This window comes from Streptomyces sp. CNS606 (assembly GCF_000426325.1).
The window spans coordinates 1-56283 of sequence record NZ_AUFD01000007.1; the positions used below are offsets into that span (position 1 = coordinate 1).

At 73.9% G+C, this 56283-nt stretch carries 53 protein-coding genes and 1 riboswitch (1 of these 54 only partly in view); of the genes, 9 read left to right on the top strand and 44 right to left on the bottom strand.

Annotated features, from left to right (window positions below):
- Positions 1–83: 83 nt before the first annotated feature.
- Genes K304_RS0103420 through ribD form a run of 4 tightly spaced genes read right to left on the bottom strand, consistent with a single transcriptional unit; the run spans position 84 to position 3770 of the window.
- Entirely contained in the window at positions 84–1391 is a 1308-nt protein-coding gene (locus K304_RS0103420; protein ID WP_027762598.1) for a bifunctional 3,4-dihydroxy-2-butanone-4-phosphate synthase/GTP cyclohydrolase II, read from the bottom strand.
- On the bottom strand, positions 1388–2047 hold the full coding sequence (locus K304_RS0103425) for a nicotinamide mononucleotide transporter family protein (protein ID WP_027762599.1): 660 nt from the start codon (positions 2045–2047) through the stop codon (positions 1388–1390). The genes K304_RS0103420 and K304_RS0103425 overlap by 4 nt, the downstream gene beginning before the upstream one ends.
- Positions 2044–2673, bottom strand: coding sequence for a riboflavin synthase (locus K304_RS0103430; protein WP_027762600.1), 630 nt, complete (start codon positions 2671–2673; stop codon positions 2044–2046). Before K304_RS0103430 ends, K304_RS0103425 begins: the two co-directional genes overlap by 4 nt.
- Before the next feature lie 14 nt (positions 2674–2687).
- Positions 2688–3770, bottom strand: a complete 1083-nt coding sequence (gene ribD, locus K304_RS0103435) for a bifunctional diaminohydroxyphosphoribosylaminopyrimidine deaminase/5-amino-6-(5-phosphoribosylamino)uracil reductase RibD (RefSeq protein ID WP_037789241.1) — start codon at positions 3768–3770, stop codon at positions 2688–2690.
- A gap of 189 nt (positions 3771–3959) precedes the next feature.
- Positions 3960–4090, bottom strand: a riboswitch (FMN riboswitch).
- Between the two features lie 207 nt (positions 4091–4297).
- On the opposite strand from ribD, the gene K304_RS27105 reads away from it, so the two are divergent.
- Together K304_RS27105 and K304_RS33870 are read left to right on the top strand one after the other, a co-directional pair.
- Entirely contained in the window at positions 4298–5587 is a 1290-nt protein-coding gene (locus K304_RS27105) for an MFS transporter (RefSeq protein WP_078528461.1), read from the top strand.
- A gap of 73 nt (positions 5588–5660) precedes the next feature.
- Positions 5661–5792 carry a hypothetical protein gene (locus tag K304_RS33870; RefSeq protein ID WP_486591563.1) on the top strand — a complete coding sequence of 44 codons (132 nt, stop codon included), beginning with the start codon at positions 5661–5663 and terminating at the stop codon, positions 5790–5792.
- A 115-nt stretch (positions 5793–5907) separates the two neighbouring features.
- Here the strand turns inward: K304_RS33870 and K304_RS0103450 are convergent, their stop codons facing one another.
- From K304_RS0103450 to fmt, 9 genes are all read right to left on the bottom strand, one after another.
- Entirely contained in the window at positions 5908–7626 is a 1719-nt protein-coding gene (locus K304_RS0103450) for an FAD-dependent oxidoreductase (RefSeq protein ID WP_027762602.1), read from the bottom strand.
- Positions 7623–8453, bottom strand: a complete 831-nt coding sequence (locus K304_RS27110; RefSeq protein WP_051307835.1) for a carbon-nitrogen hydrolase family protein — start codon at positions 8451–8453, stop codon at positions 7623–7625. Before K304_RS27110 ends, K304_RS0103450 begins: the two co-directional genes overlap by 4 nt.
- 191 nt (positions 8454–8644) lie before the next feature.
- Positions 8645–9094, bottom strand: coding sequence for an Lrp/AsnC family transcriptional regulator (locus K304_RS0103460; RefSeq protein ID WP_027762603.1), 450 nt, complete (start codon positions 9092–9094; stop codon positions 8645–8647).
- 134 nt (positions 9095–9228) lie between these two features.
- Entirely contained in the window at positions 9229–9966 is a 738-nt protein-coding gene (locus tag K304_RS27115; RefSeq protein ID WP_078528464.1) for a class I SAM-dependent methyltransferase, read from the bottom strand.
- 137 nt (positions 9967–10103) lie between these two features.
- Positions 10104–11549 carry a GuaB1 family IMP dehydrogenase-related protein gene (locus K304_RS0103470; protein WP_037789170.1) on the bottom strand — a complete coding sequence of 482 codons (1446 nt, stop codon included), beginning with the start codon at positions 11547–11549 and terminating at the stop codon, positions 10104–10106.
- Between the two features lie 118 nt (positions 11550–11667).
- The gene (locus tag K304_RS0103475; RefSeq protein WP_027762605.1) at positions 11668–12675 is read right to left on the bottom strand and encodes a sugar-binding domain-containing protein; all 1008 of its coding nucleotides are present in this window, start codon (positions 12673–12675) and stop codon (positions 11668–11670) included.
- A gap of 176 nt (positions 12676–12851) precedes the next feature.
- Positions 12852–13526: a ribulose-phosphate 3-epimerase gene (gene rpe, locus K304_RS0103480; RefSeq protein ID WP_027762606.1), complete on the bottom strand. Its 675-nt coding sequence runs from the start codon at positions 13524–13526 to the stop codon at positions 12852–12854.
- 69 nt (positions 13527–13595) lie between these two features.
- A complete protein-coding gene (locus K304_RS0103485) occupies positions 13596–15011 on the bottom strand; it encodes a transcription antitermination factor NusB (protein ID WP_027762607.1) in 1416 nt (471 codons plus the stop codon).
- Between the two features lie 61 nt (positions 15012–15072).
- Complete coding sequence (gene fmt / locus K304_RS0103490) at positions 15073–16005, bottom strand: methionyl-tRNA formyltransferase (protein ID WP_027762608.1); 933 nt, start codon at positions 16003–16005, stop codon at positions 15073–15075.
- 228 nt (positions 16006–16233) lie between these two features.
- On the opposite strand from fmt, the gene K304_RS0103495 reads away from it, so the two are divergent.
- Positions 16234–16830, top strand: coding sequence for a hypothetical protein (locus tag K304_RS0103495; RefSeq protein WP_027762609.1), 597 nt, complete (start codon positions 16234–16236; stop codon positions 16828–16830).
- 144 nt (positions 16831–16974) lie between these two features.
- Here the strand turns inward: K304_RS0103495 and K304_RS0103500 are convergent, their stop codons facing one another.
- From K304_RS0103500 to pyrR, 14 genes are all read right to left on the bottom strand, one after another.
- Positions 16975–19116 (bottom strand): primosomal protein N', encoded by a 2142-nt coding sequence (locus K304_RS0103500; protein WP_027762610.1) that lies wholly within the window; start codon positions 19114–19116, stop codon positions 16975–16977.
- 171 nt (positions 19117–19287) lie between these two features.
- Complete coding sequence (gene metK, locus K304_RS0103505) at positions 19288–20496, bottom strand: methionine adenosyltransferase (protein ID WP_027762611.1); 1209 nt, start codon at positions 20494–20496, stop codon at positions 19288–19290.
- A 147-nt stretch (positions 20497–20643) separates the two neighbouring features.
- A complete protein-coding gene (gene coaBC / locus K304_RS0103510) occupies positions 20644–21858 on the bottom strand; it encodes a bifunctional phosphopantothenoylcysteine decarboxylase/phosphopantothenate--cysteine ligase CoaBC (protein ID WP_027762612.1) in 1215 nt (404 codons plus the stop codon).
- 116 nt (positions 21859–21974) lie between these two features.
- Complete coding sequence (rpoZ, locus tag K304_RS0103515; protein ID WP_027762613.1) at positions 21975–22250, bottom strand: DNA-directed RNA polymerase subunit omega; 276 nt, start codon at positions 22248–22250, stop codon at positions 21975–21977.
- 80 nt (positions 22251–22330) lie between these two features.
- Positions 22331–22888 carry a guanylate kinase gene (gene gmk, locus K304_RS0103520; protein WP_037789171.1) on the bottom strand — a complete coding sequence of 186 codons (558 nt, stop codon included), beginning with the start codon at positions 22886–22888 and terminating at the stop codon, positions 22331–22333.
- A gap of 45 nt (positions 22889–22933) precedes the next feature.
- On the bottom strand, positions 22934–23251 hold the full coding sequence (locus tag K304_RS0103525; RefSeq protein WP_027762615.1) for an integration host factor: 318 nt from the start codon (positions 23249–23251) through the stop codon (positions 22934–22936).
- Positions 23252–23493: 242 nt separating this feature from the next.
- Positions 23494–24351 (bottom strand): orotidine-5'-phosphate decarboxylase, encoded by an 858-nt coding sequence (pyrF, locus tag K304_RS0103530; RefSeq protein WP_027762616.1) that lies wholly within the window; start codon positions 24349–24351, stop codon positions 23494–23496.
- Positions 24348–25466: a quinone-dependent dihydroorotate dehydrogenase gene (locus tag K304_RS0103535; RefSeq protein ID WP_027762617.1), complete on the bottom strand. Its 1119-nt coding sequence runs from the start codon at positions 25464–25466 to the stop codon at positions 24348–24350. The genes pyrF and K304_RS0103535 overlap by 4 nt, the downstream gene beginning before the upstream one ends.
- Before the next feature lie 10 nt (positions 25467–25476).
- The gene (gene carB / locus K304_RS0103540) at positions 25477–28788 is read right to left on the bottom strand and encodes a carbamoyl-phosphate synthase large subunit (RefSeq protein WP_027762618.1); all 3312 of its coding nucleotides are present in this window, start codon (positions 28786–28788) and stop codon (positions 25477–25479) included.
- A complete protein-coding gene (carA, locus tag K304_RS0103545; protein ID WP_027762619.1) occupies positions 28781–29941 on the bottom strand; it encodes a glutamine-hydrolyzing carbamoyl-phosphate synthase small subunit in 1161 nt (386 codons plus the stop codon). The genes carB and carA overlap by 8 nt, the downstream gene beginning before the upstream one ends.
- Positions 29938–30537, bottom strand: a complete 600-nt coding sequence (locus tag K304_RS0103550; RefSeq protein WP_486591564.1) for a PH-like domain-containing protein — start codon at positions 30535–30537, stop codon at positions 29938–29940. The genes carA and K304_RS0103550 overlap by 4 nt, the downstream gene beginning before the upstream one ends.
- Positions 30534–31820 (bottom strand): dihydroorotase, encoded by a 1287-nt coding sequence (locus K304_RS0103555; RefSeq protein WP_027762621.1) that lies wholly within the window; start codon positions 31818–31820, stop codon positions 30534–30536. The genes K304_RS0103550 and K304_RS0103555 overlap by 4 nt, the downstream gene beginning before the upstream one ends.
- On the bottom strand, positions 31817–32821 hold the full coding sequence (locus tag K304_RS0103560) for an aspartate carbamoyltransferase catalytic subunit (protein ID WP_027762622.1): 1005 nt from the start codon (positions 32819–32821) through the stop codon (positions 31817–31819). Before K304_RS0103560 ends, K304_RS0103555 begins: the two co-directional genes overlap by 4 nt.
- A gap of 102 nt (positions 32822–32923) precedes the next feature.
- Positions 32924–33538 (bottom strand): bifunctional pyr operon transcriptional regulator/uracil phosphoribosyltransferase PyrR, encoded by a 615-nt coding sequence (gene pyrR / locus K304_RS27120; protein WP_037789173.1) that lies wholly within the window; start codon positions 33536–33538, stop codon positions 32924–32926.
- Positions 33539–33748: 210 nt separating this feature from the next.
- Here pyrR and bldD point away from each other — a divergent pair, with 210 nt between their 5' ends.
- Complete coding sequence (gene bldD, locus K304_RS0103570) at positions 33749–34249, top strand: transcriptional regulator BldD (protein ID WP_015661809.1); 501 nt, start codon at positions 33749–33751, stop codon at positions 34247–34249.
- 85 nt (positions 34250–34334) lie between these two features.
- On the opposite strand, the gene nusB is transcribed toward bldD, so the two are convergent.
- The 15 genes from nusB to K304_RS27125 form a co-directional block, all read right to left on the bottom strand.
- Positions 34335–34760, bottom strand: a complete 426-nt coding sequence (gene nusB, locus K304_RS0103575; RefSeq protein WP_027762623.1) for a transcription antitermination factor NusB — start codon at positions 34758–34760, stop codon at positions 34335–34337.
- 2 nt (positions 34761–34762) lie between these two features.
- On the bottom strand, positions 34763–35329 hold the full coding sequence (efp, locus tag K304_RS0103580) for an elongation factor P (protein WP_027762624.1): 567 nt from the start codon (positions 35327–35329) through the stop codon (positions 34763–34765).
- Between the two features lie 52 nt (positions 35330–35381).
- Positions 35382–36512, bottom strand: coding sequence for a M24 family metallopeptidase (locus K304_RS0103585; RefSeq protein WP_027762625.1), 1131 nt, complete (start codon positions 36510–36512; stop codon positions 35382–35384).
- 85 nt (positions 36513–36597) lie between these two features.
- Positions 36598–37425, bottom strand: a complete 828-nt coding sequence (locus tag K304_RS0103590) for an AAA family ATPase (protein ID WP_027762626.1) — start codon at positions 37423–37425, stop codon at positions 36598–36600.
- A 139-nt stretch (positions 37426–37564) separates the two neighbouring features.
- A complete protein-coding gene (gene aroQ / locus K304_RS0103595; protein ID WP_027762627.1) occupies positions 37565–38011 on the bottom strand; it encodes a type II 3-dehydroquinate dehydratase in 447 nt (148 codons plus the stop codon).
- On the bottom strand, positions 38008–39102 hold the full coding sequence (gene aroB / locus K304_RS0103600) for a 3-dehydroquinate synthase (RefSeq protein WP_027762628.1): 1095 nt from the start codon (positions 39100–39102) through the stop codon (positions 38008–38010). The genes aroQ and aroB overlap by 4 nt, the downstream gene beginning before the upstream one ends.
- Positions 39099–39614, bottom strand: a complete 516-nt coding sequence (locus K304_RS0103605; protein WP_027762629.1) for a shikimate kinase — start codon at positions 39612–39614, stop codon at positions 39099–39101. Before K304_RS0103605 ends, aroB begins: the two co-directional genes overlap by 4 nt.
- Positions 39611–40795 carry a chorismate synthase gene (gene aroC, locus K304_RS0103610; RefSeq protein WP_027762630.1) on the bottom strand — a complete coding sequence of 395 codons (1185 nt, stop codon included), beginning with the start codon at positions 40793–40795 and terminating at the stop codon, positions 39611–39613. Before aroC ends, K304_RS0103605 begins: the two co-directional genes overlap by 4 nt.
- A gap of 121 nt (positions 40796–40916) precedes the next feature.
- On the bottom strand, positions 40917–41756 hold the full coding sequence (locus K304_RS0103615; protein ID WP_027762631.1) for a shikimate dehydrogenase: 840 nt from the start codon (positions 41754–41756) through the stop codon (positions 40917–40919).
- Positions 41753–43591, bottom strand: a complete 1839-nt coding sequence (mltG, locus tag K304_RS0103620; protein WP_027762632.1) for an endolytic transglycosylase MltG — start codon at positions 43589–43591, stop codon at positions 41753–41755. Before mltG ends, K304_RS0103615 begins: the two co-directional genes overlap by 4 nt.
- A 125-nt stretch (positions 43592–43716) precedes the next feature.
- Positions 43717–44181 (bottom strand): Holliday junction resolvase RuvX, encoded by a 465-nt coding sequence (gene ruvX / locus K304_RS0103625; protein WP_027762633.1) that lies wholly within the window; start codon positions 44179–44181, stop codon positions 43717–43719.
- Entirely contained in the window at positions 44181–46847 is a 2667-nt protein-coding gene (alaS, locus tag K304_RS0103630; RefSeq protein WP_027762634.1) for an alanine--tRNA ligase, read from the bottom strand. Before alaS ends, ruvX begins: the two co-directional genes overlap by 1 nt.
- Positions 46847–47182 (bottom strand): DUF6167 family protein, encoded by a 336-nt coding sequence (locus K304_RS0103635; protein ID WP_027762635.1) that lies wholly within the window; start codon positions 47180–47182, stop codon positions 46847–46849. Before K304_RS0103635 ends, alaS begins: the two co-directional genes overlap by 1 nt.
- A gap of 7 nt (positions 47183–47189) precedes the next feature.
- Positions 47190–47624, bottom strand: coding sequence for a DUF948 domain-containing protein (locus tag K304_RS0103640; protein WP_027762636.1), 435 nt, complete (start codon positions 47622–47624; stop codon positions 47190–47192).
- A 162-nt stretch (positions 47625–47786) separates the two neighbouring features.
- Positions 47787–49022 (bottom strand): RsbRD N-terminal domain-containing protein, encoded by a 1236-nt coding sequence (locus tag K304_RS27125; protein ID WP_051307837.1) that lies wholly within the window; start codon positions 49020–49022, stop codon positions 47787–47789.
- A 119-nt stretch (positions 49023–49141) separates the two neighbouring features.
- Here K304_RS27125 and ureA point away from each other — a divergent pair, with 119 nt between their 5' ends.
- Genes ureA through K304_RS0103665 form a run of 4 tightly spaced genes read left to right on the top strand, consistent with a single transcriptional unit; the run spans position 49142 to position 54460 of the window.
- The gene (gene ureA / locus K304_RS0103650; RefSeq protein ID WP_027762637.1) at positions 49142–49720 is read left to right on the top strand and encodes an urease subunit gamma; all 579 of its coding nucleotides are present in this window, start codon (positions 49142–49144) and stop codon (positions 49718–49720) included.
- Positions 49717–51405: an urease subunit alpha gene (locus K304_RS0103655; protein WP_027762638.1), complete on the top strand. Its 1689-nt coding sequence runs from the start codon at positions 49717–49719 to the stop codon at positions 51403–51405. The genes ureA and K304_RS0103655 overlap by 4 nt, the downstream gene beginning before the upstream one ends.
- A gap of 17 nt (positions 51406–51422) precedes the next feature.
- Positions 51423–53126 (top strand): amidohydrolase, encoded by a 1704-nt coding sequence (locus K304_RS0103660; RefSeq protein WP_027762639.1) that lies wholly within the window; start codon positions 51423–51425, stop codon positions 53124–53126.
- Positions 53123–54460 (top strand): MFS transporter, encoded by a 1338-nt coding sequence (locus tag K304_RS0103665; RefSeq protein WP_027762640.1) that lies wholly within the window; start codon positions 53123–53125, stop codon positions 54458–54460. Before K304_RS0103660 ends, K304_RS0103665 begins: the two co-directional genes overlap by 4 nt.
- A 104-nt stretch (positions 54461–54564) precedes the next feature.
- Here K304_RS0103665 and rpsD read toward each other — a convergent pair whose 3' ends face one another.
- Positions 54565–55179 (bottom strand): 30S ribosomal protein S4, encoded by a 615-nt coding sequence (rpsD, locus tag K304_RS0103670; RefSeq protein WP_027762641.1) that lies wholly within the window; start codon positions 55177–55179, stop codon positions 54565–54567.
- A gap of 55 nt (positions 55180–55234) precedes the next feature.
- Here rpsD and K304_RS0103675 point away from each other — a divergent pair, with 55 nt between their 5' ends.
- Positions 55235–56125 (top strand): DUF2470 domain-containing protein, encoded by an 891-nt coding sequence (locus K304_RS0103675; protein WP_486591565.1) that lies wholly within the window; start codon positions 55235–55237, stop codon positions 56123–56125.
- 34 nt (positions 56126–56159) lie between these two features.
- Here K304_RS0103675 and K304_RS0103680 read toward each other — a convergent pair whose 3' ends face one another.
- Positions 56160–56283, bottom strand: partial view of a replication-associated recombination protein A gene (locus tag K304_RS0103680; RefSeq protein ID WP_027762643.1) — the final stretch only. The gene runs 1283 nt beyond the window's last position; 124 of the gene's 1407 nt are visible here — the last part of the coding sequence; its start codon lies beyond the right edge, outside the window; it ends in the stop codon at positions 56160–56162.

The window sequence follows — 56283 nt, forward strand, 5'->3', positions numbered from 1 at the left end:
GGTCGGGTGGGGGGGGACGGTCGGGTGGGGGGGGACGGTCGGCGGGGACGGTCCGTAGGGTCGGCGGCCGGGGGACGGCCGGGTCACTGGTTGCCGCAGGCGGAGACCGGCTCGGCGTCCAGCCAGGGCAGTTCGTGTCCCATCCGGTCGCGCTTGGTGCGCAGGTAGCGGATGTTGTGCTCGCCGGCGGTGACGGCCATGGGTTCGCGTCCGGTGACGCGGAGGCCGTGCTCGACCATGGCGGCGGTCTTCTCCGGGTTGTTGGTCATCAGCCGCAGTGAACGTACGCCGAGGTCGGCGAGGATCTGCGCGGCCGCCCCGTAGTCGCGGGCGTCGGCGGGCAGGCCGAGCTCCAGGTTGGCGTCCAGGGTGTCGCGGCCGCGTTCCTGCAGTTCGTAGGCGCGCAGCTTGGACATCAGGCCGATGCCGCGGCCCTCGTGGCCGCGCAGGTACAGCACGACGCCGCGCCCCTCCGCCTGCACCCGGTCCAGGGACGCCTGGAGCTGCGGGCCGCAGTCGCAGCGCTGGGACCCGAAGACGTCGCCGGTGAGGCATTCGGAGTGGACACGCACCAGCACGTCCTGGCCGCCGAGGGCGGCCGGGTCCCCCGCGACCAGGGCGATGTGCTCGACGCCGTCGGCGGTGGAGCGGTAGCCGTGGGCGCGGAAGTCCCCGTAGCGGGTGGGCAGGCGGGTGGCGGCCTCCCGCCGCACGGTGGGCTCCTGGGCCCGGCGGTGAGCGATGAGGGCCTCGATGGAGATGAGGGACAGTCCGTGCTTGCGGGCGAACGGCACGAGTTCGGGGAGGCGCAGCATCGCGCCGTCCTCGCCCGCGATCTCGACGATCGCCGCGGCGGGCCGCAGCCCGGCCAGGCGGGCCAGGTCGACGCCGGCCTCGGTGTGCCCGGCGCGTGTGAGGACGCCGCCGGGCTTGGCGCGCAGCGGGAAGACGTGCCCCGGCCGGACGAAGTCGCCGGCCGCGGCGCCGGGGTCGGCGAGCAGCCGGATGGTGGCGGCCCGGTCGGCGGCGGAGATGCCGGTGGTGACGCCGTGGCCGGGGCCGGCGTCCACGGACACGGTGAAGGCGGTGCCCATGGACTCGGTGTTGTGGGCCACCATCTGCGGCATGGCGAGCCGGTCGAGGTCGGTCTCCTCCATGGGCGTGCAGATCAGGCCGCGGCACTCGCTCATCATGAAGGCGACGATCTCGGGGGTGATCGTCTCGGCGGCGACGATCAGGTCGCCCTCGTTCTCCCGGTCCTCGTCGTCGACGACGACCACCGGGCGGCCGGCGGCGATGTCGGCGACGGCCTGCGCGACGGGGTCGAGGGCGAGCGGGCGGTCGCCCGGCCCGTCGGGGAGGTCGGCGTAGAGGTTCCGCAGTGCGGTCATGACAGCGCTCCTTCGAGGGCGGTCGGCCGGGCGGTGGCGGTGCGGGAACGCAGCCACCAGGCGCGCAGGCCCCACAGGACGAGGCCGAGGTAGAGGACGTAGACCAGGCCGGAGAAGGCCAGGCCGCTGCTGAAGGCCAGGGGCACGCCCACCAGGTCGACCAGCAGCCAGGCGAACCAGAACTCGACCAGGCCGCGGGCCTGGGCGACCATCGCGGTGAGGGTGCCGACGAAGATGTAGGCGTCCGGCCAGGGGTTCCACGAGAGGTGGGGGACGAGGGTGAACAGCCCGCCGACGGCCAGGGTTCCGGCCGCGGTGCCGGCGGCGAGGACCCCGCGTTCGCGCCAGGTGGCGAACCGGACGGCCACGGAACCGTCCTGGGCCTGACGGTTGCCGCGCGTCCACTGCCGCCAGCCCCACACGGCGACGGAGATGACGATCAGCTGCTTTCCCACACCCCCGGCGAGGTCGGCGCCGTGGTAGGCGACGACGAGGACCAGGCCGGAGAGCAGCTGCGCCGGCCAGGTGAGGACGTTGCGGCGCCAGCCGAGGGCGAGCGCCGCCAGACCGATCGTGTTGCCCAGCATGTCGGACCAGATGACCTGCTGGCCGAGGGCGGTGAACGCCACGTCGCCGAGCCAGTCCAGGGCGCTCACCGTGCGGCCTCCGCGGTGGGTCCGGCGAGGGGGGTGACACCGGCGGCGAGGAGCCGCTCGACGTACTTGGCGAGGACGTCGACCTCGAGGTTGACGGGATCGCCGGGCTGCTTGTGGCCCAGGGTGGTCAGGGCCAGCGTGGTCGGGATGAGGCTGACGGTGAGGAAGTCCTCGCCTGCCTCGACGACGGTCAGCGAGACGCCGTCGACGGTGATGGAGCCCTTCTCCACGACGTAGCGGGCGAGTCCGCCGGGGATGCCGACCCGCACGATCTCCCAGTGCTCGGCGGGCGTGCGCGCCAGGAGGGTGCCGGTGCCGTCGACGTGGCCCTGGACGAGGTGCCCGCCGAGGCGGCCGCCGAGGGCCGTGGGCCGTTCGAGGTTGACGCGGGACCCGGCGGTCAGCGCGCCGAGGCTGGAGCGCTGCAGCGTCTCGGCCATCACGTCGGCGGTGAACTCGCCGTCGGCGGTGTCCACGACGGTGAGGCAGACGCCGTTGACGGCGATGGAGTCGCCGTGCCGGGCGCCCTCGGTGACGAGCGGTCCGCGCAGCCGGAAGCGGGCGGCGTCCTGCCGTTCCTCGACCGTGACGACTTCGCCGAGTTCCTCGACGATTCCGGTGAACATGTCGGCGGGCTCCTTCAGGGTCGGCCGGCTGCGGCTGCGGCGGGGACGGGCACGGCGGTGATGCGGAGGTCGGGGCCGAGGTGCGCGGTGCCGGTCACGTGCAGCCGCAACGCCTCGGTGAGAGTGGTGATTCCGCCGCCGGCGAGGGCGGGCGGGCCGTCGCCGAGGAGGACGGGGGCGAGGTAGCCGACGACCCGGTCGACGGCTCCTGCGGCGAGGAACGCCCCGGCGAGGGTGGGTCCGCCTTCCAGCAGAACGGAGCGCACGCCGCGCGCGTGCAGGGCGGTGAGCAGGGGCCGCAGGGCGAGGCCGTGGCCGTCCTCGCCTCGCGGGAGGCGCAGGACGTCGGTCTCCCCGGGTAGGTGGCCGGTACCGGCGTCCTCGGCGACGGCGACGAGGGTGGGCGCGGCGCCGTCCAGGACGCGGGCGCCGGCCGTGAGGGTGGCCTCGGTGTCGAGGACGACGCGCAGCGGCTGGACGGCGCCTTCGATGCCGCGGACGGCGAGGTGCGGGTCGTCGGCGCGCAGGGTGCCGGAGCCGACGACCACGGCGTCGGACTCGGCCCGCAGCCGGTGCACGTCGGCGCGGGCGGCGGCGGAGGTGATCCAGCGGCTGGTGCCGTCGGCGGCGGCGCTGCGGCCGTCGAGGGTGGCGGCGTACTTCCAGGTCACGTGCGGTGTGCCGCGGCGTACGGCGGTGAGCCAGGCGGCGTTGACCTCCCCGGCCTCCTCGCCGAGCAGCCCGGAGACGACGTCGACGCCGGCGGCGCGCAGCGTCGCGGCTCCGCCCGCCGCACCGTCGGTGGGGTCGGGCACGGCGTAGACCACGCGGGCGACGCGGGCGTCGAGGAGGGCGCGGGTGCAGGGGCCGGTGCGTCCGGTGTGGTCGCAGGGCTCGAGGGTGACCACGGCGGTACCGCCGGCCGCGTCGTCGCCGGCCTCGGCGAGGGCGTGGATCTCGGCGTGCGGGCCGCCGGCGCGCTGGTGCCATCCTTCGCCGACGGTGCGGCCGTCGCGGTCGAGTACGACGCAGCCGACGACCGGGTTGGGGCTGGTGGAGCCCAGGCCGCGGGCGGCGAGCGCGACGGCGCGGCGCATGGCGGACTGCTCTGCGGATCCCGCGGGGTGGCCGGCCACCGGTCCTCCTGCCTCATCGGGCACGGACTCCGGGGCGGGTGAGGACCACGGACGGACGGGTGACCGGTGCAAGCGCGCCGGTCACGGGGTGCCGGCGTCTCCCCGAACGGGAGCGCGGCGCGCCGCTGCGGCGGGTACCGGCCTCGTCCGCCGCGCACTGCCTCCCATCCGGACTTTCACCGTCGGTCCAGGAGTTTCACCTGGTCAACCGGCCGCTGGCTGCGGCCGGGTCGCGGACTGTAACCGCCGGTTCGGACTTTCACCGACCCCGGAGTGCGCTGACGTCACTGGTACGCCTTCAGTCTGCCACGCGACGACGCGGTCCATGCGGGTGACCCCTGTGGAGTGACTCACAACGCTCCGCGGCCGGGCCTTCACAGGACCCGACGCCCCGTGGGCGGTCCGCGGGCTTGCGGCGGGCGCGGGGACGGCTCGTAGCGTGGGTCCGGTCGGGTGGGACGGCAGGGCGGGACGGCGGACGGGGAGCGATGACCCGGGACGAGGAACGGATCGGCGGCGGGCGGGAGACCCGTTCGGCGCGGCGGGCCGTGGCGGTGGTGTTCGCGGTGCACGGGACGGCCAGCGGCACGTTCGCCACCCGCATCCCGTGGATGCGCGAGCACCTCGGCCTGAGCCCCGGATGGCTGGGCGTGGCGCTGGTGTGCGTGACGCTGGGGGCGTCGGCGGCGATGCCGCTGTCGGCGTTCCTGGAGCACCGGCTGGGGCCGCGGGCGACGTTGCGCGGCACGTCGCTGGCGTGCTGCGCGGGCCTGGCGCTGCCGCCCTTGATGCCGGGACTGGGGTGGCTGTGCGGGGCGCTGTTCCTGTTCGGCTGCGGGCTGGGCCTGATGGACGTGGCGATGAACGCGCAGGGCGTGTACGTGGAGGAGCGCTACGGGCGTTCGGTGCTGTCGTCGCTGCACGGCATGTGGAGCGTGGGCGGTCTGGCGGGCGGCGCGCTGGGGGTGCTGGCCGCGCACGGCGGCCTGCCGGCGACGCTGCACCTGGCCCTCGTGGCGCCCGCGTTGTGCGGGGTGGCGGTGGTGGCCTGCCGGTGGGTGCTGGACGTGCGGCCGGACGCCGTGGCGGCGGAACCGGAGCCGCCGCGGTTCGCGCTGCCCACCCGGGGCGCGCTGGCGGTCGGGCTGGTGGGGTTCTGCGCGGTGTTCGCCGAGGGCGCGTCGATGGACTGGTCGGGCATCTACCTGCGGGACGTCACCGGCGCGTCGCCCGGCCTGGCGGCCACCGCCTACACGGCGTTCGCCTGCACCATGGCGGTCGCCCGGCTGGCGGGCGACGCGACGGTGGAACGGTTCGGGGCGGTGCGCACGGTGCGTGCGGGCGGGGTGCTGGCGACGCTCGGCGGAGTGCTGGTGGTGACCGCGGAGGCGCCCGCGTCCGCCGTGGCCGGTTACGCGCTGATCGGGGTGGGCATCGCGGTGGTGGTGCCGCTGTGCTTCTCGGCCGCCGGGCGGACCTCGGAGGGCTCCGCGGGGCGGGCCGTCGCCGGCGTGGCGACGCTGGCCTACGCGTCGGGCCTGGCCGCTCCGGCAGCGGTGGGCTGGGTGGCCGAAGCCACTTCGCTGCCGGTGTCCTTCGGCCTGGTCACCGTGCTGGCGTCCGGTCTGGTGCTGGGGGCGGGCGTGCTGCGGCCCGCTCCGCGCACCTCCGGACCGGCCGCCGTCCCGCCGGGCGGTGCGGACGGCGGGACCGGGACCGCCGGGCGCGGCGCGGGGAAGTCGGCCGATGACGGCGGTACGGGAGACCGGGGGGCGTAAGGGCGGTCCCGCGTCGGGGGCACGCCGGGCCGGACACCGGTGCGGCACGGTGCGCCCCGGCGACGCCGGCCCCATGGCATGGGTCGAGGAGCCGCCGCTGCGGGACGCGGGAGCGGTGGCGGACGTCGTACGGCGGATACGTGCGGTCGGCGCGGGCGTGCCCGCGCGGGACGGCGTGGCGGTCTTCACCGCGCGGGGCGGTTGACCCACGCCCGTGACCCGCGTCCGCGCGCGGACGGCGTCCGGGCGGGCGTGGAGCGCTCGGGCCCGGCACGGGCGGCCGGGCCCCGGCGCTCGTCCTCTCGTGAGGGACGGCGGGGTCAGTCTTCGGGCAGTTCCACCGGGGCGATCTCGTCGTAGACGTCGCCCGGTCCCGGGTTCGACGGGTCGGTGGAGCCGCCGAACTGGTGCATCACGCCCCAGACGGCGTTCAGCGCGGTGTGCACGGCGCCCTCCGCCCAGCCGGCGGTCCAGGAGATGTCGTCTCCGGCAAGGAACAGGCCGCGCTTGTCCTCGGGCAGCCGGTCCTGCATGAAGTGCGTGAACAGGCGCCGCTGGTAGCGGTAGTGGCCGGGCAGGTTGGCCTTGAACGCCCCCATGAAGTAGGGCTCGTTCTCCCAGGAGACGGTCACCGGGTCGCCGATGATGTGCCTGCGGATGTCGACCTTGGGATAGATCTCCCGCAGCGACTTCAGCATCACCTCGAGGCGCTCCTCGGGGCTGAGCGGCAGCCACTTGAGGCTGTCGTCGCACCAGGTGTAGGAGAGGCAGATGACCGCGGGCCGGTCCGGGCCGTCGTCGAGCAGGTAGGTGCCGCGGGTCATGCGGTCGGTGAGCGTCATCGACATCACGTCCCGGCCGGTCTGCTCGTCGGTGTCGAGCCAGAACGGCCGGTCGACGGGGACGAACAGCTTGGAGGACTCCATGTAGTGGGTGCGCTCGACGGCGGTCCAGTGGTCGATGGGCAGCAGCGTGTCGTCGCAGTCGATCTTGGCGAGCATCATCCAGGACTGCGCGGTGAAGACCGCCGCCCGGTAGGTGCGGATGCGGCCGTCGGCGTCGGTGATCGTGACGCGGTTGCCGGCCGTGCGGTGCATGCGGGTCACGGCGGGACGCGGGCGGCCGCCGTCGTGCAGCGAGGCCAGCGAAGTGCCGTGCTGCCAGTGCACGATCTTCGCGGGCTCCCGCTCCCACAGCCTCTCCGGGAGCTGCTGGGAGCCGCCGACGATGCCGCGGTGGTCGTCGTCGGCGCCGGTGTAGACGACCCGGAGGATCTCCAGGATGGAGTTGGGGAAGTCGGTGTCCCAGCCGCCGGTGCCGAAGCCGACCTGGCCGAAGATCTCCCGGTGCCGGAAGGAGGAGAAGGCCTTCGCGTCGCACAGGAAGCCGTAGAAGGTCTGGTTGTCGAGCTTCTCGACCAGCCGTGCCCAGATCTCGCGGATGCGCGGCACGTCGCGCTCGCGGATTGCGTACTGCATGTCGGAGAAGTCGGCGCCCTCCTCCAGGCAGGCGTTCCAGGCGTCCATGACCTGGTGGTAGACCTCGGGCAGGTCGTCGAGGGTGCGGGCGTAGTGGGACTCGCCCTTGAGGTCGACGACCGTGGACGGGGTGTTTGGCGCGAGGGGGTTCGGGAACGGCGTGGTCTCCAGGCCGGTCAGGTCGACGTAGTGGCGGAAGGCGGTGGAGGACGGCGGGAAGCGCATGGCGCCCATCTCCGCCGTGAGGTCGCCCTCGCAGCCCTCGAAGCGGTCGGTGCGCAGCCGTCCGCCGAGCCGGTCGGCCTCGTACACGACGGGCCGGAGGCCCATCTTCATCAGCTCGTAGGCGGCGACGAGGCCGGACAGGCCGCCGCCGACCACGGCGACCTCGGTGCCGTGCTCGGTGGCGGGCACCGAGCCGATCCCCGCCGGGTGGGCGAGGAAGTCGTCGTAGGCGAAGGGGAAGTCCGGGCCGAACATGGTGAGCGGCCGGCCGGCCTGTGCGGTGGCGTCCGGGTCGTGGTGGTCGTCGTGGGCGGCGGTGGGCACCATGGACGTCATCGGAGCGGTTCTCCTTGCGGGTCGTGCGGGTGGCGCGGGCTGTACAGGTCGGAGCGGCGGTCGGCGAGGTAGGGGTTGCGCGCGCGGGATGCGGCGAGGAGGGCGGGATCCGCGTCGCCGAGGACGAGTTCGCCGCCTGCTCCGGCGCGGGCGCGGACGGCACCGTCGGGGGCGGCCAGGCAGCTGAGGCCGGCGAAGTCGAAGTCCCCCTCGGGGCCGCAGCGGTCGGCGTAGGCGATGTAGAGCTGGTTCTCCCAGGCGCGGGCGGGCAGCAGGGTCTGCGCGACGAACTCGTAGGGCCGCATCAGCGCGGTGGGCACGAGGAGCAGGTCGGTGCCGGCCAGCGCGTGGGCGCGTACGGTCTCCGCGAACTCGACGTCGTAGCAGATCAGGAGGCCGAGCCGGAGGCCGTCCAGCTCCGCCTGGACGACGAGGGTGTCGCCGGGGGTGAAATGGGCGGTCTCGTAGCCGCCGTAGAGGTGTGTCTTGCGGTAGTGGGCCAGCGGTTCGCCGTTGGGGCCGATCAGCTGCACGGCATTGTGGACGGCCCTTCCGGCGCGTTCCGGGTAGCCGTAGGCGACGGCGAGGCCGTGCCGCGCGGCGATGCGCGCGACGGCGTGGGCGCCGGGCCCGTCGGCCTCCTCGGCCAGGTCCGTGACGCGGTCGCCGAGTGCGTAGCCGGTCAGGTACAGCTCGGAGGCGACCAGGAGCCTCGCGCCCGCGTCGGCGGCCCGGCCCGCGGCGTCGTCGAGGGCCCCGAGGGTGACGTCGGTGGAGGCGGGTACGCCGCCCGGCCCCTGGAGCAGCGCGGTGCGCAGCGGCGTCATGGAACCCCTGACCTGGTCGTACGGGATGCGAGCGGACACATCGACGGTACGGTCGGGCGGGGACGGCCGACAAGACGACTCCGTTGCGGGCCGACGGGCGGTTCGTTGCGTCTTCGGCCCCTGCTGCGGCGATTCGTTGTGCGTGGGCGGCGTGCCGGAGCGTGGGGGCGCCGGTCAGGTGGGGGCGCCGGTCAGGTGGGGGCGCCGGAGCCGTAGCGGCGGAGCAGTGGGGAGAGCACCAGGACCGACTTGGTGCGTTCCACGAAGGGCTCGGAGGCGATGCGTTCGAGCACCGCTTCGAAGTGCCGCATGTCGGCGGCGAAGACCTGCACGACGGCGTCGGCGTCGCCGGTGACGGTGGAGGCGGCGACGACCTCGGGGTAGCGGGTGAGGGCGCGGCGGATGTCCTGGGGCCCGGTGTTGGACCGGCAGTACATCTCGATGAAGCCCTCCGTCTCCCAGCCGAGCGCCGAGGGGTCCACGCGCACCGTGAACCCGGTGATCGCGCCGTCCTCGCGGAGCCTGTCCACGCGGCGTTTGACCGCGGGAGCGGACAGGCCGACCTCGGCGCCGATGTCGGCGTAGGAGCGGCGGGCGTCCTCCGCGAGGACGCGGACGATGCGTTCGTCGAGTTCGTTCAGGTGTCGCACTGCGGGTGGTTCACTCTTCTTCTGCGCTTGCGGTGGCCGGACGGCAGCGGCGCACGCCGTAACCGCAGTAGACCACAGGGCCGCCCGCCCGCCGGGCCCGGCGAACCGGCCGGGCGGGCGGGCGTTCACCGCGGCAGGGCCCGGGCCCAGGTGCGGTCGTCGGTGAGGTAGGCGTCCAGGGTGAGGCCGGCCCGGTGCAGCGCCTGGGCGAAGTCGGCCTCGTGCAGGTCGTGGGAGACGAAGGTCTGGCTCCACGCGGCGTCCTCGAAGGCGTACTCCATGCGGGTGCGTTTGGCGCCGCCCTCGGCTGGTTCACGGAGCGCGATCCGCACGGTCATGCCGTCGTGCTCCCACTCCTCCCCCGTGGTGCGGGTGCGGTGCCATTCGCCCTCGCGCTGGACGAGGACGGCCCCGCCGGGGGCGAGGTGGTGCGCGCAGGTGCGCAGCAGCGCGTCGCGCAGCGTGTCGTCGGCGGTGTTGATGAGGAAGGACGCGAGGAGCACGACGTCGAAGCGTTCCTCCAGCCGCAGGTCCTCGATGGTGGAGCGGACGGTGGGGGCGCCGTCGATCTGCGCCAGCATCTCGGCGGACTCGTCGACGGCCGTGACGCGGAATCCCTTCTCGCGCAGCGGGCGGGTGAGGCGGCCGGCGCCGGAGCCGAGTTCGAGGAGGGTCGCGCCGCTCGGGGCGGCGGCGGCGACGATCTCCGGCTCGTCACCGGCCGGGAGGCGTGCGTAGAGGCTGACGGAGCACCCGTCGGGGGTGATGTGGCCGGGGCCGGTGCCCCGGTGGTGGCGTGCGCGGTAGGTGACGCCGTGGGGTGCGGGGGCTGCGTGTGCCGCGGGGGCCGTCTCGTCGCTCATGCCCGCATTCCAGCAAGGAGAGGGGAGCGGGAAAAGGGATTCGCACGGATCCGAATGTTCCCGCCGCGGCTCTGTGCCCTGTTCGCGGGACCGGCCGCGACCCGGCCGCCGCGGGGGTGCCCCGCGGCGGGAACGGGTCACCAGCTGGCGTGCAGTGGCTTGCCCTCGGCGTAGCCCGCGGCGCTCTGAACGCCGACGACGGCCTTCTCGGCGAACTCCTCGAGGGAAGCGGCGCCGGCGTAGGTGCAGGCGGACCGGACTCCGGCGATGATCGCGTCGATGAGGTCCTCCACGCCGGGCCGGACGGGGTCGATGAACATCCGGGAGGTGGAGATGCCCTCCTCGAACAGGCCCTTGCGGGCGCGGTCGTAGGCGGACTCCTCGCTGGTGCGGTTGCGCACCGCGCGCGCGGACGCCATGCCGAACGACTCCTTGTACAGCCGCCCGTCGGAGCTCTGCTGCAAATCGCCCGGCGACTCGTGGGTGCCGGCGAACCAGGAGCCGATCATCACGTTCGACGCACCGGCGGCCAGCGCCATGGCGACGTCGCGGGGGTGGCGCACGCCGCCGTCCGCCCAGACGTGCTTGCCGTGCCGCCGGGCTTCGGCGGCGCACTCCAGCACGGCGGAGAACTGCGGACGTCCGACGCCGGTCATCATGCGGGTGGTGCACATCGCGCCGGGGCCCACACCGACCTTGACGATGTCGGCGCCGGCCTGGATCAGGTCGCGTACGCCGTCGGCGGCCACCACGTTCCCGGCGACGACCGGGACCTGCGGGTCGAGGGCGCGGACGGCCTTCAGCGCGTCGAGCATGCGCTCCTGGTGCCCGTGCGCGGTGTCCACGACGAGGGTGTCGACCCCCGCGTCGAGCAGCCGCCGCGCGCGGTCCGCGACGTCGCCGTTGATACCGACGGCGGCGGCGACGCGCAGCCGTCCGGCGTCGTCGGTGGCCGGGGTGTAGAGGGTGGCGCGCAGCGCGCCCTTGCGGCTGAGGATGCCGACGAGGCGGCCGTCGCCGTCGACCGCGGGGGCGAGCTTGCGGTGGGCCCCGTCCAGGCGGTTGAAGGCCTCGCCCGGGTCCAGCCCGGCGTCGATGACCAGCAGGTCGCGGGACATGACCTCGGAGAGCTGGGTGAAGCGGTCGACGCCGGACAGGTCGGACTCGGTGACGATCCCGACCGGCCGCCCCTCGTGCACGACCACCCCGGCGCCGTGGGCCCGCTTGGGCAGCAGGGCGAGGGCGTCGGCGACGGTCTGCTGGGGGGCGAGGGTGATCGGGGTGTCGAGCACCAGGTGGCGCCGCTTGACCCAGGAGGTCACCTCGGCGACCACGTCGAGCGGGATGTCCTGCGGGATGACGGTGAGGCCGCCGCGGCGGGCCGTCGTCTCGGCCATCCGGCGCCCCGCGATCGCCGTCATGTTGGCCACGACGAGCGGGATGGTGGTGCCGGTGCCGTCCGGGGTGGACAGGTCCACGCCCTGGCGGGAGCCGACGGCACTGCGGCTGGGAACCATGAAGACGTCGTCGTAGGTGAGGTCGTACGACGGACGCTGATCATTCAGAAAACGCACGTACCTCATTCTCCCATGTCAGGGGGCGGAAGGGGGACGGAGAAAGCCCCAGGGCGCGGCACGGCGGCTCGTGCGATCGTACGAGTCGGCGCGGGAGGCGTTCGCGGGAGCCGTTCACGGGGCCTGTTCAGAGACCGTCGGGGTCGGCCCGGTCCAGGGCGGGGCGCGGCGGCAGCGGGGTGCCGTCCTGGAGCAGGTGGTCGGCGGCCGCGGTGTCGGTGACGAGGCTGGTGACCAGGCCGGAGCGCAGCACCGCGCCGATGGCGTCGGCCTTGCGCTGGCCTCCCGCGATGGCGACGACCTCGGGGATGCGCCGCAGCCGGTCGGCCTCCACGGTGATGCACCGCTCCCCCAGGTCGCGTCCGATGCGGCGGCCCTGGGCGTCGAAGAGGTGCGCGGACATCTCGGCGGCGACGCCGAGGGAGGAGTAGTGGGCGCGCTCGGAGTCGCTGAGCATGTCGTGCACGGTGGAGACGCCCGGCTCCCACGAGCCGATGGACACGGCGGCGACGGTCACCTTGTCGAAGTACTCGAACGCGCGGGAGATGCCGGTCTGGCTGCGCAGCGCGGCGGCGGTCGCGGAGTCGGGCAGCAGCATGGGCGCGTAGAGGGGATGCGCCTCTCCGCCGGCGACCTCGGCGGCCCGCCGTACCGCCTCGACCGAGCCCCGGTCGGCCGTGCCCGCGTCGTAGACCCCGGTGAGCTGGACGACGGTGCACGGTGGCAGCTGCCGGAGGGCGGCCGCCATGTGGATGGTGGACCGGCCCCACGCCAGGCCGAGCACGTCGCCGTCGGTGACCAGTTCGCCGAGCAGGTCGGCGGCGACCTCGCCGAGGTTCTCGGGGTCGGCCCCGGCCTCTTCCGCGGCGGTGTCGGCTCCCTCGGTGGGCGACTCGACGACGACGGCGTGACGCAGCCCGTAGCGGGCCCGCAACGCGTCCGAGCGCTCGGCGTCCAGCTCGGCCGGGACACGGATCTCGATGCGTACCAGGTCGCGCTCCAGCGCCGTCTCCAGAACGCGCGCCACCTTGAAGCGGCTGACGCCGAACTCGTCGGCGATCTGGATCTTGGACTTCCCCTCCAGGTAGAAGCGGCGTGCGATGGCCGCCGCCTGCATCAGCTCGGCGGGTCCCATTCTTGTGGCCCGACCCGTCGACACCGCACTCACCTCACTGTTCTGCCGTACCTGCGCGTTCGCGCCGCGTGTTCATCCTCGCAGATGCGGCGCCGTGTGGGGCCCTGCGGGCTCGTCGATCACGGGTGTGCGGTACATGCACCACATCCCCGCGGGAGGGCTTGCGTGCCGGGGCGTCAGTGGGCGCAGGTCCGGGACGCGGTCTCCTCCGCCTGCGCGCGGAGCGACCGGACGGCCGCGGCCGGGTCGTCGGCACCGTAGACGGCGGAGCCGGCGACGAAGACGTCGGCTCCGGCCTCGGCGCAGCGCTCGATGGTCTCGGCGGACACGCCGCCGTCCACCTGGAGCCACATCTGCAGGCCGTGCCGCTCGATCAGCCGCCGGGTGCGGCGGATCTTGGGCAGCATGACGTCGAGGAACGCCTGCCCGCCGAAGCCGGGCTCGACGGTCATGACCAGCAGCATGTCCAGTTCGGGCAGCAGGTCCTCGTACGGCTCGACGGGGGTGGCCGGCCTGAGCGCCATCGCCGCGCGGGCGCCCTGCGCGCGGATCTGGCGGGCGAGCCGCACCGGGGCGGCGGCGGCCTCCGCGTGGAAGGTGACCGATCCCGCACCGGCCTCCACGTACTGCGGCGCCCAGCGGTCCGGGTCCTCGATCATCAGGTGGCAGTCCAGCGGGGTGTCCGTCGCCTTCCGCAGCGACTCCACCACGGGCACGCCGAGCGTGAGGTTGGGGACGAAGTGGTTGTCCATCACGTCGACGTGCAGCCAGTCCGCGCCCTCGACCGCCCTCGCCTCGTCGGCGAGGCGGGCGAAGTCGGCCGACAGGATGCTCGGGTTGATCTGTGCCATGCCCCCAGTATCCCGGTCCCGGGGGCCGGTTCGCGGGCGGGTCTGCGCGCGGTCCGCCGGGGGCGCCGGTCAGCCGGTGCGGCGCAGCAGCGCCAGGTACATGGCGTCGGTGTGGTGCAGGTGCGGCCACAACTGCACGTCGGGGCCGTCGCCGAGACCGGGCATGTCGGGCAGCAGCGGGCGGGCGTCGAGGAGTTCGGCGCCCCCGGTGTGCTTGAGGACGTCGTCGACGACGGCACGGGTCTCGGCCGGATGCGGGGAGCAGGTGGCGTAGCCGACGACCCCGCCCGGGCGGGTGGCCTTCAGCGCCTGCTCCAGCAGGCCGCGCTGGAGGGGGGCGAAGCCCGCCAGGTCCTCGGGACGGCGGCGCCAGCGGGCCTCGGGGCGGCGGCGCAGCGCTCCGAGGCCGGTGCAGGGCACGTCGACCAGGACCCGGTCGAAGGTGCCCTCCCGCCAGGGCGGGCGGGTGCCGTCGGCGGTGAGGACCTGGTAGGGGCCCGGGTTGCCGCGCAACGCGCGGGCGACCAGGCGCGCGCGGTGGTGCTGCCGTTCGCCGGCTGTCAGGGTGGCGCCGCGCCGTGCGGCGAGCGCGGCGAGCAGCGCGGCCTTGCCGCCGGGGCCCGCGCAGGCGTCCAGCCAGACGGCGTCCGGGCCGTCGTCGAGGGGGGCGGCGGCCAGGGCGAGGGCGACCAGCTGGCTGCCCTCGTCCTGCACGCCGGCGCGGCCGTCCTGCACGGTCTCCAGGATGCCGGGGTCACCGCCCTCGCTCAGCCGGACCGCGTACGGCGACCAGCGGCCGGGGACCGCGTCGGGGACGGTGGCCAGCAGTTCTTCCGAGGTGGTGCGGCCGGGACGGGCGACGAGGGTGACCTCGGGGCGCTCGTTGTCCGCGGCGAGCAGTTCCTCCATGCCGCTGCGGCCGCCGCCGAGGGCGTCCCACAGCGCGGACACGACCCACCGGGGGTGGGAGTGGCGGATGCCGAGGTGTTCCTCGGCATCGTCGTCGTACGGCGGGGCGACGCGGTCCAGCCAGCCGTCCAGGTCGTCGGCGGCGATGCGGCGGAGCACGGCGTTCACGAACTTGGCGCGGCCGTCGCCGAGGACGACGCGGGCGAGTTCGACGGTGGCGCTGACGGCGGCGTGGGTGGGGATGCGGGTGCCGAGGAGCTGGTGGGCGCCGAGGGAGAGCACGTCCAGGACGGGCGGGTCGACGTCGCGCAGCGGCCGGTCGACGCATTCGGCGATGATCGCGTCGTAGGTGCCCTGGTGGCGGAGCGTGCCGTAGACGAGTTCGGTGGCCAGCGCCGCGTCGCGGGCGTCGAGGTCGCCCGCGGTGCGGGCCTTGCGGAGCAGCGGGGGGAGAACGAGGTTGGCGTAGGCGTCGCGTTCGTCGACGGCGCGCAGGGCCTCGTAGGCGAGGAGGCGGACGGGGTCCCTGCGGGGGCGGCGGTACGGCTTGGCGGGGCGGCGCGGCCTGTTGCTCACGGTGGGAAGGTGCTCCGGGTGCGGTGTGGTGGGGCGGTGCGTCCAGGGTAGCCGCGGCGTGTCAGACGCCGAGCGTCTCGCCGGGCTGGATGCGCACGCCGCGGGCCCAGTCCGCGGCCTGCATCGGCTTCTTGCCCTGCGGCTGCACCCACAGCAGCCGCACCGCGTGCGACCCGGTGCCGGCGTGGACGGCCTTCTTGCCCGCGACGAGTTCGCCGGGCGCCGCCTCCGTGTGGTCGGGGGCGAGTTCCGCGGTGCGCACCTTCAGCCGTTCGCCGCGGAAGGTCGTCCAGGCGCCGGGGGCGGGGGCGCAGCCGCGGACCACGCGGTCCACGCGCAGCGCGGGCGCCGTCCAGTCGATGCGGGCGTCCTCCACGGTGATCTTCGGGGCGAAGCTGACGCCGTCCGCCGGCTGCGGAGCGGCGTCCAGGGTGCCGTCCTCGATGCCGTCCATAGTGGCGGCGAGGAGGCCGGCGCCGGCGAAGGCGAGGCGGGTGAGGAGGTCGCCGCTGGTGTCGGTGGGGCGGAGACGTTCGGTGAGCACGCCGTAGACCGGCCCGGAGTCGAGGCTCTCCTCGATGAGGAACGTGGACGCGCCGGTCATGTCGTCGCCGGCGAGCACGGCGTGCTGCACGGGGGCGGCGCCGCGCCACGCGGGCAGCAGCGAGAAGTGCAGGTTGACCCAGCCGTGCCGGGGGATGTCCAGGGCGGCGCGGGGCAGCAGGGCGCCGTAGGCGACGACGGGGCAGCAGTCGGGCGCGATCTCGGCGAGACGTGCGAGGAAGGCGGGGTCGCGGGGCCGCTCCGGGCGGAGCACCTCGATCTCCGCCTCGCGGGCGCGCTGCGCGACGGGGCTGGCCACCATGTGCCGGCCGCGGCCGGCGGGCGCGTCCGGGCGGGTGACGACGGCGACGACCTCGTGCCGGTCGGACGCGAGCAGGGCGTCCAGGGCGGGTACGGCGACCTCGGGTGTTCCGGCGAAGACGAGCCTCATCGGTGGGTGGTGACCTCTCGCAGCGGTGGTACGGCGCCGACGAGTCTACGGTGCGTGACGCCGGGCGGGGGGCGCGCGGTGGGGCGAGCGACTCGTACGGGCGCTTGTGCGCCCCCGGGGCGTGACTGATCCGGGCGTTGCCGCGTTGGTCAAAGCAGATTGACCTCACGAGGCCGCCGCGGTGGCCTCGTCGTACCTTCCCGTCACGCCGGCTCGAGAGGCTTCTTCATGGCCGACCACGCAACCCACGACGCCCAGGCGCGGGCCAGCCTGCACCTGCTGGTCCGGGACATCGAGCGGGTCCGCAGGCAGGTGGACGCGCTGCGCACGCTCACCGCGCAGCTCGGCAACGTCTACCGTCCCCGCCGTACCGGCCCGTCGACCGGTTTCGTCGTCTACGGACGGGCCCCGGCGCCGACCGTGCGGCTCGCCCAGGAACTGCGCGACAGCGTCGAGACCCTGGTGACGGCGGCCGTCGACTTCGACCGTTCACTGGGCTTCTCCTGGGACGCGGTGGGCTCGGCGCTCGGCGTCACCAAGCAGGCGGTGCACCGCCGTTACGGTGCGCGGCGCAGCACCGGCAACCCCGGCAGCCCCGGCAGCACAGCCGCGCAGCAGCAGGTGCCGCCGGGGCCGGGCCCGGAAGAGACCGCGGGCACGTCGGCGGGCCGGCGGCCCGTGGCCCCCGTGGCGCCGGCCGCCGCGGGACGCGCGCCGGCGACGCCCGGGGCCGTGCCCGCCGCCCGCTCGGTGCCCGTGCCGCCCGTGCGGCCGGTGCGCCCGGAGACCCGGCCCGGGGTGTTCCCGGGCCCTCGCAACGGCTGACCCCTCCGCAGCCGTCGCACCGCCCGGCGCCTCCGGCCCTCCCCCGGCCGGGGCGCCGGGCGGCCGTGTGCCCGGGGCGTGCCGCGGTGCGGCTCTCGGCCCTGCCCGGCGGGAAGGCGTCCGGAACCGGTCGCCGGGCGGCCGTCAGCCGATGTCGGGCGGGTCGATGCGGAGCCGCACGGCCGGCCCCTCGCGCCGGGCCAGCCGCAGCGCCTGGGTCTGCTTCAGCGCGGCCGCCAGGGCCGCGCCGTCGCCGGGCGGGACCCGGATCAGCGCCCGCTCCCACTGTTCGCCGGGCGGGGGCTCGCCGGTACGGCGGGGCCGGCCGGCCGGGACGACCGGCAGCGGCACCGGTCCCAGTACCTCCGCTCGTTCCGGCAGCCCGGCCTGGGCGAGGAACGCGGCGACGCCGTCGGCGGGACCGCTGACCGCCGCCATCCGGGAGACCGGGGGGAAGCCGAGTTCGGCGCGTTCGGCGAGTTCGCGGACCGCGTGCCCGGCCGGGTCCCAGCGCAGCAGTGCCTGCACCGGGCGCAGCGTCGGCTCGGCGACGACCAGGACGCTGCCGCCCTCGTCCCCCGGACGGACCAGCGCCGCCGCCGACAGCCAGCGGCGCAGCGCCTCCTCGTCGGCCCGCAGGTCGGGCCGGCCCAGCAGGGCCCAGCCGTCGAGCAGCAGCGCCGCCGCGTAGCCCGCGCCCGCGGCGGGCGGTTCGGCGCCGGGCGTGGAGACGACGAGGGCCGGCCGGTCCGGGACGGAGTCCAGGATGTGGTCGCGGCCGGAGGTCCGGACGGGCACGGCGGGGAACGCCCTGCCCAGTTCCTCCGCCGTGCGGCGCGTCCCGAAGACCGAGCCGCGCAGCCGGGTGCCTCCGCACTCCGGGCAGGCCCAGCCGGGGGACCCGGCGGCGCACCAGGCGCAGCGCAGCGTCTCCTCCGCTCCGGTGGCTTCCAGCGGTCCGTGGCAGCGGGTGCAGCGTGCGGGGGTACGGCAGCGGACGCAGGACATCCGTGGGACGTAGCCGCGACGGGGCACCTGGACCAGGACGGGCCCCACCTCCAGCGCGTCGCGCACGGTCCGCCAGGCGATGCTGGGCAGCCGGGCGGCGCGGGCGGCGGGGTCGAGGGCCTCGTCGCCGTCGCCGACGGTGCGGACGGCGGGGGCGGCGGCGCGGACCGTGGCGCGGTCGGCGGTCAGCGGGCGGGCCCAGCCGCTGTCGACGAGCTGGGCGGCCTCGACGGTGCAGCCGTGGGCGCCGAGCAGGAAGCCGGCCTGCTCGTGGGCCGCGCGCAGCAGCAGTACCTCGCGGGCGTGCGGCTGGGGTGCGTGGTCGTCGCTGTGGGCCGGGTCGGCGTCGTCCCAGAGTGCGGCCAGGCCGAGGTCCCGGACGGGGGCGAACATCGCGGCGCGGGTGCCGACGACGGCGCGCACGGAGCCGCGGGAGACGGCGAGCCAGCGGCGGTAGCGGGCCTCCGGGCCGGCGTCGGCGGTGAGCATGACGTGGTGGCCGGGGCCGAGCAGCGCGGTGAGCGCCTCGTCCGCGCGGGCGGCGCTGCGGCCGTCGGGCAGGACCGCGAGGGCTCCCCGGCCGCCGGACAGCGTGGCGGCGACGGCCCGGGCCAGTTCGTCCGGCCAGCCGGGCCCGGGCAGCGCGGTCCACACCGCGCGGGGTGCCGCGCCCCGGGCGAGGGCGTCGAGGAAGCCGGCCCCCCGGAGGTAGCGTGCCCAGCCCTCCGGCCGCGGCGCGGGCGGAGGGGGCTGGGGAGGCGGTGACGCCGCCTTCTCGGCGCGGGCCATCCGGGGCGGAACGGCGAGCTGCACCACGTCGGCGAGCGAACCGGCGTACCGGTCGGCGACGGTCCGGCACAGGGCGAGCAGGCCGGGAGTGAGCACCGGCTCGGGCGACAGCACCTGCGCGAGAGGGGCCAGGGTGCCGGGGTAGTCGCTCTCCTCGACGCGGTCGACGATGAAGCCGCCGGTGAGGCGGCCGCCCTCGCGCCGGCCCTGCTTCTCCCCCGCTCCGAAGCGGACCCGGACGCGGACGCCGGGGACGGCCTCGTCGTCCATCGCGGCGGGGACCGCGTAGTCGAAGTAGCGGTCGAGGTGGACCAGGCCCTTGTCGACGAGGACGCGGGCGACGGGACGCTCGGGCGCCAGGGCGGCGCCGCGCCAGGTGCGCGGCCGGGCGCGGGGCTCCCGGCTGCGGCGGACGGTGTCGCGGAGCAGGGCGAGCTGCTCCGGCGGCCGCGCCGCGGAGTCGCCGTCGGTGTCGTCGTCGCTGCTCACGGTTTCCTTGCTACCAGACGGCTCGGACATCGGACATCACGGCTGCCGGACCGGGGGAACCGTGCGCCGCGGCGGCGGCGCCCGGTCCGGGCGTCGCCGCCGCACGCGCCGGGGCCCGGACGTCCGCGGCGGACGTCCGGGCCCCGGCGTGAGCGGGCGGCAGCGGGCCGGTTACAGGCCGACGGCCTGGCGGAGTGCGTCGACGCGGTCGGTGCGCTCCCAGGTGAAGTCCGGCAGCTCGCGGCCGAAGTGCCCGTAGGCGGCGGTCTGGGCGTAGATCGGGCGCAGCAGGTCCAGGTCGCGGATGATCGCGGCCGGGCGGAGGTCGAAGACGTCCGAGATGGCCTGCTCGATCTTCTCCACCTCGACCTTGGCGGTGCCGAAGGTCTCCACGAAGAGGCCGACCGGTTCGGCCTTGCCGATGGCGTACGCCACCTGCACTTCGCAGCGGGTGGCGAGGCCCGCGGCGACGACGTTCTTGGCGACCCAGCGCATCGCGTAGGCGGCGGAGCGGTCGACCTTGGACGGGTCCTTGCCGGAGAAGGCGCCGCCGCCGTGGCGGGCCATGCCGCCGTAGGTGTCGATGATGATCTTGCGGCCGGTGAGCCCGGCGTCGCCCATCGGGCCGCCGATCTCGAAACGGCCGGTGGGGTTCACCAGCAGCCGGTAGCCCTCGGTCTCGATCTTGATGCCGTCCTCGACGAGCTGCTTCAGCTCCGGCTCCACCACGAACTCGCGGATGTCGGGGGCGAGGAGGGAGTCGAGGTCGATGTCCGCCGCGTGCTGCGAGGACACCACGACGGTGTCCAGACGGATCGCCTTGTCACCGTCGTACTCGATGGTGACCTGCGTCTTGCCGTCGGGGCGCAGGTAGGGGATGGTGCCGTTCTTCCGGACGGCCGAGAGCCGCTCGGAGAGGCGGTGCGCCAGGGTGATGGGCAGCGGCATCAGCTCGGGCGTCTCGTCGCAGGCGTAGCCGAACATCAGGCCCTGGTCGCCGGCGCCCTGCTTGTCGAGTTCGTCCTCGTCGCCTTCGACACGCTTCTCGTACGCGGTGTCGACACCCTGGGCGATGTCCGGGGACTGCGCTCCGATGGACTCCGACACGCCGCAGGACGCACCGTCGAAGCCCTTCTTCGAGGAGTCGTAACCGATCTCCAGGACCTTGCCGCGCACCAGCGAGGCGATGGGCGCGTAGGCCTTGGTGGTGACCTCGCCGGCCACGTGCACCAGGCCCGTGGTGATCAGCGTCTCGACGGCGACGCGCGAGGTCGGGTCGTCCTTGAGCAGGGCGTCGAGAATGGTGTCGCTGATCTGGTCGGCGATCTTGTCGGGGTGACCCTCGGTCACGGACTCCGAGGTGAACAGGCGGCGGGACACATCGCTCCCTGGGGTTGCAGCGGCTGCTGGCTGAACATGGCCGGATGCGTCGGGGGCTGCGCCCGATGACGATCCGTGGCCAGTTTATCCATGCCGGCCCGAATCCAATCGCGGTGTCTCGAACTGCGACATGATTCAGGGAAAACCTCAGGACCGCGGAAAGCGGTCCCGCACCAGGTCCCACACCGTGTCGGCGAGGGCCTCCTTGGGTCCGTGCGGGACCGGGGTCTCGCTGCCGTCGGCGCCGAGCACCACCGCTTCGTTCTCCTCGGCGCCGAAGGTGCGCCGCTCCCCCACCTCGTTGACGACCAGCAGGTCGCAGCCCTTGCGGACGAGCTTGGCGCGCCCGTTGGCCAGTACGTCGTCGGTCTCCGCGGCGAACCCGACGACGACCTGCCCCGGCCGGGTCCGGTCGCCGGCCACTTCGGCGAGCACGTCGGGGTTGCGCACGAGGGCGACCGGCTCGGGGTCCCGGCCCTCCTGCTTCTTGATCTTCCCGGTGGCGTAGGCGGCGGGCCGGAAGTCGGCGACCGCGGCGGCCATCACCACGGCGTCGGCGTCGCCCGCGGCCTCGAGTACCCGTTCCCGCAGTTCGACGGCGGTGCCGACGGGGACCACGTGCACGCCGGCGGGGTCGGGCAGCGCCGTGTTGGCGGCGACCAGGGTGACCCGGGCGCCGCGCGCGGCCGCCGTGCGGGCGAGGGCGTAGCCCTGCTTGCCGGAGGAGCGGTTGCCCAGGTAGCGGACCGGGTCCAGCGGCTCGCGGGTACCGCCGGCACTGACCACCACGTGCCGTCCGGTCAGGTCGGCGGGCGCGGCGCCGCGGGCCAGGACGTGCCGGCAGGCCTGGAAGATCTGGTCCGGGTCGGGCAGCCGGCCCCGGCCGGTGTCGGCGCCGGTCAGGCGGCCGACCGCCGGTTCGAGGACGACGCAGCCGCGGCGGCGCAGCGTGGCGACGTTCTCCCGGGTGGCCGGGTGCTCCCACATCTCGGTGTGCATGGCCGGGGCGAAGAGGACGGGGCAGCGGGCGGTGAGCAGCGTGTTGGTCAGCAGGTCGTCCGCCATGCCGTGGGCGGCCTTCGCGAGCAGGTCCGCGGTGGCGGGCGCGACGACGACGAGGGCGGCGCGCTGCCCGATGCGCACGTGCGGCACCTCGTGCACCGTCTCCCAGACCTCGGTGGCGGCGGGGCGGCCGGACAGCGCCGCCCAGGTCGGTTCGCCGACGAAGCGCAGGGCGGAGGCGGTGGGCGCCACGGTGACGGCGTGCCCGGACTCGGTGAGGCGCCGCAGCAGCTCGCACGCCTTGTAGGCGGCGATGCCGCCGCTCACTCCCAGCACGACCTCGGTACGGGCCCGCTCCATCGTCGCTCCCCACTCGTGCTCCGGCCGGGGCCCGTCCGCGGGCGCCCGGCGTCAGGTTTCCATGACACACCAGGGGCCCGGCAGCCGCGCTGCCGGGCCCCTGGTGTCTGCCGCGTCTACGGGGTGACCGGGCCGTCCACGGCCTCGGAGGTGAGGAGACCCGCGTTGATCTCCCGCAGCGAGATGGAGAGCGGCTTCTCGTGGACGTGGGTGTCCACCAGCGGGCCGACGTACTCCAGCAGGCCCTCGCCGAGCTGCGAGTAGTACGCGTTGATCTGGCGGGCGCGCTTGGCGGCGTAGATCACCAGGCTGTACTTCGAGTCGGTGGCCTCGAGCAGCTCGTCGATCGGCGGGTTGATGATGCCCTCGGGCGCGGTGAGGGAAGAGGACACGCTGAAACCTTCCGGAGTGTCGAGGGTGGTTCACGAGTGGCGGGCGGTTCTCCCGTCTGCACGGGCAGGCGCCGCTGAGGTCACTCGTCGTTCATCAAGGCTAGCAGCTCGGCGGAGACGTCCTGGACGGAGGTGTTGACCAGGGTGGTGTCGAACTCCGACTCGGCCGCCAGCTCGGTGCGGGCGGCGGCCAGCCGGCGTTCGATCACCTCGGGCGCCTCGGTGCCGCGGCCGGTGAGTCTGCGCACCAGCTCCTCCCAGCTCGGCGGGGCCAGGAAGACCAGCCGGGCCTCGGGCATGGAGGACCGGACCAGCCGGGCGCCCTGGAGGTCGATCTCCAGGAGCACCGACTCGCCGGCCTCCAGCCGGTCCAGCACGGCGCGCCGGGGCGTGCCGTAGCGGTTGCCCGCGAACTCGGCCCACTCCAGCAGTTCGCCGTTGGCGACGAGCTTGTCGAACTCCTCGTCTTCGACGAAGAAGTACTGCACGCCGTGCTTCTCGCCGGGGCGGGGAGCACGGGTGGTGGCGGAGACCGAGAGCCAGACCTCGGGGTGTTCTTTGCGCAGATGGGCGACGACCGTGCTCTTGCCGACCCCGGAGGGGCCGGAGAGCACGGTCAGCCGCGGACGATGAGCCATGGAGCGATTATCCAGGTTTCCCGCCGGGGCGGAAAACGTGGGGATTCAGGCGCTGCCGAACTCGCGCTCCAGGGCCGCGATCTGGTTGGACCCGAGACCGCGCACGCGGCGGCTCTCGGAGATGCCCAGTCGCTCCATGATCTGCTTGGCGCGGACCTTGCCGACGCCGGGCAGGCTCTCCAGGAGGGCGCTGACCTTCATCTTGCCGATGACGTCGTTCTCCTGGCCCTGCTTGATGACTTCGTGGAGGGAAGCGCCGGAGTGCTTCAGCCGGTTCTTGACCTCGGCGCGCTCCCGGCGAGCCGCGGCGGCCTTCTCGAGCGCGGCTGCGCGCTGTTCAGGGGTAAGGGGCGGAAGAGCCACGCCTACGTCACCTCGGATGTCGAACTGTCGGATATGGATCGGTGTGGAGCCTGGCGGCTCCGCACCCGCGGAGCACCGAGCAACGCGCCCCCCTGCCCCTTCGGACCTGGGGAGGCTCCACTTCTACGTGCTCCCGACGGAGACTAGCGGCCGAGGGCGCTCCAGTCAGCGATAACTGCGGAAAAGTCCTGGTCAGCTTGATTCCCCTGGGGGCATTTACGGACATATCACCACAGAATGACTCAGGAGAGGAAGCGGGCGAGCTCCTCCGCCTGTGTCGCGGCGGCCGCACGCAGGGCCTCCACCCCGGGCCCGTGCCGCAGCACACCACGGCTCACGCTGGGCAGCACGTGGGAGGCGGCGGCCCCGAAGACCCGGGGCAGGTCCTCGGCGGCGGCGCCCTGTGCGCCGATCCCGGGCGCCAGCAGCGGCCCGTTGATCGCGAGCGGCGCGCCGAGACGCTCCGGGACGTCGCCGAGAGTGGCGCCGACGACCGCGCCGAACGAGCCGAACGGCTCCGCCCCGGCGTTCTCCGCACGGAGCTGCTCCAGCACGGCCGCGGCGACGGTGCGGCCGTCCTCGCCGCGGGCGTGCTGCACCTCGGCGCCCTCCGGATTGGAGGTGAGGGCCAGGACGAAGACGCCGCATCCGTTCTCCCGGGCCGCCTCCAGGGCGGGCCGCAGCGCACCGAGGCCGAGGTAGGGGCTGACGGTGACGGCGTCGGAGAACAGCGGGGAGCCCTTCTCCAGGTAGGCGGCGGCGTAGGCGGCCATGGTGGAGCCGATGTCGCCCCGCTTGGCGTCGGTGATCACCAGCGCTCCGGCGCCGCGGGCCTCGGCCACCGCGCGTTCGAGGACGGCGACGCCGCGGGAGCCGAAGCGCTCGAAGAACGCGGACTGCGGCTTGAGCACGGCGACGCGGTCGGCGAGCGCCTCGACCACGGTGCGGGTGAAGGTCTCCAGGCCGCCGACGTCGTCGGCCAGGCCCCAGGAGGCGAGCAGCGAGGGGTGCGGGTCGATACCGACGCAGAGCGGGCCGCGGGCGTCCATCGCAGCGCGGAGGCGGGCGCCGAAGGGTTCCCGGGCGGATGCGGGGCTCATGGGGTGGCCTTCCGGGTGTCTGCGCCGACGGCTTCGGCGAGGGTGGCGTGCGGGCTGGCGGCGAGGCGGGCGGCCAGGCCCTTGTGGACCGAGCGGCACCACAGCGGGCCACGGTAGACGAACGCGCTGTAGCCCTGGACCAGGGTGGCGCCGGCGAGGATGCGCCGCCAGACGTCCTCGGCATCCTCGACGCCCCCCACGCCGACCAGGACGATGCGGTCGCCGACCCGCTCGTACAGGCGGCGCAGCACCTCCAGGGAGCGCCGCTTCAGGGGAGCGCCGGACAGGCCGCCGGTCTCGGCGACGACGGCCGGGTCGGCGGTGGGCCCGAGGCCGTCGCGGGCGACGGTGGTGTTGGTGGCGATGATGCCGTCCAGCCCCAGGTCGAGGGCGAGGTCGGCGACCGCGTCGACGTCCTCGTCGGCCAGGTCGGGGGCGATCTTGACCAGCAGCGGCACCCGGCGGCCCGGCACCGTCCGGTCGGCGGCCTCCCGTACGGCCGCCAGCAGCGGGCGGAGCTGCTCTGCGGCCTGCAGGTTCCGGAGCCCGGGGGTGTTGGGCGAGGAGACGTTGACGACCAGGTAGTCGGCGTGGGGCGCCAGTCGCTCGGCCGAGGTGACGTAGTCCGCGACGGCCTCCGCCTCGGGGACGGCCTTGGTCTTGCCGATGTTGACACCGACGGCGGTGCGGAACGCCGGGCCGCGGGCGGCGCGGCGGGCCAGGCGTGCGGCGACGGACGCCGAGCCGTCGTTGTTGAACCCCATGCGGTTGACCAGCGCACGGTCCGGGACCAGGCGGAACAGCCGCGGCCCGGGGTTCCCGGGCTGCGGCCGCGCCGTCACGGTGCCGGTCTCGACGTGGTCGAAGCCGAGCATCGCCATACCGTCGATGAGGGTGGCGTTCTTGTCGAAGCCCGCGGCGAGCCCGAACGGGCCGTGCATGCGCAGGCCCAGCGCCTCGGTGCGCAGCGCGCGGCGGCGCGGCGCGAGGTAGGCGGCGAGGAAGGTGCGCAGCACGGGGACGCGGGCCGCGAGGGCGATCCAGGTGGTGGCCAGGTGATGGGCGCGCTCGGCGTCCATCCGGCTCAGGACCGTGCGGAAGAGCAGTCGGTACATGTCCCCCCCCTCAGGCGCCGCGGGCGGCGGTCAGGTGGCCGGCGTGCTCCTGGAGGGAGCGGACTCCGACCTCTCCCCTGCCGAGCGCGTCGATGCCCTGCACGGCGGCGGCAAGCGCCTGGACCGTGGTGAGGCAGGGCACGGAGCGGGCGACGGCGGCGGTGCGGATGTCGTAGCCGTCCAGGCGGCCGCCGGTGCCGTAGGGGGTGTTGACGATGAGGTCGACCTGGCCGTCGTGGATGAGCTGGACGATGGTCTTCTCGCCGTTCGGACCCTCCCCCTCGCTGTGCTTGCGCACCACGGTGGCATGCATGCCGTTGCGCCGCAGGACCTCGGCCGTGCCGGAGGTGGCGAGCAGTTCGAAGCCGAGCGCGACCAGTTCCCGGGCGGGGAAGATCAGCGACCGCTTGTCGCGGTTGGCGACCGAGACGAACGCACGGCCCTTGGTGGGCAGCGCGCCGTAGGCGGCGGCCTGCGACTTGCCGTAGGCGGTGCCGAAGACGGAGTCGATGCCCATCACCTCGCCGGTGGACCGCATCTCCGGGCCGAGGATGGTGTCCACGCCCCGGCCGTGCACGTCGCGGAAGCGCGTCCACGGCATGACGGCCTCCTTGACGGAGATCGGCGCGTCCATCGGCAGGGTGCCGCCGTCGCCCTCGGCCGGCAGCATCCCCTCGGCGCGCAGCTCGGCCACGGTGGCGCCCAGCGAGATGCGGGCGGCGGCCTTGGCCAGCGGCACCGCGGTGGCCTTGGAGGTGAAGGGCACGGTGCGCGAGGCGCGCGGGTTGGCCTCCAGCACGTAGAGGATGTCGCCGGCCATGGCGAACTGGATGTTGATCAGTCCGCGCACGCCGACTCCGGCCGCGATGGCCTCGGTGGAGATGCGGAGGCGCTTGATGTCGTGGCCACCGAGGGTGATGGGCGGCAGCGCGCAGGCGGAGTCGCCGGAGTGGATGCCGGCCTCCTCGATGTGCTCCATGACGCCGCCGAGGTAGAGCTCGTGGCCGTCGTAGAGGGCGTCCACGTCGATCTCGATGGCGTCGTCGAGGAACCGGTCCACCAGCACCGGGTGTTCGGAGATCAGTCCGGCGTGCCGGGTGAGGTACTCGGCGAGGGAGGTCTCGTCGTAGACGATCTCCATGCCGCGTCCGCCGAGGACGTAGGAGGGCCGCACCATGACCGGGTAGCCGATCTCGGCGGCGATGCCCTTGGCCTCGTCGAAGGAGTAGGCGGTGCCGTACTTGGGGGCGGGCAGGCCGGCGTCGGTGAGGACGCGGCCGAAGGCTCCGCGCTCCTCGGCGAGGTTGATGGCCTCCGGGGAGGTGCCGACGATGGGCACCCCGTTGTCCTTGAGCGCCTGGGCGAGCCCGAGCGGGGTCTGGCCGCCGAGCTGCACGACGACGCCCGCGACCGGTCCGGCCTGCTGTTCCGCGTGCACGATCTCCAGGACGTCCTCCAGGGTGAGCGGCTCGAAGTAGAGCCGGTCGGAGGTGTCGTAGTCGGTGGAGACGGTCTCCGGGTTGCAGTTGACCATGACGGTCTCGTAGCCCGCGTCGTGCAGGGCGAAGGAGGCGTGGACGCAGGAGTAGTCGAACTCGATGCCCTGGCCGATCCGGTTGGGACCGGAGCCGAGGATGATCACGGCCGGCTTCTCGCGGGGCGCGACCTCGGTCTCCTCGTCGTAGGAGGAGTAGAAGTACGGGGTGCGGGCGGCGAACTCGGCGGCGCAGGTGTCGACGGTCTTGTAGACCGGGCGGACGCCGAGCGCGTGCCGCACCTCGCGGACGACGTCCTCGCGCAGGCCGCGGACGGCGGCGATCTGGGCGTCGGAGAAGCCGTGCCGCTTGGCGTGGTCGAGGAGACCGGCGTCGAGGCGTTCGGCGGCGGCGACCTCCTGGGCGATCTCGTGAATGAGGAAGAGCTGGTCGGTGAACCAGGGGTCGATCTTCGTGGCGTCGAAGACCTCCTGCTGTGTGGCACCCGCCCGGATGGCGTCCATGACGGTGTTGATCCGGCCGTCGGTGGGGCGTGCGGCCTCGGCGAGGAGGGCCTTCTTGTCGCCGGGCGCGCCGGTGAAGTCGAACTGGGAGCCCGTCTTCTCCAGGGAGCGCAGCGCCTTGTTGAGGGCCTCGGGGAAGTTGCGGCCGATGGCCATGGCCTCGCCGACCGACTTCATGGTGGTGGTCAGCGTGCTGTCGGCGGCGGGGAACTTCTCGAACGCGAAGCGCGGCGCCTTGACGACGACGTAGTCGAGGGTCGGCTCGAACGACGCCGGTGTCTTCTCCGTGATGTCGTTGGGGATCTCGTCCAGGGTGTAGCCGATGGCGAGCCGTGCGGCGATCTTCGCGATGGGGAAGCCGGTGGCCTTGGAGGCGAGGGCGGAGGACCGTGAGACGCGCGGGTTCATCTCGATGACGACGACCCGGCCGTCCTCGGGGTTGACGGCGAACTGGATGTTGCAGCCGCCGGTGTCCACGCCGACCTCGCGGATGACGGCGATGCCGACGTCGCGCAGGATCTGGTACTCGCGGTCGGTCAGGGTCATCGCGGGCGCGACGGTGAGGGAGTCGCCGGTGTGCACGCCCATCGGGTCGAAGTTCTCGATGGAGCAGACCACCACGACGTTGTCGTGCCGGTCGCGCATCAGCTCCAGCTCGTACTCCTTCCAGCCGAGGATGGACTCCTCCAGGAGCACCTCGGTGGTCGGGGAGAGCGTCAGGCCCTGGCCGGCGATGCGGCGCAGCTCGTCCTCGTCGTGGGCGAAGCCGGATCCGGCGCCGCCCATGGTGAAGGACGGCCGGACGACGACGGGGTAGCCGCCGAGGGTGTCCACCCCGGCGAGGACGTCGTCCATGGTGTGGCAGATGACCGACCGGGCGGACTCTCCGTGTCCGGTCTTCGCGCGGACCGCCTCGACGACCTCCTTGAAGCGGTCGCGGTCCTCGCCCTTGTGGATGGCGTCGACCTCGGCGCCGATCAGCTCGACGCCGTACTCGGCGAGCACCCCGGAGTCGTGCAGGGCGATGGCGGTGTTGAGCGCGGTCTGCCCCCCGAGGGTGGGCAGCAGTGCGTCGGGCCGTTCCTTGGCGATGATCCGCTCGACGAACTCGGGGGTGATCGGCTCGACGTAGGTGGCGTCGGCGATCTCCGGGTCGGTCATGATCGTCGCCGGGTTGGAGTTCACCAGGACGACGCGCAGGCCCTCGGACTTCAGGACCCGGCACGCCTGGGTGCCGGAGTAGTCGAACTCGGCGGCCTGGCCGATCACGATCGGGCCGGAGCCGATGACCAGGACGCAGGCGATGTCGGTGCGCTTAGGCACGCTGGCCCTCCATAAGGGTCACGAAGCGGTCGAAGAGGTAGGCGGCGTCGTGGGGGCCGGCGGCCGCTTCGGGGTGGTACTGGACGCTGAAGGCGGGGCGGTCGAGGAGGCGCAGACCTTCGACGACGTCGTCGTTGAGGCAGCGGTGGGAGACCTCGGCCCGCCCGTACGGGGTGTCGGCGGGTCCGTCGAGCGGGGCGTCGACGGCGAAGCCGTGGTTGTGCGCGGTCACCTCGACCTTGCCGCCGGTCCAGGTGCCCTCACCGGTGCGTTCCTGGACGGGCTGGTTGATGCCGCGGTGGCCGTACTTGAGCTTGAAGGTGCCGAAGCCCAGGGCCCGGCCGAGGATCTGGTTGCCGAAGCAGATGCCGAAGAGCGGGGTCCGGCGCTCGAGCACGCCGCGCATCAGCGCGACGGGGTGTTCGGCGGTGGCGGGGTCGCCGGGGCCGTTGGAGAAGAACACGCCGTCGGGCTCGACGGAGTAGATCTCGTCCAGGGTGGCCGTCGCGGGGAGGACGTGGACCTCGATGCCGCGTTCGGCCATCCGGTAGGGGGTCATGCCCTTGATCCCGAGGTCGACGGCGGCGACGGTGAAACGTTTCGCGCCCTGGGCGGGGACGACGTACGCCGCGTCGGTGGCGACCTCGCCGCACAGGTCGGCGCCCTTCATCTGCGGCGCGGACCGCACCCTCTCCAGCAGCGCGGCCTCCTCGCCCAGCGCGGTGCCGGAGAAGATGCCGACGCGCATCGCGCCGCGTTCGCGCAGGTGACGGGTGAGCGCGCGGGTGTCGATGCCGCTGATGCCCACGACCCCCTGGGCGGTCAGCTCCTCGTCGAGGCTGCGTACCGAGCGCCAGTTGGAGGGCACCCGGGCCGGGTCGCGGACCACGTAGCCGGCGACCCAGATGCGGCCGGACTCGGGATCCTCGTCGTTGACGCCGGTGTTGCCGACGTGCGGGGCGGTCATGACGACCACCTGGCGGTGGTAGGAGGGGTCGGTGAGGGTCTCCTGGTAGCCGGTCATGCCGGTGTTGAAGACGGCCTCGCCGAAGGTCTCCCCCACCGCGCCGTAGGAGCGTCCGCGGAAGACGCGGCCGTCCTCCAGGACGAGCATCGCGCCGTCGGTCCGGGTGCGCTGGGCGGGGGTCGTCATCGTGCACTCTCCTGGGCGTCGGTCAGGGCGTTCACCGCGTCCACCCAGGCGGGGTGGTCGGCGGCGCGGTCGGAGCGGAAGCCGGAGTCGATGCGGCGGTCGCCGTGCTCCCAGGTGATCACCAGCAGGCCGCCCTCGGTGAGGACCTTGCCGGCGATGCCCTTGTCGAGCCGTGCGCCGCGCAGCCGCCCGACGGGGACGAAGAAGTCCTCGGCGCCGGGCCTGCGGACGTCGAGCCCCCGGTCGGTGAGGGTCACCTCGGCCCGGCTGCGGACGCCGAGGCCGTGGGCGACGATGCGGTCCAGCCACTGCCCGGCGGTGGTCGAGCCGTGGTAACGGCCGGTGAGCGCCAGGCGCTCCGCGCCGGTGTCGGCGGGGGCGGCGGGGAGCGGCGGCAGGTCGCCCTGGAGGGTGCCGCGCCATTTCCAGCCCTGCCGCATCAGCCAGTACAGCAGGGCGACGAACAGCAGCAGCCCGACGGTCCAGCCGATGCGCGCGGGCCAGTTCGTCACCTCCTGGGACTTCGGCTCCGCCGCGGCGAGGCCGGCCAGGTGGTTCAGGTGGGTGAGGACGTTGGGGTGGTTCAAGGGGCTCACTGCAGCTTTCCGTCGACGACCGTCGGCGTTCCCCGCAGGAAGGTGTGGGTGACGCGTCCGGGCAGCTCACGGCCCTGGTAGGGCGTGTTGCGGCTGCGCGAGGCGAAGCCCGCGGGGTCCACCTGACCACGGTATGCCGGGTCGAGGAGGGTCAGGTTGGCGGGCTCGCCCGGTGAGACGGGGCGGCCCTGTCCGGCCAGGCGGCCGATGGCCGCGGGCCGGGAGGACATCCGGTCGGCGACGCCGGACCAGTCCAGCAGTCCGGTGTCGACCATGGTGTGCTGCACCACGGACAGGGCGGTCTCCAGGCCGACCATGCCCATGGCGGCGGCGCCCCACTCGCAGTCCTTGTCCTCGTGCGGGTGCGGGGCGTGGTCGGTCGCCACGCAGTCGATGGTGCCGTCGGCGAGCGCGTCGCGCAGCGCGCGGACATCGGCCTCGGTGCGCAGCGGCGGGTTGACCTTGTAGACCGGGTCGTAGGAGCGGACCAGTTCGTCGGTGAGCAGCAGGTGGTGCGGGGTGACCTCGGCCGTGACGTCCCAGCCCTTGGACTTGGCCCAGCGCACGATCTCCACCGAGCCCGCGGTGGAGAGGTGGCAGATGTGCACCCGGGAGCCGACGTGGGCGGCGAGCAGCACGTCCCGCGCGATGATCGACTCCTCGGCGACGGCCGGCCAGCCGCCGAGGCCGAGCTCGGCGGAGACGACGCCCTCGTTCATCTGGGCGCCCTCGGTGAGCCGCGGCTCCTGGGCGTGCTGGGCAACGACGCCGTCGAACGCCTTCACGTACTCCAGTGCCCGGCGCATGATCACGGCGTCGTCGACGCACTTGCCGTCGTCGGAGAAGACGCGGACGCCGGCGGCGGAGTCGTGCATGGCGCCCAGTTCGGCCAGCTGCTTGCCCTCCAGGCCGACCGTGACGGCGCCGACGGGCTGCACGTCGCAGTAGCCCGACTCGCGGCCGAGGCGCCACACCTGCTCGACCACGCCGGCGGTGTCGGCGACGGGGAAGGTGTTGGCCATGGCGTGCACGGCGGTGAAACCGCCCATGGCCGCCGCCCGGGTGCCGGTGAGGACGGTCTCGGAGTCCTCCCGGCCGGGTTCGCGCAGGTGGGTGTGCAGGTCGACGAGGCCGGGGAGCAGGATCTGCCCGTCGGCGTCGATCACCCGCGCGCCGGTGCCGTCCAGGCCGGTGCCGGTGGCGGCGATCCTGCCGTCCTCGATCAGTACGTCGGCCGGCTCACCGCCGAGAACGCGGGCGCCGCGGATCAGGGTCTTGCTCATCGGTCGTTCTCCTCGGCGGTGGGTGCTGGCGGTGTCGTGCTGGGCTGGGTGGCGACGGCGGGCACGCTGCCGCCGAGCAGCAGGTAGAGGACGGCCATCCGGATGCTGACGCCGTTGGTGACCTGCTCGACGGCGGTGCAGCGCGGGGAGTCGGCGACGTCGGCGGTGATCTCCATGCCGCGGTTCATCGGGCCGGGGTGCATCACCAGGGCATGGGCCGGCATCCGCGCCATGCGCTGCCCGTCGAGGCCGTAGCGACGGGCGTACTCGCGCTCGGTGGGGAAGAAGGCGGCGTTCATCCGTTCGCGCTGGACGCGCAGCATCATCACGGCGTCGGTCTTGTCCAGGACGGCGTCCAGGTCGTAGCTGACCTCGCAGGGCCAGTGCTCGACGCCGACCGGGACCAGCGTGGGCGGCGCGACGAGGGTGACGTGTGCGCCGAGCGTGCTGAGCAGGTGGACGTTGGAGCGGGCGACGCGGCTGTGCAGGATGTCGCCGACGACGGTGATGTGGCGTCCGGCCAGATCGCGTCCGGTGCCGTCGCCCTCGGTCAGGCGGCGGCGCATGGTGAAGGCGTCGAGCAGCGCCTGCGTGGGGTGCTCGTGGGTGCCGTCGCCGGCGTTGACGACGCTGCCGCCGATCCATCCGGAGGTGGCGAGGCGGTGCGGGGCGCCGGAGTCGTGGTGGCGGATGACGACGGCGTCGGCGCCCATGGCCTCCAGGGTGAGCGCTGTGTCCTTGAGGGATTCGCCCTTGGAGACCGAGGAGCCCTTGGCGGAGAAGTTGATGACGTCGGCGGACAGCCGCTTGGCCGCGGCCTCGAAGGAGATCCGGGTGCGGGTGGAGTCCTCGAAGAAGAGGTTGACCACGGTGCGGCCGCGCAACGTGGGGAGCTTCTTGACCGGCCGGTCCGCGACGCGGGCGAGTTCCTCGGCGGTGTCGAGGATCAGTACGGCGTCGTCGCGGGTGAGGTCGGCGGCCGAGATGAGATGACGCTTCATCGGTTGCCTTGTCTGGGTGAGGAGGTGCCGGGCGGAGCGGTTGCGGGCAGCGCGGGGCGTGGGTGGGCCGCGCGCCGTCCGGGGGAGGCGTTCGGCGGGGTGCTAGCGCTCGCGGGCCGGGGCGGGCGCGCGGGTGCCCAGGAGCACGCCGTCGCGGCCGTCCTCCTCGGTGAGCTGGACTCTGACGGTCTCCCGCAGCGAGGTGGGGAGGTTCTTGCCCACGTAGTCGGCGCGGATCGGCAGCTCACGGTGGCCGCGGTCCACGAGCACGGCGAGCTGCACGGCGCGCGGCCGTCCGATGTCGCCGAGGGCGTCGAGCGCGGCGCGGATGGTGCGGCCGGAGAAGAGCACGTCGTCGACAAGGACGACGAGACGTCCGTCGACGCCGTCCGCGGGGATCTCGGTGCGCGCGAGGGCGCGCGCGGGCCGCATCCGCAGGTCGTCGCGGTACATGGTGATGTCGAGGGAGCCGACGGGCACGGTGCGGCCGGTGATCTCCTCGAGCTTGGCGGCCAGCCTGCGGGCGAGGAAGACGCCGCGGGTGGGGATGCCGAGCAGCACGACGTCGTCGGCGCCCTTGGCGCGTTCGACGATCTCGTGCGCAATGCGGGTGAGGACCCGCGCGATGTCCGGCGCCTCGAGGACGGGGCGCGGCGCTGGGGGGCGTTCGTCGGGGCCGTCGTCGCCAGCCGCCGTCGGACCGGTGGTGGTGTCCATGCGAAAAGGACCTCCTTCTCCGCCTCACGGGACGGTTCTTAAAGGACGTCTGAGGTTGTGCGCCGCCCAGAGTAGCAGCCCTGCCGGCGCTGTCCTGTCGGGGGCGGGTATTCGACCTGATCGGACGCAGCGGGCTCCGTTCGGCTTGACGGCGCACATTACGCTGCGTAATCTCACAGTGAGTTACCAAGACTTCGTCCGGGGAGCCCTATGTCCAGCGAATACGCCAAACAGCTCGGAGCCAAGCTCCGGGCCATCCGCACTCAGCAAGGCCTCTCGCTCCATGGTGTCGAGGAGAAGTCCCAGGGGCGCTGGAAGGCCGTCGTGGTCGGCTCGTACGAGCGCGGCGACCGCGCCGTGACCGTGCAGCGTCTCGCCGAGCTGGCGGACTTCTACGGCGTCCCGGTGCAGGAGCTGCTTCCGGGCACCACGCCGGGCGGGGCCGCAGAGCCGCCGCCGAAGCTGGTGCTCGACCTGGAGCGGCTGGCCCACGTGCCGGCGGAGAAGGCCGGCCCGCTGCAGCGGTACGCGGCCACCATCCAGAGCCAGCGCGGTGACTACAACGGCAAGGTCCTGTCGATCCGGCAGGACGACCTGCGCACTCTCGCGGTGATCTACGACCAGTCCCCCTCGGTGCTGACCGAGCAGCTGATCAGCTGGGGCGTGCTGGACGCGGACGCGCGGCGCGCGGTCTCGCACGAGGAGGCCTGAGCAGACACCGTGGGGCCCGGGAAGCCGGTGGCTTCCCGGGCCCCACGCGTATCCGGTGCGGCGTGTGACGGCCTCCGTGCTCCCGTCAGCGGCGCAGGCTCGGGCCGAGGTCCTTCAGCCGGCCGAGGAGCCCGTTGACGAACGACGGCGAGTCGTCGGTGGAGAACTCCTTCGCGAGCTGCACGGCCTCGTCCAGCACGACCGCGTCGGGCGTCTCCTCCGACCACAGCAGCTCGTACGCGCCGAGTCGCAGGATGCTGCGGTCCACGTCCGGCATGCGGTCCAGGGTCCAGCCCACCGAGTAGGTCGACAGGAGCTCGTCGATGCGCTCCGCGTGCTCGGCGTACCCCTCGACCAGCTCCATGGTGTACTCGCCGACCGGCGGCTGCCGGGGGTCGGACCGCGCATGCCGGATCCAGTCGGCGAGGACGTCCGTCACGGCGCTGCCGCGCTGGTCGGCCTCGAAGAGGATCTGGAAGGCGCGTTTCCGCGCCTTGTTGCGGGCTGCCACGGTTAGCTGTTCACCCGGCCGAGGTAGTCGCCGGTGCGGGTGTCGACCTTGATCTTCTCACCCGTGGTGATGAACAGGGGCACGCCGACCTCGTAACCGGTCTCCAGGCGGGCGGGCTTGGAACCGCCGGTGGAGCGGTCGCCCTGCACACCGGGCTCGGTGTGCTCGATGACCAGCTCGACGGCGGCGGGCAGCTCCACGAAGAGCGGGTTGCCCTGGTACATCGCCACGGTGGCCTCGAAGCCCTCGATGAGGTAGTTCGCGGCGGTACCGACGACCTCGCGGGTGATGTGGATCTGGTCGAAGGTGTCCATGTCCATGAAGACGAAGTACTCGCCGTCCATGTACGAGAACTGCATGCCGCGGCGGTCCACGGTGGCCGTCTCGACCTTCGTGCCGGCGTTGAACGTCTTGTCGACGGTCTTGCCGGAGAGCACGTTCTTCAGCTTGGTGCGGACGAAAGCGGGGCCCTTGCCGGGCTTGACGTGCTGGAACTCGACGACGGACCAGAGCTGGTCGCCTTCGAGCTTGAGCACCATGCCGTTCTTGAGGTCGTTCGTGGTGGCCACGGTGGCGGAATCTCCTACAGACTGCTGCGGGTGCGCGAGCGCGGGCCCAGCACTACAGGGCCAGCAGCTCCTTGGTCGTGATCGTGAGCAACTCGGGCCCGCCGTCCGCCTGCGGGCGGACGACGAGTGTGTCGTCGAGCCGGACTCCGCCCCGTCCCGGGAGGTGGACTCCCGGTTCGACGGTGACCGGCACACGATCGTCCAGTTTACTCATGACGGCGGGGGCCAGCCGAGGGTCCTCTCCGATTTCCAGTCCGACCCCGTGGCCGGTGGCGGGTCCGAGGGCGTCGCCGTATCCGCCGGCGTCGAGGACCTGGCGGGTGACGCGGTCGACCTCGCGGCAGGGGGTGCCGGGCAGCAGCGCCTCCCGCCCGGCGCGCTGAGCGGCGAAGACCAGCTCGTACAGCTCGATCTGCCAGTCGGAGGGGGCCGTCCCGATGACGAAGGTGCGCCCGATCCGGCAGCGGTAGCCGCGGTAGCGGGCGCCGAGGCACACCGACAGGAAGTCGCCCTCCTCGACGCGCCGGTCGGTGGGCAGGTGGCCGGCGAGACCGGCGTGGCCGCCGGTGGCCACGGAGGTGGGAAAGGCCGGGCCCTCGGCGCCGTGGTCGATGAGGCGGCGTTCGAGTTCCAGGGCGAGGTGACGTTCGGTACGGCCGACGAGGATCGACTCGAGCAGTTCGCCGAGGGCGTGGTCGGTGATCTCCGCGGCGATCCGGAGCGCGGCGATCTCCTCCTCGTCCTTCACCAGCCGCTGCTGTTCGACGGTGCAGGTCAGCGCGGTCAGGCCGAGGCCGGGGGCGGCGGTGGCCAGAGCACGGTGGCGGGCCACGGTCAGGTCGTGCTCCTCGACGGCCAGCGAGTCCGCTCCGGCCCGGGCCGCGAGGGCGGCGGCGGTGACCGCGCCGTCCTCGTCGGCGGCGGCCGGGCCGCGCAGCTGGAGGCTGCGCTCCCCGGCGACGGGCTGACCGGCGGGGGGCTGACCGGCGGGGGCGAGGCCGGCCGGGACGACGAGCGTGTCGCCTGCGCCGGGGGCGAGGAGCAGCACGGCGCCCGGGACGGCGCTGCCGGTCAGGTAGCGGACGTTGGCCGCGCGGGTGACGAGGACCGCGCACGCCGCGCCGCCGTGCGCCGCGCAGCGCTCCCGCAGTCGGGAGCGCCGGAGCAGGTGCACGTCGGACATACCGCGAGCCTACGGTTCACGGCGGCGCGGGGCCGTCCGGGAGGGGCCGTGCGGGCGACGGACGCTGAGGCCCCGGAGCGCGCGGCTACCAGGAGGGCGGGCTGGCCAGGCTGCGGGCGACCACGTCGTCCAGCATCCGCGCGGTGGTGGCGACGTCCTGCCGGGAGTTGTCGATGATGGGGAGCCCGGAGCCGTACCAGCCGGCCATGCGGCCGTGGATGTGGGCGACCTCCTCGTCGCTGAGCCGCCGGTTTCCGGTGCGTTCGGCGTTGCGTTCCAGCACGACGTCCAGACCGGGAAGGACCACGACCGGGATGAGCCCGGGCCCGACGTGGCGCTTCCAGCCGCCGAGGCCGACGACCGGACGGTCGGGGAAGACGGCGTCGTCGAGGATGCAGGAGATGCCGTTGGCCAGGAAGTTGCGGGCGGCGAATCCGCAGGTGCGGCGGGCGAGCCGGTACTGCGCCTCGGAGTGGTCGTTCCAGCCGGACTGGGGGTCGGCGAAGCCGGACCGGACCCATTCGCGGACGTCGTCGAGGCTGATGTGCGCGGTCGGGACGGGCCGGCGGTCGGCCCAGTGGCGCGCCACGGTGGTCTTGCCCGCGCCGGCGGGCCCGATGAGCAGCACGGCGACCGCCGCGCGGGCGGCGTCCAGCGCTGCGGGGTCACGGCCGGGAGGCGGCAACGGGACGGGGTCGCCGGCGGGCAAACGTACGTGGCCGGTGGCGCCGTCGGCGGCCGGCGGGGCGGGGGCGGGCGGCGGCGGGGGCTGCGCAGGTGCGCCGGCCCAGCGGGGCTGGGGTGGCGGCGGCACGGGCGGGTGGCCGGGGTGCGGCACCTGTCCGCCGTGCGGGTGACCCGGCGCGGGCGGCCCCGACGGTGGAAACGGCTGCTGCGTCCCGTACTGCTGCATCCGCTCCCCTGTTCGTCATCTCTGTGATTGTCACAGGTGTTTGATTGTCAGATACCGAACGGTACCCTCCCCCGTCGCCCGCGCGTGTGGGCGGGCGCCCTTCCGGCCGCCGCGCCGGCCGGGGTCACGTGCGGCGCGGTCAGTCGCGGAGCAGGTCCGCGAGGGCGCGCAGTGCGAGTTCGTAGGAGCCGATGCCGAAGCCGGCGACCGTGCCGTCGGCCACGGCCGCCACGACCGAGGTGTGCCGGAACTCCTCCCGGGCGTGCGGGTTGGAGAGGTGCACCTCGACCAGCGGCGCGGTGCGCTGCGCGGCGGCGTCCCGCATGCCGTACGAGTAGTGGGTGAACGCGCCGGGATTGAGCGCCACAGGCGTGGCGCGGTCCGCGGCCTCGTGCAGCCAGCGGATCATCTCCCCCTCGTCGTTGGTCTCCCGCACCTCCACCGCCAGGCCCAGTTCTTCGCCCAGTTCGGTGCAGCGGCGCACCAGCCCGGCGTAGGAGGTGGTGCCGTAGACGTCGGGTTCACGGGAGCCGAGACGGCCGAGGTTCGGCCCGTTGAGGACGAGCACCTCGCGCGCGGGGCTCACGCGGCGATCTCCGCGTGCGCGGCCAGCAGCATCGCCGGATCGGGGCCTTCGAGCACGGAGGGTCGTGCGAGACCCTCCAGGACGATGAAGCGCAGCAGGTCGCCGCGGGACTTCTTGTCGACCCTCATGGTCTCCAGCAGCCGGGGCCACTGGTCGCCGCGGTAGGTGACGGGCAGTCCGACGGAGGTGAGGACCGCGCGGTGCCGGTCGGCGGTGGCGTCGTCCAGCCGGCCGGCGATCCGGCCGAGTTCGGCGGCGAAGACCATGCCGACGGCGACGGCGGCGCCGTGCCGCCACTCGTAGCGCTCGTTCTTCTCGATGGCGTGCGCGAGGGTGTGGCCGTAGTTGAGGATCTCGCGGCGGCCGGACTCCTTGAGGTCGCCGGAGACGACGTCCGCCTTGACCTGGATGGAGCGGCGCAGCAGTTCGGTGGTGTGCGGCCCGGCGGGGGTGCGGGCGGCCTCCGGGTCCTTCTCGATGAGGTCGAGGATGACCGGGTCGGCGATGAAGCCGGCCTTGATGATCTCGGCGAGTCCGCTGACGTAGTCGTGGACGGGCAGGGACTCCAGGGCGGCGAGGTCGCACAGCACGCCGGCGGGCGGGTGGAAGGCGCCGACGAGGTTCTTGCCCTCGGCGGTGTTGATGCCGGTCTTCCCGCCGACGGCGGCGTCGACCATGCCGAGCACGGTGGTGGGCACGGCGATCCAGCGCACGCCGCGCAGCCAGCTGGCGGCGACGAAGCCCGCCAGGTCGGTGGTGGCACCGCCGCCGACGCCGACGATGACGTCGGTGCGGGTGAAGCCGGTCTGCCCCAGGGCTTTCCAGCAGTAGGCGGCGACCTCGGCGGTCTTGGCCTCCTCAGCGTTCGGCACCTGGACGGCGACCGCTTCGTAGCCCTGGTCGGCGAGGTCCTGCCGGAGCACCTCGCCGGTCTCGGCGAGCGCTTCGGGGTGGATGACGGCGACCCTCTTCGCCTTCTCCCCGATCAGCTTCGGGAGTTCGCCGAGCAGCTGCCGGCCGATGAGCACGTCGTAGGGCTCGGTCCCCGCACTGTCGCCGACGGTGATCCGCTGCGTGTCGTCGGTGTTCATGCCTGCTTGAGCTCCAATGCGTCGAGGACGGCCTGCGCGACCTCTTCGGGGGTGCGGTCGTCCGTGCCGACGACGGCGCGGGCGACCTCGGTGTAGAGGGGGCGACGCTTCTCCATCAGCTCGCGCCACTGCTTGCGCGGGTTGACGGTGAGCAGCGGGCGGGGCGCGTCGAGACCGACCCGGCGCACCGCCGAGGCGAGGGACATGTCGAGGAAGACGACGGGCAGCCCGGCGAGCAGCGCGCGGGTCTCCTCGGCGAGGACCGCGCCGCCGCCGAGCGAGAGCACGCCGTCGTGTTCGGCCAGCGCGGCGGCGACGGCGGCGCGTTCGAGGGCGCGGAAGTGGGGTTCGCCGTCGTCGAAGAAGATCTCGGGGATCTCCTTGCCGGCCTGCCGTACGACGTCGTCGTCGGTGTCGCGGAGGGCGAGCTGGAGGCGTGCGGCGAGGACGGCGGCGACGGTGGACTTGCCGGCGCCGGGCGGGCCGATGAGGACGACGGCGGGCCCGGTCACCGGATCTCCAGGTGGTCGAGGTAGCCAGTGACGTTGCGGCGGGTCTCGGCGACGCTGTCGCCGCCGAACTTCTCGGCCACCGCGTCGGCGAGGACCAGGGCGGTCATGGCCTCGGCGACGATGCCCGCGGCGGGCACGGCGCACACGTCGGAACGCTGGTGGTGGGCGACGGTGGGCTCGCCGGTGCTGACGTCCACGGTCGCCAGGGCGCGGGGCACGGTGGCGATGGGCTTCATCGCCGCGCGCACCCGCAGCAGTTCGCCGGTGGACAGGCCCCCCTCGGTGCCACCGGAGCGGCCGGAGGTGCGGCGGATGCCCTGGTCGGTGCGGGTGATCTCGTCGTGCGCCTGGGAGCCGGGGACGCGGGCGAGGTCGAAGCCGTCGCCGAGTTCGACGCCCTTGATGGCCTGGATGCCCATCAGCGCGCCGGCCAGCCGGGCGTCCAGGCGCCGGTCCCAGTGCACGTGCGAGCCGAGGCCAACGGGCACGCCGTAGGCGAGGACCTCGACGACGCCACCGAGGGTGTCGCCGTCCTTGTGCGCCTGGTCGATCTCGCCGACCATCGCCTCGCTCGCCGCGGTGTCGAGGCAGCGCACGGGGTCGGCGTCGAGCCGTTCCACGTCCGAGGGCACGGGCACCACGCCGTACGGGGCCCGGGCGGCGCCGAGTTCGACCACATGGGAGACCAGCTCGATGCCGGCGGTCTCCTTCAGGTAGGAGCGGGCGACGGTGCCGAGGGCGACGCGTGCGGCGGTCTCCCGGGCGCTGGCCCGCTCGAGTACGGGCCGTGCCTCGTCGAAGCCGTACTTCTGCATGCCGGCCAGGTCGGCGTGGCCGGGGCGGGGCCGGGTCAGCGGGGCGTTGCGGGCGAGTGCGGCGAGTTCGTCGGCGTCGACCGGGTCGGCGGCCATCACCTTCTCCCACTTGGGCCACTCGGTGTTGCCGACCATGATCGCGACCGGGGAGCCCAGGGTGCGGCCGTGCCGGACGCCGCCGAGGAAGGTGACCTCGTCGCGCTCGAACTTCATCCGGGCGCCCCGTCCGTACCCGAGGCGGCGGCGCGCCAAGGCGTCCGCGACCATGTCCGTGGTCACGGGCACGCCGGAGGGCAGGCCCTCCAGCGTCGCCACCAGTGCGGGTCCGTGCGACTCCCCGGCCGTCAGCCAGCGCAACCTGCTCAACGGTGCTCCTCCGTCTCGCGCCCCGGAGCGGGTGTCCGGGCGCTCACGTCGTCCTCGCCTTGATCCTCCCACGCCCCGCCCGTCCGGCGAGTGCCGGTCCGGGTGCCGGACGACGGGCGTGTCAGCTGCCCGGCGCCCCGCGCCGGGCGAGGGCGGTCCCGCCCGCGGCACGCATCGCGGCCAGCGGCGCGGGAGCGCGACCGGTCATCTGCTCGACCTGCAGCACCGCCTGGTGCACGAGGAGGTCGAGTCCGCCGACGACGGTGCCGCCGGCTTTGTCCCAGGCCGCAGCGAGCGGGGTGGGCCAGGGGTCGTAGAGCACGTCGAAGAGGGTCCCGGGGTGCTCGGTCACCGAGGCCGCCAGGTGGTCGGCGGCACCGGCCGGGGTGGTGGCGACGACCAGCGGTGCGTCCAGCCCCTCGGCCGCGTCGTGCCAGGGCCGGGGCCGCACGTCGACGCCGAGGCGTTCGCCCCAGCCGCGCATCTCCTCCGCACGGGCGTCGCTGCGCACGTAGGCCGCCACGGGGCCGGTGCACACCCGGGACAACGCGGCGAGTGCGGAGGAGGCCGTGGCGCCCGCGCCGAGCACGGTGGCCCGTTCGATCCGGCCGACGCCGCGTTCTCGCAGGGCGGCGACCATGCCGGGGATGTCGGTGTTGTCGCCGACGCGGCGGCCGTCGGCACGGAAGACCACCGTGTTGACGGCCTCCACCGATGCGGCGGTGGCGCTGACCTCGTCGAGCAGCGGGATCACCGCCCGTTTCAGCGGCATGGTCAGCGACAGGCCGGCCCACTCCTCGCCGAGGCCGGCGAGGAAGGACCGCAGGTCCTCCTCGCCCACCTCGAACCGGTCGTAGGTCCAGTCGGTGAGCCCGAGGGCGGCGTAGGCGGCCCGGTGCAGTTCGGGCGAGAGGGAGTGCCCGATCGGCGTGCCGAGCACGGCCGCCCGCCGCACCGTCACTGCTGGGCCTCCTCGTACTTCCGGACGTTGCGCCGGTGCTCCTCGTAGGTGTCCGAGAAGACGGTGTTGTCCTCGGTGATCGAGACGAAGTAGAACCAGTCGCCCTCGGCCGGGTCGAGCGCGGCGTCGATCGCCTCCTGGCCGGGGCTGTTGATGGGTCCGGGCGGCAGGCCCTTCTTGGCGTACGTGTTGTACGGGTGGTCGAACTTCGCCATGGTGCTCGGCGACGGCACGTGCAGCGTCGACTGGTTCTTGGCGAAGTTGTACGTCGAGTCGAACTGCAGGTAGCCGTTGGTCTCGGTGTTGTCGGGCTTCAGGCGGTTGTAGACGACGCGGGACACCTTCACGAAGTCGCGCTGGTACTTGCCCTCCGCCTGCACCAGGCTCGCGACGGTGAGGACGTCCAGCGGGGAGTCCAGCCCGAGAGTGTCCGCCTGGCCCTTCAGATCGGCCTTCTCGTAGTGGCCGTCGGCGCGCGCGACCATCTTGCGCAGGACGTCGGCGGGGTCGGAGTCCTCGGTCACGCTGTACCGGGAGGGGTAGAGGAAGCCCTCGACGCGCCCGTCGGCCCACTCGGGCAGGCCCAGTTCGCCGGATTCGGCCGCCTTCTCGGTGGTGCCCTTCTCGGAGCCGGTGCGTTCGTCGATCATCTCGAAGACGCGGGAGGCGCGCAGCCCTTCGGGGACGATCAGGCTGCTCTGGCTGGCCGGGTCGAGCATCATGCCGATGGCCGCGTCGGCGGACATCTCCTTGCGCAGAGTGTAGAAGCCGGGCTGGACCGACTGGGCCCTGTCGCCGTCGGCGGCGGAGGCCTCGACGAACGCCTGGCCGCTCTTGACGACCCCGGCCTCCTTGAGCGCGGTGCCCATGTCGGCGACGGAGGAGCCGTCCGGGATCTCCACCTGGACCTGGCCGGTGCCGTCGCCGCTGTAGTCGGGGGCGGCGGCGAAGTGCGACTGGTAGAAGCCGTAGCCGAACCAGGCGGCGACGCCCAGCACCCCGCCCAGCAGCAGGATCACCACGAGGCAGGCGGCGCCACTGCGGCGCTTGGTGCCGCCGCGCTTGGTGCCGCCGCGTGTGGTGCCGCCTCGTTTGGGGCCGCCGCTCCGGCCCGTGCCGGAGTCGTCGTCGGCGTAGCGGTCGTCGTCCTCGTCGTCTCCGCTGAAGAAGGCGCTTTCGCCCTGGTCGGGGCCGGGGTCCCAGCCGGTCTCCGGATCGGGGCCGGTGCGTGGAAGGCCGCTCCCGCGGCCGGCGGGGGCTCCGGCGGGGCCGTCGGGGCCGGACTCCGGGGAGACGGCCTGCATGCCGTACGGGTCGGTGGCGCCCAGGTCGTGCGGGTCGCCGGGCCGCCCTGCGCGCGGGCCGTGCGGAGAACCGGCGTCCCAGGCGCCGTGCCCGGAGTGGCCGCCGGGTCCGGCGTAGGGCTGTCCGCCCTGCTGGTAGGGGTCGGCCGGCGGCACCGGCTGCTGCCAGCCGGTGTCGTGCGGGCCGGGCTGCTGGTGGGCGGGCCCGCCCTGGCCGCCGTAGCCGGGCTGCGCGTGCGCCTGCGGTCCGCCGCCCGGATGACCGCCGTAGTGCGGCCCGGGGAACCCGGCGTCGGGGTACGGCGCGTCGGGGTAACCGCCGGCCGGGTGGCCCCCGGCGGCGTAGGGCTCGCCCGGGTAGCCGCCCTGGAGGTACTGCCCGGTGGCGTAGGGGTCCGCGTACGGGTCGGCCTGCTGGTCCCAGCCGCCGGAAGGGCCGGCCTGCTGTCCACCGTGCCATCCCTGGTCCCCGTAGAGGGGGTCTTCTGGGTGCCACGGTTCGGAGCCGGGGCCCCGGCCATAGTCAGTCATCGATCCCCTTGCGCCGCGAAGCGGCAGCGGTGGTGTGCGCGATTACCGCGCGGTCCGTTCGTCGGTCCGTCCGGGGAGACGGTGTTCGAACGTCCGGCGTCGCGCCGCACGTTACCGTATCGCGATCAGATGACCACTTCGACGCACTGCCCCGGCGGCCCGCCCGACGTCCGTTCGGTCTCCAGGGCACTCTGCAGGATGACGACGGCCGCCGCCTGGTCGATCCGGGAGCGGCCCTTCTTCGCGCTGACTCCGGAGGCGCGCATGCCCTGCGCCGCGGTGACGGTGCTCATCCGCTCGTCGACCAGCCGCACCGGTACCGGGTGGACGTTCCCGGCAAGCTGCGTGGCGAATGCACGGACCTTGGCCGCGGCGGGCCCCTCGCCTCCGCTGAGCGAACGCGGGAGGCCCACGACGACCTCGAGCGGCTCGTACTCCGCCACGAGCGCGGCGAGCCGCCGCTGGGCCGCCGGGACGTCGCGCCCCGGCACGGTCTCCACGGGCGTGGCCAGCAGCCCGTCGGGGTCGCTCGAGGCGACCCCGATCCGGGCGTCGCCGACGTCGACGGCCAGGCGCCTGCCGCGCCGCATCAGCCGGCCTCGGCGACCAGCCGCTCCACGGCGGCCATGGCCTCGGTGACGGCCTCAGGGTTCTGCCCGCCGCCCTGGGCGACGTCCGGCTTGCCGCCGCCTCCGCCGCCGAGGGTCTTGGCGGCGGCGCGGACCAGGTCGCCCGCGCGCAGCCCGCGGTCGCGGGCTGCGGCGTCGGTGGCGACCACGGTCAGCGGGCGGCCGTTCGTCACGGTGAACAGGGCGACGACGGCGGGCCGGCCCGCCAGGCGCTGCCGCACGTCCAGCACGAGGGTGCGCAGGTCGTCGGCGGTGGTGCCGTCCGGCACCCGTCCGACGGCCAGCGCGGTGCCGCGGACGTCCTTGGCGCCCTCGGCCAGCCCGGCGGCGGCCTGGAGCACCTTCTCGGCGCGGAAGCGCTCGATCTCCTTCTCGGCGTCCTTGAGCCGGCCGAGCACGCCGGAGATCTTCTCCGGAAGCTCCTCCGGCCGCCCCTTGACCAGTTCGGTGAGCTGGGAGACCACGGTGTGCTCGCGGGCGAGGAAGCGGTAGGCGTCGACGCCGACGAGGGCCTCCACGCGGCGCACGCCGGAGCCGATGGAGGACTCGCCGAGCAGCTTGACCAGTCCGAGCTGGGCGGTGTTGTGCACGTGGGTGCCGCCGCACAGCTCCTTGGAGAAGTCGCCGATGGTCACCACGCGGACCTGCTCGCCGTACTTCTCGCCGAACTCGGCGAGTGCGCCCTGCTTCTTGGCGTCGGCGATCGACATCACCTCGGCGGTGACGTCGAGTTCGCGGGCCAGCACCTCGTTGATCTTCTGCTCGACGTCGGTGAGCACCGTGCCGGGCACGGCGTTCGGCGAGCCGAAGTCGAAGCGGAAGCGGCCCGGTGAGTTCTCCGAACCGGCCTGGGCGGCGGTCGGGCCGAGGGCGTCGCGCAGCGCCTGGTGGGTGAGGTGGGTGGCGCTGTGGGCGCGGGCGATGGACCGGCGGCGCGCCAGGTCGATGACGCAGTGGACCGACGCGCCGACGGTGACCTCGCCGACCTGGACGACGCCCTTGTGCACGCTGACCCCGGGCACCGGCTGCTGCACGTCGCGGACCTCGACGACGGCGCCGGTCCCGAGGCGGATCTTCCCGGTGTCGGCGAGCTGGCCGCCGCCCTCGGCGTAGAACGGGGTGCGGTCGAGCACGACCTCCACCTCGTCGCCCTCGTGGGCGGCGGGAGCGGAGGCGCCGTCGACGAGCAGACCCACGACGGTGGACTCGCCCTCGGTGTCGGTGTAGCCGGTGAAGACGGTGGTGCCGGAGGCGTCGGCGACGGCCCGGTAGGCGGAGAGGTCGGCGTGACCGGTCTTCTTGGCGCGGGCGTCGGCCTTGGCGCGGTCCCGCTGCTCCTTCATCAGGCGGCGGAAGCCGTCCTCGTCCACGGAGAGGCCCTGTTCGGCGGCCATCTCCAGGGTGAGGTCGATGGGGAAGCCCCAGGTGTCGTGCAGCAGGAACGCCTTGTCGCCCGCCAGCACCTTCCCGCCGCCGGCGCGGGTCTCGGTGACGGCGGTGTCCAGGATGTTGGTGCCGGCCTTGAGGGTCTTGAGGAAGGCGGCCTCCTCGGCGAGGGCGACGGTCTCGATCCGCCGGCGGTCCTCGGCCAGCTCCGGGTACTGCGGGCTCATGGCCTTGATCACGGTGTCGGTCAGCTCGCCGACGGTGGGGCCGGTGGCACCGAGGATGCGCATGTTGCGGATGGCGCGGCGCATGATGCGGCGCAGCACGTAGCCGCGGCCCTCGTTGCCGGGGGTGACGCCGTCGCCGATGAGCATGACGGCGGTGCGGACGTGGTCGGCGACCACGCGCAGCGAGACGTCGGCCGCGTCCTTCTCCCCGTAGGTCGTGCCGGTGAGTTCGCCGGCCTTGTCGATGACCATGCGGGAGGTGTCGATCTCGTACAGGTTGTGCACGCCCTGCAGGATCATCGCCAGGCGTTCGAGGCCGAGACCGGTGTCGATGTTCTTGGTGGGCAGCTCGCCGAGGATCTCGAAGTCGGTCTTGCCGGTGCCCTCGCCCCGGATGTACTGCATGAAGACCAGGTTCCAGATCTCCACGTAGCGCTCGTCGTTGACGGCCGGGCCGCCCTCCTCCCCGAACTCCGGGCCCCGGTCGTAGTTGATCTCCGAGCAGGGGCCGCAGGGGCCGGGGACGCCCATGGACCAGTAGTTCTCCTCCATGCCGAGACGCTGGATACGCTCGGCCGGCACGCCGACGTCCTCGCGCCAGATGCGCTCGGCCTCGTCGTCGTCGGTGTAGACGGTGATCCACAGCCGTTCCGGGTCCAGCCCGTAGCCGCCGTCCTCGACGGAGGAGGTGAGGAGTTCCCAGGCGAGCGTGGCGGCACCCTGCTTGAAGTAGTCGCCGAAGGAGAAGTTGCCGCACATCTGGAAGAAGGTGCCGTGCCGGGTGGTCTTCCCGACCTCCTCGATGTCCGGCGTCCGCACGCACTTCTGCACGCTGACGGCGCGGTTGTACGGCGCAGTGGACTCGCCGAGGAAGTACGGCTTGAAGGGGACCATGCCCGCGTTGACGAGCAGCAGCGTCGGGTCGTCCGCGATCAGCGACGCCGACGGCACGACGGTGTGCCCCCGCTCCTCGAAGAAGCGCAGCCAGCGGCGGCGGATTTCAGCCGACTCCATCAGTGGTCCTCATTCCGGTCGTAACGGTGGACGGTGGGCGGGCCCGGCAGCGGCCTGCGGACGGTGCGGGCGGTGGGGGCGGGAAGTTCGGGGTGGTCGGCGTCGGGGGACGCCTGGAGGCCGAGCGCGTCGGTGAGTTCGTCCTCGCGCTGCGCCATGCCCGCACGCACGTCGAGCGCGAACTCCCGGACGCGGTGGCCGGTCTCGACCGCCTTGTCCGCGGCGCGGGCCGCGAGCGAATCGGGCGCGAGGCTGCGCAGCTTGCGGTTGACCTTGGTGGTGGCCCACACGCCGGCTGCGGCGCCGGTGGTGAACCAGAAGGCGCGTCGGAACATGGCGTGATCAGCCCTTTCGGCGGGTCGAGCGGCCGCCCTTGCGCGCGGCGGGCAGCGTACGGCCGGGGACGACCGTGCGGGGCGGCGGCGCGGGCTCGTCGCGGCGCCCCAGGGCACGGCGCACTCCGTAGCCGAACGAGGCCACCTTGACCAGCGGCCCGCCGAAGACCGTGGAGACCGTGGTGGACAGCGCGTTGGCGTTGGAGGTGACCTCCTGGACGTCCGACGCGATCGAGTCGACCCGCTCCAGCTGCGACTGCGCGGAGCGCACCGTCTCCGACGCCTCGGACAGCAGGGGAACCGCTCGTTCGGTCACGCCCGTCACCAGCTTGGTCGCCGCCTTGAGCGTCTGGGCGAGCCTCACCAGCACCACGGCGAGGAACGACACCAGGATCGCCCAGAAGACCGCCACCAGCAGACCGGCCACTTCACCACCGGACACGCTGCACCGCTTCCCTCGGGTCTCGTTCTGGGTCGGCCGTCGCCCGTTGGGTGCGGTCCGCTCCGGGCGTTACGGCAGGTACCGAGCCTATCGCGCCGGGGAGGCACCGCTGAACCCGATTACCGGCGCGGGCGGCGCCGCGGGGAGGCGGTCGCGGTGCGCTCAGCCTGCTGCGGGCGGGCCCGGACCGTCCTGTGCAGCCGCCCATCCGGCGTGCAGGCGGGCGCAGCGGAGGGCGAACAGGACTGTGGCGGCCTCGACCGGTCTGGTCACCCGCAGGCCGGTCAGCTCGGTGAAGCGGCCCAGGCGGTTCAGCACGGTGTTGCGGTGGCAGTACAGCCGGCGGGTGGTCTCGGCGACGGAGCCGGAGTCGCAGTACGCGGTCACGGTCTCCAGCAGCCGCTCGCGTTCGTGGACGGAGAGCGGCTCCAGGCCCGCGAGGACGCTCTCGGCCAGCAGCACGCCCGTCTCCCCCAGGCGTGCCGCGGCCAGCGGCATCCATGCGTCGCTGAGCGGCACCGGGCCGGCGGCCTCGTCGTCGAGGGCGGCGGCGACGGCCTCCGCGACCCGGACCATGGCGGGCACGCGGGCGAGGCCGTGGGCCACCGGCGCCACGGCACACGGCACGTCGGCGGGCCAGCCCGGCGGCAGGCCGCCGGCGCCCGCGGGGAGGCGGGCCAGGAGCAGCAGCGTGCCGTGGTGCTGGTGCAGATGGGCGACGTCGGGACCGAGGCGGGCGGCCGCCCGCCGGAGCTCCTGCGGGTTCTCCGGCAGCGCGGCGGCGACGCCGAAGGCGTCCTGGACGTCGGCCTGAAGCAGGGTGGCCGCCTGGGAGACCAACTGCTGGTCGCGGCCGTCGGAGGAGAGGAGGCGGCCGAGCAGCGCGGCCTTCGCCCGCTCCCGTTCGCGGGCCTGGACGGCGACCTCGTCCAGGTAGGCGGCGTGCGCCTCGACGGTGTGGAACTCGACCGCTTCCCAGACGCGCACCGCCGAGAGGGTCAGCTGCGGCAGGCCCTCGGGCGGGGTGCGTTCGGTGAACGCCTCCCACAGGATGCGGAAGTCCATCCGCACGGCCTGGAGCATGCGTTCCAGGGGGACGCCCTGGCGGGCGCGCCGATGTCCGAGCCGCTGCGGGGTCTCGCGCAGTTCGCGGGTGACCGGGAGGCCGCCGATCATCCGCAGCAGCATCTCGAAGCAGGCCCGGGCGGTGTCGCGCAGGTCCTGCGCGGGGACGGTGGCGCGGTAGTCGTCGAAGGCGGAGACCTCGGCGGTGTAGCGGTCGACGAGGGCGTCGACGTCGTCCAGGCAGTCCCGTACCAGGGCGCGCAGCGCGGCGGACGGCGGCCCTGGGGCGACGGTGTCCCCGGCCCGGTCCCGGGGAGGCGGCGTGTTGTGCATGTGCACAGTATGCGCCCGGCAGCGCGGAGCGATTCGGGCCTTGTCGGCCCGCCGGGCGGCGGGCACGCTGCCAGGAACGCCCTGAGCACCGTCCGCCCCGGACCGTCGAGAGAAGGCCGATGCATCTCACCCCACGGGAACAGGAACGTCTCCTGCTCTTCTCCGCGGCCGAACTGGCGCGCAGGCGGCTGGCACGCGGCGCGCGACTGGGGGCCACCGAGGCCGTGGCGCTGGTCTGCGACGAGATCCAGGAGTGGGCCTGGGACGGCGTGGCGCTGGCGGACGTCGTCGAGCGCGCCGCCGGCGTGGTGCCGCGGGACCGCCTGCTGCCCGGCGTCCCGGAGGCGGTACCCGCCGTGCAGGTGGAGGCGCTGTTCCCGCACGGCACCACGCTGGTGCACGTCGCGGAGCCCTTCGGGCCCGCTTCCGACACGGGGCCGGGCGGCGTGCTCACGGCCGGTGAGGACGCGGACCTGGCGCCGGGCCGTCCGCGCCGCCCGCTGACGGTCCTCAACACCGGCCCGCGGCCGGTCTGGGTGTCCTCCCATTTCCCGCTGGAGGAGGCCAACCGGGCGCTGGAGTTCGACCGGGAGGCGGCCCGCGGGCATCGGCTGGACGTACCCGCGGGCACGTCCGTGGAGTTCGCCCCGGGGACCGCCAGGACCGTCACCGTCGTCGCGCGAGGAGGAGAACGATGAGCCGCATGCCGCGGAGCGCGTACGCATCCCTGTACGGCCCCACGACCGGCGACCGGGTCCGGCTCGCCGACACGGGGCTGTGGGTGGAGGTCGAGGGCGACGACACCGAGCCCGGCGAGGAGATGCTGGGCGGGTGCGGGAAGACGGCCCGCGACGGGTTGCTGGTCGCCGGCCGCGCGCCGCGCGACAGCGCACTGGACATGGTGGTCCTCGGCGTCGTGGTGCTGGACCCGCTGCTCGGCGTCCGCAAGACCAACATCGGCATCAAGGACGGGCGGGTGGTGGGCACCGGCCGTGCCGGGAACCCGCACACCGCCGACGGCGTGGAGCTGGTGGTCGACTCGCACACCGCGATGATCACCGGTGAGGGCCTGCTGGCGACACCCGGCATCGTCGACTCCCACGTGCACCTGTCCAGCCCCGAGGTCGTGCCGGCCGCGCTGGCCGCGGGGGTCACCACGATGGTCGGCATGGGCATCGGCGGCGTGTGGGACGTGGGCGCCAACCCGGCGTACAACCTGCACAGCCTGATCGAGGGCTGGCGGGACGCGCCGGTCAACGTGGCGTTCCTGGCGCGGGGTTCGTCCTCGTCGCAGGAGCTGCTGGAGCGGGCGGTGCTGGCCGGCGCCGGCGGGTTCAAGATCCACGAGGACTGGGGCGCCACCCCCCGGATCGTCGACACCTGCCTGGGTGTCGCGGAGGACGCGGACCTGCCGGTCGCGCTGCACACCGACACCCTCAACGAGTCCGGCTACCTGGCGGACACACTGGACGCGACCCGCGGCCGGACCGTGCACGCCTACCACGTGGAGGGCGGCGGCGGTCACCCCGACCTGCTGGAGATCGTCTCCCGGCCGCACGTGCTGACCTCGTCCACGACGCCGACGCTGCCGCTGACCCCGGCGACCGTCGCCGAGCTGCTGCCGATGACCATGACCGTGCACCGCGGCCACCACGGCGTGAGCAGCGACGTGTCGATCGCGGCGAGCCGGGTGCGCGAGCACGCCATCGCGGCCGAGAACGCCCTGCACGACCTGGGCGCCATCAGCATCGTCAACTCCGACTCGATGGGCATGGGCCGGATCGCGGAGACCGCGCGGCGCACCTGGCAGCTGGCACACGTGCAGGCGGAGCTGGCGGGCGAGAGCGGCCCGGACGTGGTGAACAACCGGCGGGTGCTGCGCTACCTGTCGAAGATCACGCTCAACCCGGCCGTCGCGCACGGCATGGCCCGGGAGGTCGGGGCGCTGCGGCCCGGCGCGCTCGCCGACCTGGTGCTGTGGCGTCCGCAGTACTTCGGTGCCCAGCCGGAGCTGGTGCTGAAGTCCGGGTTCGTGGCGTGGGGGCAGAGCGGCTCGGGTTCCGGCTCGACGCGGCTGACCCAACCGCGGGTGATGAAGCCGTACTTCGGCGGCATGGGCGGTGCGCCGCGCAGGCTGTCCACCGTGTTCGTCTCCCGCGAGTGCCTGGAGGACGGCCGGGCGGCCGGAGCACTGCCGGGCGGGGTGCGCTACTCCGCACTCGCCGGCAGCCGCGGCCTCACCCGTGCCGACATGGTCGCCAACACCGCCGTGCCGCAGGTCGCGGTGCCCACCACGCCGGAACCGGTGCTGGTCGACGGCCGTGCCGTGCCCGTCCACCGCGCGGCCGAACTGCCGCTCACCCGGCTGCAGAACCTGGCCTGAGGGAGGCACACGCGACGATGCTCGACCTGAAGCTGACGGACGCCCGCATCCGCACCGTCGACGACGCCCGCCCGCACGCCCGCACCCTCGGCGTCCTCGGGGACGTGGTGGTGGGCCTCGACGAGGCGGTGGCGCATCTGCCGGCCCGGACGGTGCTCGACTGCGGCGGCGCGACGGTCGTGCCCGGGTTCGGGGACGCGCACAACCACATGGCGTGGTTCGGGCAGTCCCTGGACCAGCTCGACCTGACGGGGGCCCGGACGACGGAGGACGTGTACGGGGCCGTCGCCCGGAAGGCCGCCGGACTGCCCTCCGACGGATGGGTGGTCGGCTCCGGTTACGACGACACGGTCATGGGCGCGCACCCGCACCGCGAGGCGCTGGACCGGGCCGGCGGGGGCCGGCCGGTGTGGCTCACGCACCGTTCCGGGCACATGTGCACGGTCAGCAGCGACGTGCTGCGGCGCTGCGGCGTACTCGACGGCACGGCCGCCGACCCGGCCGGGGGCGTGGTCGTGCGCCGGCCGGGCGGCGATCCGACGGGGCTCCTCCAGGAGCGGGCGCAGTCCCTGGTGACCGCCCTGGTGATGCCGTACCCGGTGGAGGAGCTGGCCGGGGCGATCGGCCGGGCGAGCGCGGTCTACGCGGCCGAGGGCCTCACCCACGTCACGGAGGCCGGGATCGGCGCCGGGCTCATCGGGCGCAGCCCGGCCGAGGCGGCCGCCTACCAGCTCGCCCGTGAACGCGGCACGCTGCGCACGCGGGTGGAGCTGATGACGGCCGCCGACAATCTGCACCCGCTGGGCGCCCATGCCGACGACGGCATCACCGCCGGCATCGATCTGGGTCTGCGCACCGGCTTCGGCGACGCGTGGCTGCGTCTGGGCCCGATGAAGATCTGGCTCGACGGTTCCCTGGTGGGCCGGACGGCCGCGCTGACGGAGGCGGCCTGCGGGCACCCGCATGCCGGGGGCGTCTACCAGGACGAGCCGGAGGACATGCGGCGGCTGATCGTCGAGGCCCACCGTTCGGGCTGGCGGGTGGCCGCGCACGCCATCGGCGACGAGGCCGTCGACCTGGCTCTGGACGCCTTCGAGGAGGCGCAGCGCGACGCGCCGCGCCCCGGCGTCCGGCACCGCGTGGAGCATTCCGCGGTTGTACGGCCGGATCAGCTGAAACGTTACGCCTCCCTGGGAGTCGTCCCGGTACCGCAGGCGCACTTCCTGCACGTCATCGGCGACACCATGGCCGACGCGCTGGGCCCGGCGCGGGTCGACTGGCTGTACCGGCACGGGACCTTCCTGCGGCACGGCCTGCGGGTACCCGGCAGTTCGGACCGCCCCGTCGCCCCCGGCGCCCCGCTGCTCGGCATGCAGTCCATGGTCGAACGTCTGAGCCGGGACGGCCGTGTGCTGGGCGCCGACGACCGCGTCACCGCCGAGCAGGCGCTGCGCGCGTACACCCTGGACGCCGCGTGGGCCGGGCACGACGAGCAGCGCCGCGGCAGCCTCTCCCCCGGCAAACTCGCGGACTTCGTGCTGCTCGCCGACGACCCGGTCCGCACCGCGAGCAGCCGCATCGGCGCCATCGACGTCCTCGCCACCTTCGTGGCGGGGCGGTGCGTCCACGGAGCGGACGCGCTGGAGCAGCGCACCACCCCCGCCGGAACCGTCCCCGTGACCGGCGGACAGGCACCGCAGCAGGCAAGGAGCAACCGATGAAACAGACGGACCCCAGCACGATCCCCGGTGAGGCACCGGCCGACGGCAGGGCGGTGGTCACCGGCGAGGAGGCCGGGAAGGTCGCCTTCGCCGCGTTCGTCGGCACCGCCCTGGAGTGGTACGACTACTTCCTCTTCGGCACCGCGGCGGCTCTCGTCTTCAACCGCCTGTTCTTCACCTCGCTCGACCCGACGGCCGCGACCCTGGCGGCGTTCGCCACGTTCGGCGTCGGCTTCGCCGCCCGCCCGCTCGGCGCCGTGCTCTTCGGCTGGCTCGGCGACCGGATCGGCCGGCGGCCCGCCCTGCTGATCACCGTGGTGGCCATCGGCGTGGCCACCGGACTGATCGGCTTCCTGCCCACGCACGCCTCGATCGGCCTGGCCGCGCCCGCGCTGCTGGTGCTGCTGCGGCTGCTCCAGGGCGTCGCGGTCGGCGGCGAGTGGGGCGGCGCGGTCACCCTCGCGGTGGAACACGCGCCTCCCGGCAAACGGGGCCGCTACGCCGCGCTGCCGCAGGTCGGCTCGCCCGTCGGCACGCTCCTCTCGTCCGGCGCGTTCGCCCTGGTGCTGCTGCTCCCGGAGGAGTCCTTCGACGCCTGGGGCTGGCGGCTGCCGTTCCTCGCGGCCTTCCCGATGCTCCTCGTGGCCGTCTACATCCGCCGCCGGGTGGAGGAGTCACCGCTGTTCGACGAGCTGCTGCGGCACGACGACCGGGCCAAGGTCCCGGCGCTGGAGGTCTTCCGCACGGCGTGGCTGCCGCTGCTGGTCGCGATGGCGTCCGCCCTGCTCGGCATCGGCGGCTTCTACCTGCTGACCACCTTCATGATCTCCTACGGCGCGGACACGCTCGGCCTGGACCGCGGGCTGATGGTCAACGCGACGCTCGTCGCGGCCGTCGCCGAGATCGCGGTCATCCTGGTGATGGGCCGGCTGGCTGAGCGGCTGGGCCCGGGCAGGGTCACGATGTGGGGCGGCCTGGCGAGCGCGCTCTTCGCCTTCCCGTTGTTCTGGCTGATCGAGACGGAGAACCCGGTGGTGGTCGTCCTCGCGGTGACGGCCGGCATCGCGGTGGTGTCGGTGGCGTACGCGGTCACCGGCGCGCTGCTCACCGAGCTCTTCCCGGCGCGGCTGCGGTACAGCGGTGTCGCACTGGCGTACAACCTGGCGGGCGCCCTGACCGGATTCCTGCCGGCCCTCGCCACCGCCCTGCTGGACGCGGGCGGCGGCGCGTCCTGGCCGGTGGCGCTGCTGATGGTCGGACTGTCGCTGATCACACTGGTGGGCGGCGTACTCGGCGGGCGGATGCGCGTCGCGGACCCGGTCACGACGGCCTGACGGCGGTCCGCACCCGGGACGACGACGGACCCCGGCTCCCGCACCCGCGTGACGCGGGTGCGGGAGCCGGGGTCCGTGACGGCCGGCGGGAACCGGCCCCGGGTTCAGCGGGCGTAGTACTCGACGACCATCTGCTCGTCGCACACCACGGGGACCTCCTTGCGCTGCGGGTCCCGGTCGAGGCGGAAGGCCAGCGCCTCGAGGTTGACCTCGAGGTAGCGCGGGGTCTCGCCGTCGGGGGCGTAACCGCCCTCGCGGGCCACCAGGAACGGATGCTTGGCACGGCTGCGCTCGCGGACCTGCACCACGTCGTCCGGGCGGACCCGGTAGGAGGGCCGGTCGACCTTGCGGTCGTTGACCGCGATGTGACCGTGCACGACCATCTGGCGGGCCTGGTAGATGGTGCGGGCCAGACCGGAGCGCAGCACGAGCGCGTCCAGGCGGCGCTCCAGCTCGATGATCAGCGCCTCGCCGGTCTTGCCCTCCTTGACCTTGCGGGCACGGTCGTAGGCGCGGACCATCTGGCGCTCGCTGATGTCGTACTGGGCGCGCAGCCGCTGCTTCTCCAGCAGGCGGACCTTGTAGTCACTGTTCTGCTTGCGGCCGCGGCCGTGCTCGCCCGGCGGGTAGGGGCGCTGCTCGAAGTACTTGACGGCCTTCGGGGTCAGCGCGATGCCGAGCGCCCGCGACTTCTTGACCTTGGGACGCGACTGGTTCACGTTGAACGGACCTCCGTGTAAGTTAGGTGAGGCTTACCTTAGCGGAGGAGTACGCATGTTTCGACCTCGGAACCCCCACGACGGCACCGGTGACGGTACGGAAGCGGGGCAGCCGCGTCCCGTGGAAGACGCCCGGGGCCCCTCGGCCGCCGAGCGCGTACGCACTCTCGTGGAGTCCAGCGTATCCGCCCGGCTGCTCGTTCCCGGCATCGAGTCCGAGACGGGCGGACTCGGGCTCCCGGACGACGCGCCCGTCGCCCGTGCCGTGGACGCCGACGGCGACGTGCTGCTGCTGGTCGGCGCCGCACACCCGGCGGCCCGCGCGGCCGCGCGGGCCCGGGACGACGAACTGTGCGCCGTGATGGAGATCACCGACGTCGCACCCGTCGCGGTGCCCCACCGGGTCCGCGGCCGGGCCTGGGTGGCCGGCTGGCTGACGCCGGTGGCGGCGCCGGACAGGCCCGCCGCCGCACGACTGCTGGCCGAACGCGCCCAGGGCGAGCCGGGCGGGCCGGTGCCGGACGACCGACGGCTGCTGCTCCGGCTGGAGGTCGGAGAGGCGCACGTGGACGACCTGTGGGGCGAGGACGCCGTCGAACCCGACGCGTTCGCCGCCGCGACGGCCGACCCGCTCGCCCGGCACGAGGCCGAGTTGCTCCAGCACCTCGCCTCCGCGCACGGAGACCAGGTACGCGGCCTGTGCACACTGCTCGACGCCTTCCCCGCGCCGCACGAGGCGCCGGGCGACGCCTCGTGCGCGGCGGTCGCGCTCGGCCGGGTGACGCCGCTGGCTCTGGACCGCTTCGGCATCCGGGTGCGGTTCGGCGACGGGGACGGGACCGCCTGCTACGACGCGCGCTTCGACTTCGCGGAGCCCGTGCGGGACGTGGGCGGGCTGCGGCGGGCCATGCACCGGCTGTTCGAGGCCGCGACCACCGCACGGTGAAGGGGGTGGCCGGGGAGAGGGTGCGCGGCGGGCGTCAGCCCTTCCCCTCCTCCGCCTTCGGCGGTGGTGCCGCCTCCTCGGCGGCGGGGAGGGACCGGCCCGCGAGCCGCGCACGCACCCGCTCGGCGACGTCCGCGTATTGTGCCTCGGCGCCGTAG

Coding starts and splice junctions, on each gene's coding strand:
- K304_RS0103420 (WP_027762598.1), bottom strand. CDS start 1,391: ATGACCGCACTGCGGAACCTCTACGCCGACCTCCCCGACGGGCCGGGC.
- K304_RS0103430 (WP_027762600.1), bottom strand. CDS start 2,673: ATGTTCACCGGAATCGTCGAGGAACTCGGCGAAGTCGTCACGGTCGAG.
- ribD (WP_037789241.1), bottom strand. CDS start 3,770: ATGCGCCGCGCCGTCGCGCTCGCCGCCCGCGGCCTGGGCTCCACCAGC.
- K304_RS27105 (WP_078528461.1), top strand. CDS start 4,298: ATGACCCGGGACGAGGAACGGATCGGCGGCGGGCGGGAGACCCGTTCG.
- K304_RS33870 (WP_486591563.1), top strand. CDS start 5,661: ATGGCATGGGTCGAGGAGCCGCCGCTGCGGGACGCGGGAGCGGTGGCG.
- K304_RS0103450 (WP_027762602.1), bottom strand. CDS start 7,626: ATGACGTCCATGGTGCCCACCGCCGCCCACGACGACCACCACGACCCG.
- K304_RS27110 (WP_051307835.1), bottom strand. CDS start 8,453: ATGACGCCGCTGCGCACCGCGCTGCTCCAGGGGCCGGGCGGCGTACCC.
- K304_RS27115 (WP_078528464.1), bottom strand. CDS start 9,966: ATGAGCGACGAGACGGCCCCCGCGGCACACGCAGCCCCCGCACCCCAC.
- K304_RS0103470 (WP_037789170.1), bottom strand. CDS start 11,549: ATGAGGTACGTGCGTTTTCTGAATGATCAGCGTCCGTCGTACGACCTC.
- K304_RS0103475 (WP_027762605.1), bottom strand. CDS start 12,675: ATGGGACCCGCCGAGCTGATGCAGGCGGCGGCCATCGCACGCCGCTTC.
- rpe (WP_027762606.1), bottom strand. CDS start 13,526: ATGGCACAGATCAACCCGAGCATCCTGTCGGCCGACTTCGCCCGCCTC.
- fmt (WP_027762608.1), bottom strand. CDS start 16,005: ATGAGGCTCGTCTTCGCCGGAACACCCGAGGTCGCCGTACCCGCCCTG.
- K304_RS0103495 (WP_027762609.1), top strand. CDS start 16,234: ATGGCCGACCACGCAACCCACGACGCCCAGGCGCGGGCCAGCCTGCAC.
- coaBC (WP_027762612.1), bottom strand. CDS start 21,858: ATGGAGCGGGCCCGTACCGAGGTCGTGCTGGGAGTGAGCGGCGGCATC.
- gmk (WP_037789171.1), bottom strand. CDS start 22,888: ATGGCTCATCGTCCGCGGCTGACCGTGCTCTCCGGCCCCTCCGGGGTC.
- pyrF (WP_027762616.1), bottom strand. CDS start 24,351: ATGAGCCCCGCATCCGCCCGGGAACCCTTCGGCGCCCGCCTCCGCGCT.
- K304_RS0103535 (WP_027762617.1), bottom strand. CDS start 25,466: ATGTACCGACTGCTCTTCCGCACGGTCCTGAGCCGGATGGACGCCGAG.
- carA (WP_027762619.1), bottom strand. CDS start 29,941: ATGACGACCCCCGCCCAGCGCACCCGGACCGACGGCGCGATGCTCGTC.
- K304_RS0103555 (WP_027762621.1), bottom strand. CDS start 31,820: ATGAGCAAGACCCTGATCCGCGGCGCCCGCGTTCTCGGCGGTGAGCCG.
- K304_RS0103560 (WP_027762622.1), bottom strand. CDS start 32,821: ATGAAGCGTCATCTCATCTCGGCCGCCGACCTCACCCGCGACGACGCC.
- pyrR (WP_037789173.1), bottom strand. CDS start 33,538: ATGGACACCACCACCGGTCCGACGGCGGCTGGCGACGACGGCCCCGAC.
- bldD (WP_015661809.1), top strand. CDS start 33,749: ATGTCCAGCGAATACGCCAAACAGCTCGGAGCCAAGCTCCGGGCCATC.
- K304_RS0103585 (WP_027762625.1), bottom strand. CDS start 36,512: ATGTCCGACGTGCACCTGCTCCGGCGCTCCCGACTGCGGGAGCGCTGC.
- K304_RS0103590 (WP_027762626.1), bottom strand. CDS start 37,425: ATGCAGCAGTACGGGACGCAGCAGCCGTTTCCACCGTCGGGGCCGCCC.
- aroB (WP_027762628.1), bottom strand. CDS start 39,102: ATGAACACCGACGACACGCAGCGGATCACCGTCGGCGACAGTGCGGGG.
- mltG (WP_027762632.1), bottom strand. CDS start 43,591: ATGACTGACTATGGCCGGGGCCCCGGCTCCGAACCGTGGCACCCAGAA.
- ruvX (WP_027762633.1), bottom strand. CDS start 44,181: ATGCGGCGCGGCAGGCGCCTGGCCGTCGACGTCGGCGACGCCCGGATC.
- alaS (WP_027762634.1), bottom strand. CDS start 46,847: ATGGAGTCGGCTGAAATCCGCCGCCGCTGGCTGCGCTTCTTCGAGGAG.
- K304_RS0103635 (WP_027762635.1), bottom strand. CDS start 47,182: ATGTTCCGACGCGCCTTCTGGTTCACCACCGGCGCCGCAGCCGGCGTG.
- K304_RS27125 (WP_051307837.1), bottom strand. CDS start 49,022: ATGCACAACACGCCGCCTCCCCGGGACCGGGCCGGGGACACCGTCGCC.
- ureA (WP_027762637.1), top strand. CDS start 49,142: ATGCATCTCACCCCACGGGAACAGGAACGTCTCCTGCTCTTCTCCGCG.
- K304_RS0103655 (WP_027762638.1), top strand. CDS start 49,717: ATGAGCCGCATGCCGCGGAGCGCGTACGCATCCCTGTACGGCCCCACG.
- K304_RS0103660 (WP_027762639.1), top strand. CDS start 51,423: ATGCTCGACCTGAAGCTGACGGACGCCCGCATCCGCACCGTCGACGAC.
- K304_RS0103665 (WP_027762640.1), top strand. CDS start 53,123: ATGAAACAGACGGACCCCAGCACGATCCCCGGTGAGGCACCGGCCGAC.
- K304_RS0103675 (WP_486591565.1), top strand. CDS start 55,235: ATGTTTCGACCTCGGAACCCCCACGACGGCACCGGTGACGGTACGGAA.